This window comes from Agrobacterium sp. 10MFCol1.1 (genome assembly GCF_000381165.1).
Taxonomy (GTDB): Bacteria; Pseudomonadota; Alphaproteobacteria; order Rhizobiales; family Rhizobiaceae; genus Agrobacterium; species Agrobacterium tumefaciens.
In genome coordinates this window covers 227,315-284,985 of the sequence record NZ_KB906075.1, presented here as the reverse complement: position 1 = coordinate 284,985, position 57,671 = coordinate 227,315, and the positions used below count along the sequence as shown (strand labels likewise).

The following is a 57,671-nucleotide window of genomic DNA, read 5'->3' as shown; positions in this document are numbered from 1 at the left end:
CTTGTTGCCGTCGGTGACGACGTCGGCACGCTTTTTCATATCCACGGGGGTAACGGAGGTCATCGGCTCGACGCCGTCAACATTCACTTCCGAAAGCTGCTCCACGAAACCGAGTATGCCGTTCAACTGGCCAAGCATATTTTGTGCTTCGTCTTCAGTAACAGCGATACGGGCGAGGCGCGCAACGCGCTTTACGGTGGCGAGATCGACGGACATGGTTCTACTCCGGTCAGAATTTTCCTAACCGCTATAATCACCATGTCCGCCATTCGCAACGGTAGAAAGCATGTCGCGTAAAACTGTGTAGCGGTTTTGCTGTAGCGACATGCGTCAGCAAAATGTCAGAAGGACAGTATTTCACCCGGCTTCGGCGTGTGGACGCGCGCATCCGAGCCTTCCATGCCGGCCACGAACTTCTCCGGCGTCTGGTCAACGATCGGGAAGGAACCGTAGTGGCAGGGAATGACGTTGGCGAATTTGAAAAAGCGCTGGCAGGCGAGTGCAGCCACCGCACCACCCATGGTGAAGCGGTCGCCGATTGGCACGAGACCGATATCCGGCTGGTGCAATTCGTTGATGAGCTTCATGTCGGAGAAAATATCCGTATCGCCCATATGATAGACGGCCGGACCGTCTTCGAAATGCAGCATCAGTCCATTGGCGTTGCCGAGTGAATGAGAAACTCCATCCTCGGTGATCTGGGCGGATGAATGCAGCGCATTGGTGAAGGTTACGGAAAAACCGTCGAAATGTACCGTGCCGCCGGTATTACCCATATCGACCTTCGCCACGCCCTTGGTGGAAAGCCAAGCGGCGAGATCGGCATTGGCAAGCACCGTCGCGCCCGTTTCGCGAGCAAGCTGGACGGTATCCCCCACATGATCGCCGTGGCCGTGGGTCAGGAGAATATGGGTGATGCCTTCAGCCGCGCTTTTCGCATCCTGTCCGGCAAAACCGGGATTGCCGGTGAAAAACGGATCGATAAGGATCTTCGCGCTGCCGTTTTCAAGGCGGAAGGCGGAATGGCCGAGCCAGGTGATTTTCATGGGAAGTTCTCCTTTGTATTGCCCGTATATTATGACATAGGACGGCTTGAACAACCGCACTACCGATATTTCAGAGAGGCGACAATGGCCGCGGATAATGACGATTACGTGTATGACGAGGCGACCGGCGAATGGCGGCCTGCGTCCGAGCTGGCCGCAGAAGCTTTGCGCGCGAACGAAGTGCGCGATGCTGCAGGCAACGTGCTTGCGGATGGTGACCAGGTAACGCTGATCAAGGATCTGAAGGTCAAAGGCACCAATACGGTCATCAAGCAGGGCACTGTCATCAAATCGATCCGCCTGACCGGAAATCCGGAAGAAATCGATTGCAGGCACGAGACGGTCAAGGGTCTGGTGCTGCGCACCGAATTCGTCCGCAAAAGATAAGGGACAGCATACGACATGGCGATACTTACCATCGAGGAGCTCGCGGAAACGCTTCAGCCGGCACAGGCGATTGCGGGCCTCGACCTTGGGACGAAAACCATCGGACTTGCCATGTCGGACCTGTCGCGGCGCTTCGCCACGCCGCGCCCCGTCATCAAACGGGTCAAATTCACTCGGGATGCCGAGGTGCTGCTGGCCTTTGCCGAAAAGGAAAAGGTATCCGCTTTCATCATCGGCCTGCCCATAAACATGGATGGATCGGCCGGACCACGCGCGCAGGCAACACGCGCCTTCGTTCGTACCATGGGGGAGAAAACCGCCCTGCCCTTCATTTTCTGGGATGAACGGCTTTCAACCGTCGCCGCCGAACGTGTGCTTCTGGAAATGGATGTCTCACGCGCCAAACGGGCCGAACGCATCGATTCGGCAGCTGCAAGCTTCATTCTTCAGGGCGCGCTGGACAGGCTTTCGGCACTCGCCCGCGCAACGGGCTGACATCCCTGCCACCAATTGGCAATTTGTTTTCGCTTGCGGAAAGCAAGGATCGCAAAAACAATCAGGCTGTCGACCGCTATGGCGCGCGCGACCAGCGGCGGCAGGCTTTCCGGCGGCAGGCCGAGGATATTGCCGTAAATCTGGAATACCAGATCATGCGTCTGGCGCGTCAGCATGAAGAAGCCGAAGCTCAAGTCGTAATAGGATAGCCAGTACCAGCTGCCGAGAAATGCAACGGGACCGGCCCAGAGGATCAAAAACCACTTCATGCAGTCTGCTCCCGCGTGAAAATCGTATCGGGAATGCCAGCAAGCACCGCCCAGCGCACCAGAGCCATCAGGCAAAGGTTAAACGCTGGCGCGTCAATATCCAACGGCAGCATAGCAAAAAACGTCATCATGACGCCCAAAGCTGTCCAGCGGCTCACTTGCGGCTCCCTTATACGCAGTCATTGCGCATGGTTAACATTTTGTTAATTCACACTGGACCGGTAACCATGGCTAAGCAAATGAAAGCTGTCGGTATGGTTAACGGTGGCGGGTCCGGCTGTGGAAAACACCCCTCACGAAGCCAACGGCATGCGATGCCGCAAGGTTGCCGGACCGCTGAAAACATGGTTGATTTTTCGTTAAATAACGGCCGATTTTGTTAGGGTGACCGTCTCGCCCGGCTCGTTACGCCAGGTTCAGCCGTAAACGCCGCGCACCAGTCTTTTGACGGCGGTTGCAATCTTGTCCCAGTCCTTGTCCGACTTCAGCGGCACGCCGGCGAACTGGCCGCTGGTGGCGGCGGAAATCACGAGATGCTGGATGGCGGCGAACAACACGGCATTGACAGCTGCGGTATCTACGCCCTTGGGTGCTGCCAGCGATCCGCGCATGCGCTCCAGCCATTTGCCGAGCGATTTGGCACGGGCTTCGGCAAGCTGCCTGACCTGCGGCGAGCCATCCGACACTTCCCAGGCAATAATCTTGCAGACGAGAGGATCGCTGCGCAGCGCATCCATGAAATAAAGCGCCAGCTTTTCCATGAGATCGCCATAGGTCAACAGGAACATGCCGCCGGTATCTTCAGGAATACGGTCTTTCACCCAGGATCCGAGATCCTCGCCGATCGCCTCGATCAACCCTTCCAGACCGCCGAAATAACGGTAGATCAGCTGCTTGTCGCATCCGGCGCGGCGGGCAACGGCATTGATGCCAAAACCCTGAAAGCCCTCTTCGGCCAGAAGCGACCGGGCCGCCTCAAAAATCGCCTTTTCGGTCGCAGCGCGATCCTTGATGCGCTTTTCCGGCTTGTCGGCTGAAATCACCTCTGCGGTCGCCAGCATGCTTCCCTACCCGTCTTTTAAAAGGCCTGACCCAACGGGTTAACAAAGCATGAAGACGAGGACAATGCAGCGCAGCGGCTGGGGAGAAGGTTCCTGTGGATGAATGAAGATCGAGGACCCGTACCCCGCAAATAATCACTCCAGCGCCATTCCAAACCACACGGTGCCTGGTGTGTCGTGGGTTTCGAGACGTTTGAAGCCGCGGGTTTCCCAAAAGCGAATACCCGCCTGGTTGCGCTCGCTGGCGCCGAGGTGGATGCCGTAGACGTTGTTTTGTCTCGCCATATCGAGCCAGCGCGACAAAAGCCGCGTGCCGCCGCCCTTGCCCTGCGTGCGTGGCAGAAGGTTCAGGTGGATATGGGCCGGAAACGGATCGGTCAGCCAGGTTGGCGTGTGGCGCGGGTGGTGGATGAAATGTGCACGGCGCTGATCGGCGTCCCATGTTTGCTGGTCGCCAACGGGGTCGGGATAAAGGGCGCGCAGATGCGGCCACCACTCATGCTCCAGCCGCTCATCATGCAAGGCGGTATCGAGCGCGCCGGCGATGTAACCGCAGACACCCTCTTCGTCTTCCGCCACAAAAACGGCATCGGGCCACAGATGCAGATAAGGCACGGAATAGATATGCCCCACCATGCGGCCATCGCGATAAAGCGGGGTGGCATCCTGCCCGGCATCGCCGGTGGCAAGACTGATGGCGTAGAGCGCCTCTTCATCTTCAGGACGGGCGGAGCGGAAGGTCAGCATCTGCTATCGACCTCCATCTCCATGCGCGCGCACGCGCCCAACGACTTAAAGACAGAAATACGCCCCACGCCAACGCCTTTTCTCAAATCCGATACCCCTCCCACAGGGACTGCAACAACAGCTTTCCACCCTTTATCGGTCAGGACGCGGGCGGATACAATAAATCGATTATATAATTCGGATCAAAGCGAGAATCGAGCATGCCGTAAGTATGTCGCCAACCACCCGCCAGACGGGTTTCGAGGAAGGCGTCTGCGATCTTGCCGGCGCCGAGCCGGCAAAGCTCTGCGGCAGCGGCAGCAAGTGCGAATTGCTCCACCAGCAGGCGGGCAGCACCCTCATCGCGTTCGGCAAGCGCGATTGCGGCGCGCAGCACATCCGTGGTCTTTTTTCCGGCGGGTCCGAGGTCGCGCTCCAGCGTCTGGAAAACGAGATCGAACAGATCCTTGCCGCGCTGAAGAACACGCAGCACATCCAGCGCCATGACGTTGCCGGAGCCTTCCCAGATGGCATTGACCGGCGCTTCGCGGTAGTGGCGGGCAATCGGCCGTTCTTCCACATATCCGTTGCCGCCAAGGCACTCCATCGCCTCGTAAATCAACGCCGGCGCGATCTTGCAGCACCAGTATTTCACAATCGGCGTCATCACCCGCGCATAGGCCGCCTCGGAGGCATTGTTGCGGGCGGCATCGAATGCCGATGCCAGCCGGAAGGAGAGTGCCGTTGCTGCTGCGACATCCAGCGCCATATCGGCGAGAACGCGCGTCATGATCGGCTGGCTGACCAGCGTCTTGCCGAAGACGGAACGGCCGCGTGCGAAATGCACGGCTTCGGCGAGCGAAGCGCGCATCATGCCTGATGATGCCAGCGCGCAGTCGAGCCGCGTCAGCGTCACCATGTCGAGAATGGTGCGCACACCGCTGCCGGGTTCACCCAGAAGATAACCGAAAGCATCGGTGAACTCGACTTCGGCGGAGGCGTTGGAGCGGTTGCCGAGCTTGTCCTTCAGGCGCTGGAAATGCAGGCCGTTGGCGGAACCGTCTTCCAGATAACGCGGCACCAGGAAACAGCCCATGCCGTCGCCCATCTGCGCCAGCATGACGAAACCGTCGCTCATCGGCGCGGACAGGAACCATTTGTGGCCGGACAAGCGATAGATGCCCTCGCCCACCCGCTCCGCCGTGCTGCGGTTGGCGCGCACATCCGTGCCGCCCTGCTTTTCCGTCATGCCCATGCCGACGGTGACGGCGGTTTTCTGCAAGGCCGGCTTCTGCGAGGAATCATATTTCCGCGACAGTATCTTCGGCACCCATTCCTTCTGCACACGCGACGAGGTCATGATGGCTGCGACGGAGGCGCTGGTCATGGTCAACGGGCAGAGATGCCCGGCCTCGAGCTGCGAGGTCAGATAAAATTTGGTGGCGCGCGCCTTGTGTTCATTGCCGCGCGTTTCGGCTGCATTTTCCCAGACGCTGGAATGAAGACCCGATGACATGGAACGGCGCATCAGTGCGTGCCATGCGGGATGGAACTCAACCTGATCGAGACGTTCGCCGCGCGGGCCATGCGTGTGCAGCTGCGGCACGCCCTGATTGGCCATGCGCGCCAGTTCCTGCGCTTCGTGCGAGGTGACGTAACGGCCGAGCTGGTCGAACTCGTCCCTCAGATTGCGTGACAGGCCGGATGTGAGGTCGACGATCAGCGGATCGGAACGATAGGCATTGATACCGGACCATAGGCTAGGCTGGTTTAGTTCGGCGAGCGATTCTTCTGTCCGGTTCATGCCTGTCATTCGCATCCTTCTATCGGGATTCGTGCTTTATTGCGTGTATATGCCAAAACCCGGCTTATCGCATGCTTGCCCGCAAAGCCACCTGTCTTTATAGACCCGTTGACTATTGCGACCCGGAGGACAATTTCCATGGTCTATTTTCCCCACCGCCATCTCCTCGGCATAAAGGGGCTTTCCCATCAGGATATAACCCTGCTTCTCGACAAGGCCGACGAAGCGGTGAAAATCAGCCGTCAGCGCGAGAAAAAAACCTCGACGCTTCGGGGCCTCACGCAGATCAACCTGTTCTTCGAAGCTTCGACCCGGACACAATCCTCCTTCGAGCTTGCCGGAAAACGGCTTGGCGCCGATGTGATGAACATGTCGGTCAGCAATTCCTCGGTGAAGAAGGGCGAAACGCTGATCGACACGGCGATGACGCTGAACGCCATGCGCCCCGATGTGCTGATCGTGCGTCACTCCTCGGCCGGTGCCGCAGCCCTTCTCGCGCAGAAGGTTGCCTGCTCCGTGGTCAATGCCGGCGACGGCCAGCATGAACACCCGACGCAGGCCCTTCTCGACGCGCTGACCATTCGCCGCGCCAAGGGTGATCTTTCGGGAATAACGGTGGCGATCTGCGGCGACGTACTGCATTCGCGCGTTGCCCGCTCCAACATCATCCTGCTCAACCAGATGGGCGCGCGCGTGCGCGTCGTGGCTCCCGCGACGCTTCTTCCCTCCGGTATCCGCGACATGAGCGTCGAGGTCTTCCATGACATGAAGGAAGGCTTGAAGAACGCCGATGTTGTGATGATGTTGCGCCTGCAGCGCGAGCGCATGTCCGGTTCCTTCGTGCCTTCGGTGCGCGAATATTTCCACTATTACGGTCTCGATGCCGAAAAGTTGAAGGCAGCGAAAGAAGATGCGCTGGTCATGCATCCCGGCCCGATGAACCGTGGCGTGGAAATCTCATCCGAAGTGGCTGATGGTCCGCAGAGCGTCATCGAAAGCCAGGTGGAAATGGGGGTTGCCGTGCGCATGGCTGTCATGGAAACCCTGCTTGTCTCGCAAAATCAGGGTGAGCGCGTATGAGTGCCGTGACCGTTCTCAAAAACCTTCGCATCGTTGATCCCTCCCGCAATCTGGACGAGGTGGGCAGCATCGTCATCGGTGCCGACGGCACGATCCTCGACTCCGGCGGGCAGGCACACAACCAGGGTGTGCCCGAGGGTGCGACGGTTCGCGACTGCAAGGGGCTGCTGGCCGTTCCCGGTCTGGTGGATGCCCGCGTCTTTGTCGGTGAGCCGGGTGGCGAACACCGTGAAACCATCGAATCCGCTTCCCGCGCGGCAGCGGCCGGCGGCGTCACCAGCATCATCGTCATGCCGGACACCGACCCCGTTATCGACGACATTGCGCTGGTCGAATATGTGAAAAAGGCGGCACGCGACAAGGCGCTCGTCAATGTGCATCCCGCCGCAGCCCTGACCAAGGGCCTCAACGGCGAGGAAATGACCGAGATCGGCATGCTGAAGGAAGCCGGTGCGGTTGCCTTCACCAATGGCCGCAGGGCGCTTTCCGACACGCTGGTGTTGCGCCGCGCCATGACCTATGCGCGCGAATTGGGTGCGGTGATTGCACTTGAGACCCGCGACAAATATATCGGCGGCGGCGACATGAACGAGGGGCTTTTCGCAAGCTGGCTCGGTCTGTCCGGAATCCCCAAGGAAGCCGAGATCATTCCGCTGGAGCGCGACCTGCGCATTGCCGGTCTGACGCAAGCGATCTATCACGCCGCCAAGATTTCCGTGCCGGAATCGGCAGAAGCGATCCGTCTTGCCCGGCAGCGGGGCGTCAAGGCGACCTGCGGCATCTCGATCAACCATCTGACGCTGAACGAGAACGATATCGGCGAATACCGTACCTTCTTCAAGCTCTCACCTCCCTTGCGCGCCGAAGACGACCGCAAGGCCATGGTCGAGGCGCTGAAGGATGGCACGATCGACATCATCGTTTCCTCGCACGACCCGCAGGACGTGGACACCAAGCGCCTGCCCTTTTCGGATGCGGCAAGCGGTGCGGTGGGGCTGGAAACCATGCTGGCGGCGGCGCTTCGCCTTCACCATAGCGGCGAGGTTCCGCTGATGCGGCTGATCGATGCGCTTTCCACCCGCCCGGCGAAAATCTTCGGACTGGATGCGGGAACGCTTAAAGCCGGCGCGAAGGCTGATATCACGCTGATCGACCTGGACGAGCCTTGGCTGGTTGCGAGAGATCAACTGGTGTCGAAATCCAAGAATACGCCGTTTGAGGATGCCCGTTTCAGCGGCCGCGCTGTCGCCACTTATGTGGCTGGCAAAGCGGTTCATTCCTTGGCATAAGATCACGGGCATGGGATCACGCAGGCGCGCGACGAGAGGGAACGTTGAATGAGTGCTTTGACTGACTGGCAGACGGCGCCTGCCCTTCTCGCGCTTGCGGCGCTGATTGGCTATCTATTCGGCTCGATACCCTTCGGCCTGCTTCTTACCCGCATGGCGGGGCTGGGCGATGTGCGCAAGATTGGTTCCGGCAATATTGGCGCCACCAATGTGCTGCGCACCGGCAACAAGAAGCTCGCCGCAGCGACATTGCTGCTCGATGCGCTGAAGGGCACCGCCGCAGTGCTCGTCGCCAATGCGCTCTGGGGTTACGAGGCGTCGCTGGTTGCCGGTTTCTTTGCCTTTCTCGGCCATCTGTTTCCGGTGTGGCTCGGTTTCAAGGGCGGCAAGGGCGTGGCGACCTATATCGGCGTGCTTTTAGGCGCTGCCCCCCTGATGATGCTGGCTTTTGCGCTGATCTGGCTCGCAACCGCGTTCATCACCCGGTATTCCTCGCTGTCGGCGCTGGTTGCCATGCTTGTGATCCCGGTCGCCCTATGGATAGTCGGGCCTGAAAAGACGGCGCTTCTGGTAACGTTGCTGAGCGTGATTTCCTGGTGGAAACACCGGGAAAACATCGCACGGCTTCTGGCCGGCACGGAAAGCAGGATCGGGCAAAAGGGCTAAGGCCAGCTTTAGGGATACGTCATGCCGCATGAGGAAACGACACGGCAGGGCATCGAGCTTTCCGCGCGGCAGCGGGTCGCATGGCTTCGGCTGATCCGCAGCGACAATATCGGCCCCGTCACCTTCCGCGAACTCATCAATCATTTTGGCAGCGCTGAAAAAGCGCTCTCTGCCCTGCCCGATCTTTCAAGGCGCGGCGGTTCATTGCGCAGCCCGCGCATTGCCACACAGGCGGAAGCGGAAGACGAAATCGAAACGGCTGAAAGATTCGGCGCTCGCTTCGTCGGCATCGGTGAGCCGGACTACCCGCCTGCCCTGCGACAGCTCGACGGCGCGCCGCCACTGATCGCCATGAAGGGCTCGGCTTCCACCGCAACAAGACCTTGCGTCGGCATCGTCGGATCACGCAACGCCTCCATCAACGGCGCGAAATTCGCCGCGATGCTGGCGCGCGATTGCGGTCGTGCGGGCTATACGATCGCTTCCGGGCTGGCACGCGGCATCGATGCGGCAGCGCACCGGGCAAGCCTTGCAACCGGCACGGTGGCCATGCTGGCGGGCGGTCTCGACCGTCCCTACCCGCAGGAAAATTTCGGGCTCTTGCAGGACATCTACGAAGAGGGCGGCGCGACGATCAGCGAAATGCCCTTCGGCTGGGAGCCACGCGCTCGGGATTTCCCCCGCCGCAACCGGCTGATATCGGGCGTCTCGCTCGGCGTCGTCATAGTGGAAGCGGCGGAACGATCCGGTTCGCTGATCACGGCGCGGCTTGCCGGCGAAGCGGGGCGGCTGGTTTTCGCCGTACCAGGCTCCCCACTCGATGCGCGCTGCGAAGGCACCAACCGGCTGATCAAGGAAGGCGCGATGCTGACCACGGGGGCGGTCGATATTCTCGATGCGCTACGACCGCTGATGGAACCGCAATTGCCCTATGACCGCAAGGTCGAGGAACCACGATCCGATGAGGAAATGTCACCACCCGGAGATGACGAGCGTAGCATCGTTGCTGCCGCTCTCGGGCACTCGCCCGTCGAAACGGACGATATCATTCGCCACACGGGTTTTTCCGCAGCCACGGTTCACATGGTGCTGCTGGAACTCGATATTGCCGGGCGGTTAAACCGGCACGCCGGGGGGCGGGTTTCGCTCCTCGCGGATTGATAGCTTGCGCCGCCCGCTCTGGATATCGCCGACTTCCACATAGGCCATTTCAATCAGATAGCACAGCATGTCGGCGCCCTCGCGATTGGCGACGAGCCTCAGTTCCGCGAGCATCTGGCGAATGTAAGCCAAGTTCTCTCTGGTCCCTTCATTATCGGCATTATTGTTTGTTGCGTTCGGGACCATATATCTATCCTGGAATTTCAACCTGAAACAAAGATCATTACGTCAATTCAAATCATGTTGGTCACTATAACAAATTTACCAAAGATTGCAATACAACGACAGATTATCCATAGGTTGCAATTGCCTTGGAGCGATAAAATCGGGCTTGCCTCTTGACCCGCGCGCATTACCTGTCCATGTCGAATTATAAAGAAGGCGAATTGCGGCATTATGCCGTGACCCGGCTATGTTAACGGACCAGTTCCAGAGAAAAACAATATGAATGTCGTCGTCGTAGAATCTCCTGCCAAAGCCAAGACGATCAACAAGTATCTTGGTCCGGGCTACAAGGTTCTTGCATCCTTTGGCCACGTCCGGGACCTTCCCGCCAAGGACGGATCTGTGCTGCCCGACCAGGACTTCGAAATGTCCTGGGAGGTCGATAGCGCATCCGCCAAGCGCATGAAGGACATTGCCGACGCGGTGAAATCCTCCGACGGCCTGTTTCTCGCAACCGACCCGGATCGCGAGGGTGAAGCGATTTCCTGGCATGTGCTTGATCTCTTGAAGAAGAAGCGCGTTCTCGGCGACAAGCCGGTGAAGCGCGTGGTCTTCAACGCCATCACCAAAAAGGCGGTACTGGACGCGATGGCGAACCCGCGCGACATCGACGTGCCGCTGGTCGATGCCTATCTTGCCCGCCGTGCGCTGGATTATCTTGTCGGTTTCAACCTGTCGCCGGTTTTGTGGCGCAAGCTGCCGGGCGCCCGTTCCGCCGGCCGCGTGCAGTCCGTTTCGCTGCGTCTCGTCTGCGACCGCGAAGCCGAGATCGAGCGTTTCGTCTCCGAGGAATACTGGAACATCAGCGCGCTGCTGAAGACACCGCGCGGTGACGAGTTCGAGGCGAAGCTGGTTTCCGCCGATGGCAAGAAGCTGCAAGGCCGTTCGATCAAGACAGGAGATGACGCCAACCGCCTGAAGGCGCTCCTTGAAGGCGCGACCTATATTGTCGATACGGTCGAGGCGAAACCCGTCAAGCGCAATCCCGGCCCGCCCTTCACCACCTCGACGCTGCAGCAGGCTGCCTCCTCGCGCATGGGCTTTTCGGCCTCGCGCACCATGCAGGTGGCCCAGAAGCTTTATGAAGGTATCGACATCGGCGGCGAAACCGTTGGTTTGATCACCTATATGCGTACCGACGGCGTGCAGATGGCGCCGGAAGCGATCGATGCCGCACGCCGCGCCATCGGCGAGCAGTTCGGCGACCGCTATGTGCCGGAAAAGGCGCGCTTCTACTCGACCAAGGCAAAGAACGCGCAGGAAGCGCACGAAGCCATCCGTCCGACCGATTTTAACCGCACTCCTGATCAGGTGAAGCGTTACCTCGATGCCGACCAGTTGCGTCTTTACGACCTGATCTGGAAGCGCGGCATTGCGAGCCAGATGGCATCTGCCGAAATCGAACGTACCACGGTGGAAATCCTTGCCGACAAGGACGGTGAAAAGGCCGGGCTTCGTGCTGTTGGTTCCGTCATCCGCTTCGACGGCTTCATCGCCGCCTATACCGACCAGAAAGAAGATGGCGAGCAGAGCGACGACGGTGACGATGAAGGCCGCCTGCCACAGATCAATGCGCGCGAGAACCTCGCCAAGCAGAAGATCAACGCCAGCCAGCACTTCACCGAGCCGCCGCCGCGTTATTCGGAAGCATCGCTCATCAAGAAGATGGAAGAACTCGGCATCGGCCGTCCTTCCACCTATGCGGCGACACTGAAGACGCTAAGCGACCGCGAATATATCATCATCGACAAGCGCAAGCTCATTCCCCATTCGCGCGGACGGCTGGTGACGGCTTTCCTCGAAAGCTTCTTTGCCAAATATGTCGAATACGACTTCACCGCCGATCTGGAAGAAAAGCTCGACCGCATTTCCGCGGGCGAACTGGACTGGAAGCAGGTGCTGCGCGATTTCTGGAAGGATTTCTTCGCGCAGATCGAAGATACCAAGGAGTTGCGCGTTACCAACGTGCTGGATGCGCTCAATGAAGTTCTGGCCCCGCTGGTCTTCCCCAAGCGTGAGGACGGTTCCGATCCGCGCATCTGTCAGGTTTGCGGCACCGGCAACCTTTCGCTGAAGCTCGGCAAATATGGCGCTTTCGTCGGTTGCTCCAATTATCCGGAGTGCAACTTTACCCGCCAGCTCACGTCCGATGGTTCGGAAGCCGAAGCTTCCGTATCCAATGAGCCGAAAGCGCTGGGTGCCGATCCGATGACCGGCGAGGAGTTGACGCTTCGGTCTGGCCGTTTCGGCCCGTACATCCAGCGCGGCGATGGCAAGGAAGCCAAGCGCTCCTCGCTGCCCAAGGGCTGGAAGCCTGAGGACATCGACCACGAAAAGGCGCTGGCGCTCATCAACCTGCCGCGCGATATCGGCAAGCATCCCGAGACCGGCAAGATGATTTCCGCCGGGCTTGGCCGCTACGGACCCTTCCTGTTGCATGACGGTTCCTATGCGAACCTCGAAAGCATCGAAGACGTGTTCTCGATCGGCCTCAACCGTGCCGTTACCGTCATTGCCGAGAAGCAGAGCAAGGGACCGGGGCGCGGCCGCAACGGCACGCCCGCGGCGCTGAAGGAACTGGGTGATCACCCCGATGGCGGCCCGATCACTGTCCGCGACGGGCGTTACGGCGCTTACGTCAACTGGGGCAAAGTTAACGCCACCATTCCAAAGGGGCAGGATCCGACCTCCGTGACGCTGGACGAATCGCTGGTGCTGATTGCCGAGCGTATCGCCAAGACAGGAACCGGCGGCAAGCCCGCCAAGGCCAAGAAACCTGCTGCCAAGAAGGCCGATGGCGACACAGCCGCAAAGCCGAAGGCGACAAAAGCCAAGGCCGCAACGAAAAGCAAGACGGCTGCCAAGCCGAAGGCCGCAGCCAAACCCAAGAAGGCAGAATCGTGAGCAAGGCGCCGCGTCAGAGACAGGGTTCCGCCAGCGACGGCTTCGGACGTACCGGGCGCGGCAAGCGGGCAAATGAAGGTGAAGGCATCATCCATGGCGAGGTGCCTTCCCGCGAAGTGCTGCTGAAATTCATCGCCGAGCATCCGCAGCAGGCCTCCAAGCGCGAAATCGCCAAGGCTTTCGGGCTGAAGGGCGACGACCGCGTTGTGCTCAAGGCACTGCTGAAGGAGCTTGAAACCGATGGCATGGTGCAGAAGAGCCGCAAGACGCTGACGCGACCGGGTGGCCTGCCGCCGGTGACGGTTCTCGACATCACCACCCGCGACAAGGATGGCGAATTGATCGGCCGGCCTGCCGAATGGCCTGAAGATCAGGGCGCGGCCCCCGCCGTGCTCATCCGCCAGTCCTCGCAGGATCGCAATAAGAAAGCCCCTGCCGCCGGTCTCGGCGATCGCATTCTGGCAAAAATATTCCCTTCCAAGGACAGCGTCGGCCCGGCCTACACGGCACGCGTCGTCAAGCTGATCGACCGTCGTCAGAACGCATTGCTTGGCGTGTTCAAGGAAACGGAAGGCGGCGGCGGACGCCTGATGCCGATCGACCGGCGCGGCGAGGAAATGGTCATCGACCCCGAGGGTGTCGGCGATGCCAAGGACGGCGACCTGATCGAGGTGGAAACCTCGCGCAACAGCGGTCGTTACGGCCTGACACGCGCAAAGGTTCTTTCGGTCGTCGGCTCAGTCGCCTCGGAAAAGGCGATCTCGATGATCGCGATCCATGCCCACGGTATTCCGCACATCTTCCCGCCGAATGTTCTGGCCGAGGCGGATGCCGCAAAACCCGCGACCATGTCGCACCGCGAAGACTGGCGCGACCTGCCGCTGATTACGATCGATCCGGCCGACGCCAAGGACCATGACGACGCGGTCTATGCCGAACTCGACCCCTCGCCCGACAATCCTGATGGAGTGATCGTCACCGTCGCTATCGCCGACGTGTCCTGGTATGTGCGATCAGGCGCACCGCTCGACCGCGAGGCGCTGAAGCGTGGTAACTCCGTGTATTTCCCTGATCGTGTCGTGCCGATGCTGCCGGAACGCATCTCCAACGATCTCTGCTCGCTGAAGGAAGGCGTCGACCGTCCTGCCCTTGCTGTGCGGATGACCTTCTCGAAGGAAGGCCGCAAGGCGAGCCACACTTTCCATCGCATCATGATGAAGAGTGCCGCCAAGCTCTCCTACCAGCAGGCGCAGGCCGCAATCGACGGCCGCCCGGACGACAAGACCGGCACGCTGCTGGAGCCGATCCTGAAGCCGCTGTGGCACGCCTATGCCGTGATGAAGCGCGGCCGCGATCGCCGCCAGCCGCTGGAACTCGACATGCCGGAGCGCAAGATCCAGCTCAGGCCCGACGGCACTGTGGACAAGGTAGTCATTCCCGAACGCCTCGACGCGCACAAGCTGATCGAGGAAATGATGATCCAGGCGAACGTCGCTGCCGCAGAGACCCTGGAAAAGAAAAAGCAGCGGCTGGTCTACCGCGTGCATGACGCCCCCACACTTACCAAGCAGGAAGTGCTGCGCGAATTCCTCGGCACCATCGGCATTTCCATGGCCAAGGGTGTCGCGATGCGCGCCAATTCCTTCAACGGCATTCTGGCGCGCGCACTCGACACGCCGCACCAGATCATGGTCAACGAGATGGTGCTGCGCAGCCAGAGCCAGGCGATCTACAGCCCGGAAAATATCGGCCATTTCGGCCTCAACCTGATGAAGTACGCGCATTTCACCTCACCGATCCGCCGTTATGCCGACCTGATCGTACATCGGGCGCTGGTCGGATCGCTAGGCCTCGGCGAAGGCGGCATCACCCCGCAGGAAGAGGCGACGCTTGACGATATCGCCGCCGAAATCTCGACCTTCGAGCGCCGCGCCATGGCCGCAGAGCGCGACACCATCAACCGGCTGATCGCGCACCATCTTTCCGAGCGCGTCGGTGAGGAGTTCGATGGCCGCGTCGCGGGTGTCACCAAGGCGGGACTATTTGTCGCGCTGCCGCAGTTTGGCGCCGACGGGTTTGTTCCTATATCTACACTTGGAACCGACTATTTCCTCTACGACGAAGCCCATCAGGCTCTGACGGGGGAAAAGACGGGTCTCGGTTATCAACTCGGCGATACGGTTCAGGTGCGGCTTGCAGAAGCGGTACCCTTGGCTGGTGCGCTGCGGTTTGAAATGCTGAGCCCGGGGCGCAAGATGCCGGTCGGCTCGCGGTCGTTCCACAAGGCAGGCCGGCGGACATCACGTCCTTCCGCCAAGCCGGGAACAAGGCCGCCGAGAGGACGTCGGTAACAAGACCGCGTCAAGCGGTTAAGACAAACGGGAGAAGGACTTCAGGATGAGTGCAAATCAGGGCTCGGAAACGGTTACCTTCGGAGATGGAAGCGCGGAGCGTCCGCTTGGCCGCTCGATCATGCGGGGCATGGCCAATCGCTGCCCGGCCTGTGGCAGCGGTCGCCTGTTTCGGGCCTTCCTGAAGCCAGTGGACAATTGCGCGGCCTGCGGCGAGGAAATGCATCATCACCGCTCCGACGACCTGCCGCCCTATATTTCCATCGTCATCATCGGCCATATCGCCGTTGGCGGCTTCATGATGACCGATCTCGTGCTTTCCGTTCCCATGTGGGTACACTTCGCCATCTGGGTGCCTATCACCATTCTGGCCGCGCTTCTGACGCTGCAACCGATCAAGGGTGGTGTCATCGGCCTGCAATGGGCACTTAGAATGCACGGCTTCGACGGAAAACAGCCAAAAGTGCAGATAGACGGCTCCTCCCACTGACGGCGGGCGGGAATTTGCAAGTGTCCGAGCTTCCCTCGAACACCCAGGCGGCGAGCGGCCCGTTGCGGCCGCGCGATGCCGCCTCGATCATCCTGTTTGATCGTTCCGGCCCTGCTATTCGCGTGCTGATGGGCCGGCGCAGTAACGCCCACATATTCATGCCCGGCGCTTACGTGTTTCCCGGCGGCAAACGCGATCCACGCGACCACGCCCTGCCCTTCTCCGGCGATCTGCACCCCGCCGTGCTGCGCAGCCTCACCTCGTCTGCCGCGCGCCGCCTGAGCGCTGCCGGGGCACGGGCGCTGGCGCTTGCCGCCGCGCGCGAGCTCGTGGAGGAAACCGGCGTCGATATGGGCATGGACGCTGATGGTCCGGATCTTTCGCGTTTTCGATATGTGGCGCGCGCAATCACCCCGCCCGGCAATATCAGGCGTTACGACACGCGATTCTTTTGCTGTTACGCCGACGAGTTGCGGCTGGATACCCGGCTAATCAGGGATTCAGATGAGCTGCACAATGTGCAATGGCTTGACATGACAGCGCTTTCCAGTCTGAACATGCCGAAAATCACACGCACGGTTCTCGAAGATGTCACAAAACTCATGATAGGTGATCCGTCACTGCCCTTTGAAAGCCCCGCGCGGCTCTATGTCACGCGCCACGGCCGATTCATTCGAGACTTTGTATAAAGGCCGTCATGTCACAAATGAAATGCGAAGCGGACGCCATTCACTGGCCCTCACTGATCGCCGCCATCTCCGCCATCAGTGCGGTCGGTGTCGCCATCGGCCTGGGCCTGCCGCTCCTGTCGATCATCCTTGAGAAGCGCGGCATCTCCTCCACCATGATCGGGGTAAATTCGGCAATGGCCGGCGTTGCGGCGATGATGGCAGCGCCGGTGACCACCAAGATCGCCCATGATTTCGGCGTGGCGCGAACGATGCTATTTGCCGTTGTCGTGTCGGCCCTGAGTGCGCTCTGTTTCTATTTCGCCGACGCCTTCTGGATGTGGTTTCCGCTGCGAATCGTCTTCCATGGCGCAACCACCACGCTGTTCATCCTCTCCGAATACTGGATCAACATGACCGCACCGCCGAAAAAACGCGGCATGGTTCTCGGCATCTATGCCACCGGACTTGCGGTTGGCTTTGCGGTTGGCCCATTATTGTTTTCCGTGGTCGGCAGCGATGGCATCCTGCCATTTCTGGTCGGGGCGGCAATCATCCTGCTTGCCGCGATCCCGATCTTCCTTGCGCGCGGCGAAAGCCCGGAGCTGAGCGAAAGGCCGAACCACCATTTCGCCCGTTATATATGGCTCGTGCCGATGGCTTCTGCGGCGGCCTTCGTGTTCGGCGCCGTGCAAGCCGGCGGTCTGTCGCTCTTTCCCATCTATGCGACCCGCGAAGGCTTCAACGAATCGCAGGCGGCACTTCTGCTGACCGTGATGGGCATCGGCAACATGGTCTTCCAGATACCGATCGGCCTGCTTTCGGACCGGATGAAGGACCGGCGCACAATGCTGGCGCTGATGGCCTTTGCGGGCGTTTGCGGCACGCTGGCGCTGCCCTTGCTGGTGGATAGATGGATTCTCGTCGCGGCCCTGCTGCTGTTCTGGGGCGGCCTCGTATCCGGCATGTATACCGTCGGCCTTACCCATCTGGGATCGCGTCTCAAAGGGGCCGATCTGGTGGCCGCCAACGCCGCCTTCATCTTCTGCTATGCCATGGGCACTATAGCCGGACCACAGGCCGTCGGCATTTCCATGGATGTTGCGGGTACCGATGGTTTCGCCTGGGCGCTTGCCGTGTTTTTCGGGCTTTACGTGGTGCTTTATGCCTTCCGTTTTGTTTTCAGGGCAAAACAGACTTGACTTTTCAGGCGCGATACGTAGTTTCGCGCCAGATTTAGCCGAGGTGAGAAGCGCCTGCGGCTTCTCTTTTGTTTAAAGGCAGGACGACCATGGCGAAAGCTACAACAATCAAGATCAAGCTGCTGTCGACAGCCGACACCGGTACCTTCTACGTCACCACCAAGAACAGCCGTACGTTCACGGACAAGATGACGAAGACGAAGTATGACCCGGTTGTACGCAAGCACGTTGAATTCAAGGAAACCAAGATCAAGTAATTCTTGATCGGGTTCTCCGGCAAAAGCGCGCCCAACGGGCGCGTTTTTTGTTTGTACAGAAAGGATTGCCGCCAACGGCATTCTTTGCGCCAGCGCCCTCGCAAGGCCCGCCACGGGCCAACGAATCGCAACCTTCCTAGTTGCGGTTCTTGAGTTTGGAACCCAGTCGGCGCTATCGGCACTGCGGGAAAGCTCTTTATCACCGTCTCGCCTAACCAGCGTCTCGCCTAACCAGCGCCTCATCGGCCAAATGCGCCAACCGCTGCGACAGCGCGCAGCCGGATGCGCTGCGCTATAAGCGGCAGCACAAGCACAGAATATTTTCGGAGATAAGGCGGTCGGCCAACGATGTGATCACGGCACGAGGAACCGATTCGGACATCGTCAGCCGACCGACCCCACGATCCAGGAGATGCGGCGGACCTGAGCATCATGGGGCATTCAAAATACGCAATACCAGCCCCTGACGACCGAAACATCAGCGGTGTAAACCGCTATCGTTTCTTCATCACTAGACGGAAAAACCGCCGGAAGAACTGTTATTCTCGATTGGGAGTGTGCGCAGAAGTAAAATAAAAATCAACAAATTCTTAAGCCAGAGATACATCACCTGGAAAACATGGTTAAATATACAACGCTGGCACACTATAGTTCCGTGAGCGATTGAATTCAACGTATTTTTCAACTTGAACTCTATTAACCCTGTTAGACTTCACCCCCTCATTGCAAGAAGATAAAATACTGGCAAGGTCAGGGACTTTGCGCTCGCCACAGTTTGCCGTCAGGTCTTTGGGCGGCTATCAATAACAATAAATGTCGAAAGTCTCAAAAGGCGGCACGGATTGTCAGCGTCATGGTTCTGCGCCTTTAGGCGGCGGCCGCCACGACGCGGTTGCGTCCTGTGTGTTTCGCCTCATAGAGCGCCCTGTCGGCCTGCTTCAGAAGCTCGTCCGGCGCGCCGAATGCTCCGCTGCTGGTGGCGATGCCGAGCGAAGCCGTGATACTCAACTCGCGGTCGATGGAACGAACGTGAAACGGCTTGTCCTCGATGATTGCCCGCAGGCGTTCGGCAACGCTTGTGGCAAGCTCCATCGGCGTGTCGGGCATCACAACCACGAATTCCTCTCCGCCATAACGGCAGGCAAGATCGGCGCCGCGCACCGTGCTGCGGATGCGGGCTGCAAACTCGCGCAGAACCTCATCGCCGACATCGTGGCCATAGGTATCGTTGACCAGCTTGAAGCGGTCGATATCGGTCATGCAAATGGAAATCGGGCGGCCACGCACGGCGGCGCGGTCGAAAAGTATTTTCAGGTGATTGTCGAGATAACGGCGATTGTTAAGACCAGTCAGCCCATCGACGATAGCAAGCTCCATCGTGTGCTGGAGATTGAGCCGCAGATGCTCGTTATAGCGCTTGCGCCGGATCTGCGTCAGAGACCGGGCGACAAGTTCGTTGGGATCGATCGGGCGGAGAATATAATCGTTCACGCCAAGATCGAGCGCCCGCGCCACCATGTCGTCCGCCCCCTGTTCCGCTACCAGAAGCAACGGCAGGAACCGGGTACGCTCCAGCGAACGAAGCTGCGAACATAGTCTCAGCGGATCGTAATCCTCAAAATTGGAATTGACGATGACAAGCTCGAAGGGGTTGCTCGCGGCCTTCAACAGGGCCGCCTGAGGCTCCGTGACGGCATCGACCTCGGCAACCGGCTTCAGCGCCCTGACGATGCGTTCCTGCGAGCTGGCGCGGCCATCCGCCACCAGAACGCGGCCAGGCGTCTGCATGAGGCCATCGCTGCGCAGCATCTCCTCGATACCGATCTCGCGCGCGGTCTCGGCCCGCAGCCGCAATTCGTCACTGACGGCCTTGAGGCGCACGAGGCTTTTGACACGGGCGATCAATTGAAGGTCGTTAACGGGCTTGGTAAGAAAATCATCCGCGCCGGCTTTCAGGCCGCGCACGCGGTCTGAGGGCTGATCGAGTGCGGTGACCATGACAACAGGAATATGCGCCGTTTTCGGATTGGCCTTCAGCCGTTCGCAGACCTCGAAACCGTCCATGCCAGGCATCATGATGTCCAGCAGGATGATATCGACCTGTTCCTGGTCGCAGATATCAAGCGCCTTGAAACCATCCTCGGCGGTTACGACGTCGAAATATTCCGCGACAAGCCGGGCTTCGAGAAGCTTTACGTTTGCGGGTATGTCGTCAACAACCAGAACTCTCGCCGTCATAACAGTTCCCCAACCGCCTTACGCATCGCCTAGATAGGTCTTGATGATTTCGATGAATTTCGGAACGGAGATCGGCTTGGACACATAGGCCTCGCATCCGCCCTGACGAATGCGCTCCTCATCCCCCTTCATGGCGAAGGCGGTTACCGCGATGACCGGAATGACGTGCAGCTCGTCATCTTCCTTCAGCCATTTCGTCACCTCCAGCCCGGAAACCTCCGGCAGCTGAATATCCATGAGAATGAGGTCGGGACGGTGCTTGCGGGCAAGATCCAGCGCTTCCATGCCGTTGCGCGTCTGGATCGTCGTATAGCCAGACGCCTCGATCAGGTCACGAAAGAGCTTCATATTCAGCTCGTTGTCTTCGACTATCATGACCTGCTTGGGCATGGTGGGCAGTCCCCGTTTCGCTTTGAAACCTTCTCCCAGACATATAGGGTGCCAGAGAACCGATTCCATCGTCCATTTGTTGCGCAAGGCTAGAACGATTTGGTTTCAAAATAGGTAACTTCGGTAGAGAAATGCTGAGAGATACAAAAAACAAAGACAATGCCGGAAAAGATCCGCAAGAAACGGCGGCCGCCATACTTGGCTGGCTGGCAAACGAGCCGGAAATGCTCGGGCGTTTTCTGGCGCTGAGCGGATTGCAGGCCAATATGCTGCGTCACGCCGCCCACGATCCCGGCTTTCTGGCGGGGCTCACCGATTTTCTGATGAGCCACGAACCAGACCTCATGGCCTTCTGCGCGGCGACCGACACATCCCCCGAAACGGTTGCCGCCGCCTGGCACCATTTTTCCGGCCCGGGGCTGGATTCGGGTGAGTATTGACAGGCCACCCCTTGAGCCACCGTCACGGCCGGAGTATGGTTGGCGACGTTCTGGTTTTGTTTTCGGCCCATGTCCACGTCGCATCTCTATGATCCCGGTTTTTGCCGCGACTGTCTGGCCGGCCAGCCAGCGGGCCTGAGGCGTTGTCGCGCCTGTGGCAGTCCCCGCCTCGTCTACCATGACGAACTCTACGACCTCAGCATCGCCCATATCGATTGCGACGCCTTTTACGCCTCCGTTGAAAAACGGGACAATCCCGAGCTTGCCGACAAGCCGTTGATCATCGGCGGCGGAAAACGCGGCGTGGTTTCCACTGCCTGCTACATTGCCCGCATCCAAGGCGTGCGCTCCGCCATGCCGATGTTCAAGGCGCTGGAAGCCTGTCCGGACGCCGTGGTCATCAAGCCCGACATGGAAAAATACAGCCGCGTCGGCCGTCAGATCCGAACAATGATGCAGGATTTGACGCCGCTCGTGCAGCCGCTTTCCATAGACGAGGCGTTTCTCGATCTTTCCGGAACGGAGAGGCTGCATCACGATCCACCTGCCCGGGTTCTGGCGAAATTTGTGAAACGGGTGGAAAAAGAAGTGGGCGTGACCGTCTCGGCCGGGCTGTCCTATTGCAAATTTCTGGCCAAGGTCGCGTCCGACCTTAAAAAACCGCGCGGTTTTTCGGTGATCGGCGAAGCGGAAGCGCTTTCCTTTCTGGCAGCACGGCCGGTCACGACGATATGGGGCGTTGGAAAGGCGTTTGCGGCGACGCTCGAGGCGGACGGCATCCGCATGATCGCGCAGTTGCAGGAGATGGAGGAAGGCGACCTGATGCGCCGCTATGGCGTGATGGGACAACGGCTGTTCCGGCTTTCGCGCGGCATCGATGAACGGCACGTGCACAATAACGACCCCGTGAAAAGCGTGTCTTCCGAGACCACCTTCTTCAACGATATTTCTCGCCACGAGGACCTCGTACCGATCCTGCGGTCGCTTTCCGAAAAAGTTGCCTGGCGCCTGAAGAAGAGCGGCATTTCCGGCCAGACGGTTGTACTGAAAATGAAGACGGCCGATTTCAAACTCCGCACCCGCAACCGCAAGCTTGATGACCCTACCCAGCTTGCCGACCGCATATTCCGTACCGGCCTTTCGCTGCTTGCGAAAGAAACCGACGGCACCAAGTTTCGCCTGATCGGCATAGGCGTCAGTGATCTGCGCGATGCGGACCTTGCCGATCCTCCCGATCTCGTCGACAGGCAGGCGGAACGGCGGGCGGCGGCGGAAGCGGCAATGGACAAGCTGCGCGACAAGTTCGGCAAGGGCAGCGTCGAGACCGGCTACACTTTCGGCACACGCAAATAGCGGCCATGCCGCTTGCAAACGCCGTGAAACCCTGCGGCCTGCAACACCCCGCCCCTATTTTAGATATTACACAAATTAGTGATGTGGCAGACGCCTTATCCTTAAACTTCATTAAACTTCGCGTGGTTGAGTAAACGAAGTTTTGTGCATGTGGTGTATTGCGTCATGTCCCTTCGCTTCCGTCTTCTGACCGGCATGCTGTCGGCCAGCATTCTTGCCTTTCCGGCGCTTGCCGCCGACAACAAGTCCCTGCAGATCGTCGTTTCGAAAAGCGATCAATCGCTGGCGCTTTACGAGAACGGCGAGATCGTTGCTACATCCAAGGTCTCAACCGGCAAGGCCGGGCATGAGACGCCGAGCGGCATTTTTTCGATTCTGGAAAAACGCAAATACCACGAATCGAACATCTACTCGGCCGCGCCCATGCCTTTCATGCAGCGACTGACATGGTCGGGCATCGCGTTGCACGAAGGCAAGGTGCCGAATTACCCGGCCTCGCATGGCTGCGTGCGCCTGCCTTCGAAATTCGCGCAGTCGCTGTTCGGCGAGACCCGCTACGGCGTGCATGTCATCATCACCGACCGGCCGGTTTCTCTGCGCTCCGTACAACATTCAGCCCTGTTTGAGCCGCGGGACGATGCCGATGACGGCAAGCTGCTTTTATCCGACGTCGAGCTGCGCCCCGCGACCTTCGACGCCGCATTGGGCACCGTTGAGGTGGCCGTAAATGAAAAAACGCAAGCCATCAAACCGATGGCCAAAGGCAAGGAGCCCTCGCCCTTGCGCATCCTCATCACCCGGCGCGGCGAGCGCGAAAAGGTGATGGATATTCAGGCCGTGCTGACCCGCCTTGGCTTCGATGCCGGCGCACCGGACGGCTATACCGGAGAAATGACGATCAGCGCCGTCAACGGGTTCAAGCGCTGGAAGGGGCTGAAAACCACCGGGCCGCTACTGACCGACGATTTCGTCGCTACGCTTTACGCATCCGCCGGCGAAGATCATCCACCGAATGGCCAGATCATGGTGCGACAGGATTTCAAGCCACTATTCGAGGCTGCGATCGACATCAAGGATCCCGAGGTGGCACTCGGAACGCATTTCTTCGAAGCCATTGCTGTCAACCGCACAGCCGGAACCGCCGAATGGAATGGCGTAACACTGGAAAACCATCTGCCGGCCGCAGCCCGCAAGCGGCTCGGCATCACCGTTACCGAAGCGCCCGGTGGCTTTGACCAGCTAAGCGCCGTGCTCGATCGCCTCGAAATACCGGCTGAAATTCGCTCCCGAATCGAGAAAGAGCTTTCAACCGGCAGTTCGATTACCGTTTCCGACCTCAGTCACCAGATGGAGACAGGGATGGGAACGGACTTCATTACCGTGACAAAGGAAGGGCCGGTTTGAGGGTTTGAGGCCTCACACCAGCTCCACATCAACAACGCCGGGGGCAGAGCGAAGTGCGGCGGCGATCTCAGGGGAAATACGATATTTCTCCGTCAGCTCCACCTCAATCTCACGGCTCCCCTCGTCCTTGATGACGATGAAATAAACCGATCCGTCACCTTTGGTATTGAGGTGGCGGGCAACGGTTTTCAGCGGGCCTGAATCTCGCACATAAACCCGCAACGCCTTCTGCATCTGCACGGATTTTTCCTCGAGCGATTGCGCCGTCTGGATGCGAAGACCGATGCCTTCCGGGCGCTCTTCCGCCTGCACGGTGATAACAAGGGATTTGCCCACCTCGAGCAGATCGCGAAACTGGGCAAGCCCTTCGGAAAACAACACCGCCTCATATTGGCCGGAGGCATCGGAGAAGGTGACGATACCCATCTTGTTGCCAGTGCGGGTCTTGCGTTCCTGCTTGCCGGTGACGGTGCCGGCCAGACGCCCGGCGGTCGCACCCTGTTTCACTGCGGCGGAAAAATCGGCGAAATTCTGCACCCGCAACTTTTCCAATACGGGGCGGTAGGTATCGAGCGGATGTGCGGTCAGGTAAAAACCGAGCACCTGATATTCGCGCAGCAGTTTTTCCGAGGCGAGCCACGGCTGGAAGGCAGGCAGGATGAGCTTTTCCGGACCGCTTGCGCCGCCGGAGCCGAACATGTCCGACTGGCCGGTAACGCGGCTTTCCTGCGCGCGTTGCGAATAACCGATAATGCGGTCCAGCCCGCCGATCATCTCGGCGCGGTCGCGGCCAAAACAATCGAAACCGCCAGCGTTGATGAGGCTTTCGAGCACACGCCGGTTGATCTGCTTCGGATCGATGCGCAGGCAGAAATCCTCCAGGCTCGCAAATGGCTTGCCGTCGCGCACGGTAACGATGTGTTCCACCGCGCCCTCGCCCACGCCCTTGATGGCGGCCAGCGAATAATAGATGCGGTTCTCACCCGTCTCGAACTGCCGGAAGGACGTCTGCACCGAAGGTGCCACGACCTCTATACCGAGACGGCTGGCATCCTGGCGGAAATCATTGAGTTTTTCCGTGTTGGCCATATCCAGCGTCATGGAGGCCGCAAGGAACTCAACCGGATAATGCGCCTTCATATAGGCGGTCTGATAGGACACGATGGCGTAAGCGGCGGCGTGGCTCTTGTTGAAGCCGTAATTGGCGAATTTCGCCAGAAGGTCGAAGATGGTGTTGGCCTGCGGCTTCGACACGCTGTTTCTGATCGCGCCGTCCACGAAGCGCTCGCGCTGCTGGTCCATCTCCTCCTTGATCTTCTTGCCCATGGCGCGGCGCAGAAGATCGGCTTCGCCGAGCGAATAACCTGACAGAACCTGGGCGATCTGCATCACCTGTTCCTGATAGACGATAACGCCCTGCGTTTCCTTCAGGAGGTGGTCGATGGTGGGGTGGATCGACTCCAGCTCCTCCTCGCCATGCTTGCGGGCATTGTAGACCGGAATGTTTTCCATCGGACCCGGACGATAAAGCGCCACCAGCGCAATGATGTCCTCGATGCAGTCCGGGCGCATGCCGATAAGCGCCTTGCGCATGCCGGCACTTTCCACCTGGAACACGCCGATGGTTTCGCCGCGTGACAACATCTCGTAGGTTTTGGCGTCGTCCAGCGGAATTGCGGCGAGATCGACCTTGATGCCGCGTTTGGCAACGAAATCGACGGCAACCTTCAGCACCGTCAGCGTCTTCAGACCGAGAAAGTCGAATTTGACGAGGCCGGCGCTTTCCACCCACTTCATGTTGAACTGGGTAACCGGCATGTCGGAGCGCGGATCGCGATACATCGGCACCAGCTTCGACAGCGGCCGGTCACCGATGACGATACCGGCAGCATGGGTGGAGGCGTGACGGTAAAGCCCCTCGATCTTCTGGGCGATATCCAGAAGTCGGGCAACGACGGGTTCCTTGTCCGCCTCTTCCTGCAGACGCGGCTCTTCCTCGATCGCTTTTGACAGCGGCGTCGGATTGGCCGGGTTGTTGGGGACCAGCTTGCAGATCTTGTCCACCTGCCCATAGGGCATTTCCAGCACGCGGCCGACGTCGCGCAATGCCGCGCGCGCCTGCAACGAACCGAAGGTAATGATCTGCGCCACCTGCTCGCGGCCATATTTGCGCTGCACGTAGCGGATCACCTCTTCGCGGCGGTCCTGGCAGAAGTCGATATCGAAGTCGGGCATCGATACGCGTTCGGGATTGAGGAAGCGTTCGAACAGCAGCGAGAAGCGCAGAGGATCGACATCGGTGATGGTCAGCGCATAGGCCACGAGCGAGCCTGCACCCGAACCGCGGCCGGGGCCGACTGGAATATCCTGCTGCTTGGCCCATTTGATGAAGTCCGCAACGATCAGGAAGTAACCGGGAAAACCCATGCGTTCGATGACGCCAAGCTCGAAATCCAGCCTGTCGCGATATTCCTGCTCTGTGTAGCCAGGTGCCATGCCGAGGGCCGCAAGGCGAAGATCAAGACCTTCGACGGCCTGACGGCGAAGCTCTTCGGCCTCTGCCCGTTGCGCCGCTTCGGGATCGTCGCTGGCACCGGTGAAGCGCGGCAGGATCGGCCCACGCTTCTTCAGCACATACGAGCAACGCATTGCGATTTCGACGGTGTTTTCCAGTGCCTCCGGAAGGTCGGCAAACAGCTCCGCCATCTCCTCACGGCTTTTCATATAATGGTCGGGGGTCAGGCGGAACCGGCTGTCATCCGAAACGATGGCGTTATGCGCCACCGCCATCAATGCATCATGCGCCTCATAATCGGCCCTCGAAGGGAAGAACGCCTCGTTGGTGGCGACCAGCGGAATATCATGTTCATAAGCAAGCCCGATCATACGCCGCTCATGGGCGCGGTCGAAACCGGACTGACGCTGCAATTCGATATAAAGCTTGTCACCGAAGAGTGATTTCAGCGCCAGCAGGCGTTCTCTCGCCTGCGCCGTATGCCCTTCCTTCAGAGCCATATCCACCGGACCACCGGAGGCACCCGTCAGCACGATCAGCCCGGCATTGGAGGCTTCCTCCAGCCATGCACGGGTAATATGCACGGACTGGCCACCGCTTTCGCCCTCCAGATAGGCGCGGCTGATAAGGTCCACCAGCCGCTCGTACCCTCCAGCATCAGCCGCGAGCAGCACGATGGCTGGAAGCTTGGCAAGGTGGCTGTTGTGGTTGCGGCGATCATCCACCGCATCCTGCATGTCGATCGACACCTGACAGCCGATAATAGGCTGCAAGCCCTCATCACGCGCCTTTTCGGAAAACTCCAGTGCGACGAAAAGATTGTTGGTGTCGGTAATGGCTATGGCCGGCTGGCCGTCTGCAACGGCCTTGGACATAATTTTCTTGAGGGGTAAAGCCCCCTCAAGCAGGGAGTAAGCGGAGTGAACCCGCAGATGGACGAAACCGGGTGTTTTCAGCGTTTCGCCAGAGGTCTCTCCACGCGTAACCGTCTCGCCCATATCGTCATCCTGTCATTCTGAATCGAGGGGGCGATTTTCCGATTTTCGGCCTTCAAAGTCCACCGCCTTTCGGCGTCTATACAGGCTTCTGCGCCGGTGTGCCCTTCACAGGGCAGTGAGGATCACCGAAAAGCTGGCGACGAACACAGCGATGGAGGCGAAAGCGGCAACGTCACGGATGAAATCAGTCATTGGTCTCTCCTTACTCGTTATGTTCTAACTTTGTTCTCATTTTGTTCGATTGTCAACAGGCTTTTATTGATAGTCTCCTTGCTAACGCGGCAGAATCGGCTGCGGTTCCACCTTCGTGAATGGCAAGCCACTGACTCCAAAGCAAAAAAACCCGGAGGCAAAAACACCTCCGGGTTCGTGAAAATTCAATTGTGGAAGGACGGGTGGCCTCGCGGGAAACCTGACCGTAGACAGACTCAGCCGCAGAAAAGATCGCAAAGGCGGCGTTATGGTCGCCTTACTGCATCACGATCAGAAGTCTACGATCTTGCCGTCTGCAAGCGTCACGCGGCGGTCCATGCGGTTGGCAAGCTCGTGATTATGGGTGGCGATCAGTGCGGCAAGGCCGGACTGGCGCACCAGCGCCTCCAGCGCATCGAACACGTAATGCGCGGTCTCGGGATCGAGATTGCCGGTCGGCTCGTCGGCGAGAAGCAGGAGCGGTGCGTTGGCAACGGCGCGCGCAATCGCCACACGTTGCTGTTCACCGCCGGAAAGCTCAGCCGGGCGATGTTCGCCGCGATGGCCGACGCGCATGTAATCGAGCAGCGCGCTCGCACGCTTGCGGGCCTCGCCCTGCGTCAAACCGGCGATGAGTTGCGGCATCATCACATTCTCCACCGCCGTGAACTCCGGCAGCAGATGATGGAACTGGTAGACGAAGCCGATGTCGCTGCGGCGGATCGCCGTGCGCTTTTCATCCGGCAGACCATTGCAGGGCGCGTCATTGATGAAAACCTCGCCAGCATCCGGATGTTCGAGAAGCCCAGCGAGATGCAACAGCGTGGATTTGCCGGTGCCCGAGGGGGCAACAAGCGCCACCATCTCACCACTCTTCAACTCGAAATCGGCCTTGCGCAGAATGGAGAGCGACGTCTCGCCCTGACCATAGGTCCTCTCGACGCCGGTAAGCCGCAGCACTGATTTTTTTGCCATATTGTGAAGCGGTCCTTATTCGTAACGCAGGGCCTGCACCGGATCGAGCTTGGAAGCCCGCCATGCCGGAAAGATGGTTGCCAGGAAAGAAAGCGTCAGCGCCATGATGACGACGGTAATGGTCTCGCTGATATCCATTTCGGCCGGAAGCTGGCTGAGGAAATAGAGCTGCGGATCAAACAGCACCGTGCCTGACACCCAGGAGAAGAACTGCCGGATCGATTCCACATTGAGGCAGACGATGACGCCAAGTGCCACACCGGCGAATGTGCCGACGGTACCGATGGCAGCTCCCGTCATGAAGAAGATTCGCATAACCGCGCCGGAACTGGCGCCCATGGTGCGCAGAATGGCGATATCGCTGCCCTTATCCTTCACCAGCATGATGAGGCCGGAAATGATGTTGAGCGCCGCCACCAGAACGATGAGCGTCAGTATCATGAACATCACGTTTCTTTCCACCTGCAGGGCGGAAAAGAAGGTCTGGTTACGCTGTCTCCAGTCGGTGATATAGATCTGCCGCTCAGCTGCCTGCTCCACCAGCGGGCGGATGCCGTCTACATTGTCGGGGCGACTGACGTAAAGCTCGATGGATTGCACCAGGCCTTCGGCATTGAAATAAAGCTGGGCTTCGGACAGCGGCATATAGATCATCGACGCATCATATTCCGACATGCCGATCTCGAAGACGCCCGAAATCTTGTAGGATTTGACGCGGGGGTTGACACCCATCGGCGTCACATCGCCTTCAGGCGAAATGAGGGTGATATCGTCACCCGCCGTCACGCCAAGCTGTGCGGCAAGCCTTGAGCCAACCAGAACCCCGTCGCCCGCCATGAAGCCGACGAGATCGCCGGTCTTGACGTTAGTGGCGACTTCCTTGATCTTGTCGATATCGTCCTGGCGAACGCCGCGCACGAGCGCACCCGAGCCGGCGCCACCGCGACCGGAGGCCAATGTCTGCCCCTCTACCAGCGGCAGGGCCATCGTCACGCCCGGAATGGCGGAGAACTTCTTCGCCAGCTCATCGTAATTGTTGAAGGGCTGGTCGATCGGCTGGACGATCATATGGCCGTTGATGCCGAGAATGCGCGAAATCAGCTCCGTGCGAAAACCGTTCATGACAGCCATGACGATGATAAGCGTCGCGACGCCCAGCATGATGCCGACGAAGGAAAAGCCGGCGATGACGGATATGAACGCTTCCTTGCGCCGCGACCGCAGATAGCGCCAGGCCACCATGCGCTCGAAAGCAGAAAACGGCCGGGCGGTCCTTTCCCGGGCGGAAGGAGCCGCACCCTTGTCAGCCTCGGCTTTTGCCATGTCGTCTCCCTGATCTGAACTTGAAAGGCCGGTTTTCACAAAAAACCGACCCCTGATCTTGATCTCATAAAGCTGGAGCGGATTTCAGGCGAAAACCGCTCGTCACTTTCACCATTTCGCGCTTAGCCAAGCACCCTGTTCATTGCCGCTTCGATTGTGACGGTTTCACGGTCGCCGGTCTTGCGATCCTTCACCTCGACTTCACCGTTCGCTGCCGAACGTGGGCCGACGATGATCTGCATCGGCACGCCGATCAGGTCAGCAGTCGCGAACTTCTGGCCCGCGCGGTCGTCCGTATCGTCATAAAGAACATCCTTGCCGGCATTGGAGAGCGAGTAATACAGCTTTTCGCACGCCGCATCACAGGCTGCGTCACCTGCCTTCATGTTGATAATCACGACATCGAAAGGAGCGACCGAAGCCGGCCAGATGATTCCGTTTTCGTCATGCGATGCTTCAATGATGGCGGGAACAAGGCGTGTCGGGCCAATGCCGTAGGACCCCATGTGAACGGGGTGTTCCTTGCCATCAGCACCCTGCACCTTGGCGCCCATCGGCTCGGAATATTTGGTGCCGAAATAGAAGATGTGGCCGACTTCGATGCCGCGCGCGGAAAGGCGCTCGCCGTCGGGAATGGCGTCATAAGCAGCTTCGTCGTGCATTTCCGAGGTGGCGGCATAGTCGGCCGTCCATTCGTCGAAAACGCCCTGAAGGGCTGCGACGTCGTCGAAGTTGGTATCATCGGCGGGGATGGCGCGGTCGAGGAAGCTCTTGTGGCAGAAGACTTCGGATTCGCCGGTATCGGCCAGAATGATGAATTCGTGGCTGTGATTGCCGCCAATCGGGCCGGTATCGGCACGCATGGGAATGGCGCGCAGGCCAAGGCGCTCAAAGGTGCGCAGGTAAGCCACGAACATCTTGTTATAGGAGTGGATCGCGTCTTCCTTGGTGAGATCGAAGGAATAGGCATCCTTCATCAAAAACTCGCGCGAGCGCATGGTGCCGAAACGGGGGCGCACCTCGTCGCGGAACTTCAGCTGAATATGATAGAGGTTCAGCGGCAGGTTCTTGTAGGATTTCACATAGGACCGGAAGATGTCAGTGATCATCTCCTCGTTAGTGGGGCCATACAGCATCTGGCGGTCCTGACGGTCCTTGATGCGCAGCATTTCCTTGCCGTAATCGTCATAACGGCCGCTCTCCTGCCACAGCTCAGCGGTCTGCAGCGTCGGCATCAGAAGCTCGATCGCGCCCGAGCGGTCTTGCTCTTCGCGGATGATCCTGTTGACCTTGTCCAGAACGCGCTTGCCGAGCGGTAGCCAGGAATAGATGCCAGCCGATTGCTGCCGGATCATGCCCGCACGCAGCATGAGGCGATGGGAGACAATCTCCGCTTCCTTGGGGTTTTCCTTCAGGATGGGCATGAAATAACGGCTGAGACGCATGACGACTTCCATTGGTATGGGCAACAACACGCAAAGGCGCGGGAATCGCCCCGAATAGAGGGATATTGGCGCCGTACATAGCTGTTTCTGACCAAGAAGAAAACCCGCCATGCAAAGACCTGCCGAGGCGATTTCGCGGCATTTTCGCGATAGCTAATTCGCGTCAAAACGCTTTGGCCGGAATATTATTCTTGATCCGGTGCGACAAATTGCACCACAGGGAATTTTTTGCCGACTGTAACAAATATGCAAAAAATGAGATGACAAGCATGGGTGATTGGGCTAACTTTAGCTCACAAAAGAGGCAGGAAGTCTAAATTCTTGCCGTTTTCGCGGTCAGTCTTGGGAGGATTCGATCTTAGGCGCGCTTGTCGCTGCCCCGGTAACGGTTACAGATCACGCGAAACCTGAAAAACAAGGCTGAAATGCCTTGTTTTTTTTTGATTCCGGCGAAGTTCACAACCCCGAATGCTTATTCCGGTAAAATTGTGACAGCGAATTGCCCGCCAGACACGCTCATGGTGTGTGCACGACTGATATGACATCCATGTGACAGCACTGGCGCATCTTGTGGCGACCGTTCATAAAACGGCAGCACGGCTCATATTGCCTTAAATCGCATCACGAAGCCCGCCACGCTGCAAAATTCTGCGGCGCGCTTAATCCTAGGCCGTGGGTGAAGTGCTCAGTCGAAAACCGGGATAATTCTCGGAAGGTCGTCCATGCTGACGCCGAACCACCAGGTTACGCCGTACCAGAGCCCGCAGATCAAGGCCGATATCAGCGTTGTCCACAAGACGATGCGCCCGCCCCTGAACCTTGACGGGGCGCTTGCAACCGTGCCGATCGCCACATCGCCGTCTTCTTCCTGGGTGCGAAGGCCAATCGGCAGCACAACGAAAAGCACCGTCCACCAGACGATGAAATAAATGGCGAAGACCGAAAGAAGCGGCATGACGTCCTCCTGCGTGATGCGCCCCTTGTAACGCATTCATCCGCGAACCGGAATCACTTCCCTGCAAGATGTATAAAAAGCTGCAAGAGAGGAGAAGGAACGATCGCGGACAGCGATTGCGTCATGTCCGAGATGGTCCGGACATGACGGGGCGTGACGGTTTGAAAACCCGGGATTTTCCGGTTCAGACCTTGGTGACGAAAACCGTCACGATCGGCTTCTTGCCCCATGCCTGATTGGCAGCGGCGCGTACGGCGCGGCGCACTGACTCGCGCAGCAGCGCAAGGTCCTTGCGGCGGGCCCGGGGGATGCTTTCCACGGCGCCGAGTACGGCGTCATAGAGCGTATCTTCCATGTCCTCGCCCTCATCATCGAATTCCGGCAGGCCGAAAGGTACGACATCGGGATCTCCGAGGAAGTCGTAGCGGCTGTCCAGCAGCACATTGACGGAGACATGGCCAGCGAAGGAAAGCTTGCGGCGGTTGCTGATCCCCATCTCGTCGAGGTCACCGATGAGGTTGCCGTCCTTGAAGACGCGGCCGTGCGGTGCGTCGTTGATGACTTCCGCAGGACCAGGCGCCAGACGCAGAATGTTGCCGTTACGAACCTTCGGCACCTGAGAAATGCCGGCCTGTTCGGCCAGTTCCTTCTGCGCCACCAGATGCGCCGCCTCGCCATGCACCGGCACCAGGATTTGCGGCTTGGTCCATTCGTACATCCTCAGCAGTTCGTTACGGCGGGGATGGCCGGAGACATGCACCAAAGCCTCATTGTCGGTAACGATATGGATGCCCTGCTCTATCAGGCCGTTCTTGATCTCGATGATCGCCTTTTCGTTGCCCGGAATGGCGCGCGAGGAAAATACCACCGTATCACCGGCAGCCAGCGCCACATTACGCATCTCATCGCGCGAAAGCTTGGCAAGGGCTGCCCGCGGCTCACCCTGCGAACCCGTGAGAATGACGACCACCTTGTTGCGCGGAATATAGCCGTATTCGTCTTCAGCCAGGAACGGCTTGATACCTTCCATGATGCCGAGATCCTGCGAAACGTTGACGACGCGCTTCAGCGACGAGCCGAGCAGCAGCACTTCGCGTCCGGCAGCTTCCGCAGCCTGCGCGATGGAGCGGATACGGCCAACATTGGAGGAGAAGGTGGTGATGGCCACGCGACCCTCGGCATTTTCAATGATCTGGCGCAGCCCCTCAGACACTTCGTGCTCCGAAGGCGATACGCCGTCACGCAGCGAGTTGGTGCTGTCGCACATCAACGCCAGCACGCCCTCCTCGCCGATGGCGCGGAAACGCGCCTCATCCGTCAACGGACCGAGAGACGGCGCCTCGTCAATCTTCCAGTCGCCCGTGTGGATGACATTGCCAAGCGGCGTGCGGATGACCAGCGACATCGGCTCGGGGATCGAATGGTTGACGCCGACGGCCTCGATTTCGAAAGGGCCGACATTGATGCGATCACCCGCCTTGAACGGGGTGATTGGAATTTCGGCACGACTGCCCTCGTAGGCGCGCTTTGCCTCCAGCATGCCGGCGGTGAAACCCGAGGCATAGACGGGCACGTTGAGGCCCGGCCACAGATCGTTCAGCGCGCCGTAGTGATCCTCATGGGCGTGGGTGATGATGATGCCTTTGAGGTTCTTCTTCTGCTCGGCGATATAGCTGATATCGGGAAGAACCAGATCGACACCAGGCAGATCGAGGCCGGCAAAGGTAACGCCGCAATCCACCATGATCCATTGGCGCTTGTTTTCCGGACCGTAGCCGTACAGCGCCAGATTCATGCCAATTTCGCCGACGCCGCCAAGCGGCAAAAATACCAGTTCGTCCTGTTTAGTCATTGTTCTTCTTATCCACTCACGAGAGCGCGCTGGCGACGGCAATATGCCGCGCCCAGCCGCCCGTTTAACAGCATCGGACATGAAACATCATCTGATCGACCGGGCCGATGCGGAGCCGGTCTGTCACCCTGCTTTTCATGAGCAGCAGGAAAGCTCCAACCTGTGGGAAGAGGTTCGGCGCGGGTCTTTGAAGACACGCCGTCCACCTCATCCAAAAAACACGTCGCCGGCGGCGATGGAGCGCCTTGTGCCCTCATCCTCATCCAGCAGCAGATAACCATTATCATCAATTCCAACGAAACGCCCGCCGATCGAGCGATCCGGAAAATTGACGGTGATATGTTCGCCGATACCGCAGGCAGCCGCCCGCCATCCGGCCATGACACCGGAAACGCCCCTGCCCTCATCCCAGCTTTGCAGCACATCCGCTGTCTCGCGGAAGAGATGCGCGAACAGCTCGTCGGGGGAGCACGACGCCCCGTGTTCGGACAGCATGGTGACGGGATAAAGCGGATTTTCAGGCTTGTGGGCGATATTGATGCCGATGCCGATGACGATGGCGCGGCGTCCATCCGGCAGAAGTTCGGCTTCCATCAGAATGCCGCAGGTCTTCCGGCGCCCGATCAGCACGTCATTCGGCCATTTTATCTCTAGCGGTTCGCCACCCGTCGGCAGCACAGCGCGAATGGCGCGGTAGACAGCGAGCGCAAAGGCAAGCGGCAATGAACCGATGCGGTCCATTGGCGCGGGATCGATGAGAAGAAGCGAAGCGTAGAGATTGCCTGGTTCAGACACCCAAGGCCGGCCGCGGCGACCGCGCCCGCCAGTCTGGCGGATGGCGGTGATCCACAGATTGCCGCCATCGCCTGCCCTTGCCCGGGCGAAACATTCTATGTTGGTCGATGGCGTTTCCGCCAACGCCTCGTGCCGGAAGTCATCGATGGACATCCGGCCCGTATGCTTGTGCGTATTGCTCAAAAGAACGTCTTTGCCGCAACCGTGACTGCATTGCCGAGCGCACCACCGAAGACGATGAAGGCGACGACGAACAGTCCAGACAGCGCATAAACGATTTTCAGTTCGCCAGCCGGACGCTCGAAGCTGCCCTTGGCTTCATCGAACCACATGACCTTGACGACGCGGATATAATAATACGCGCCGACAACCGAGCCGATCACACCGATGACGGCAAGCGGATAGAGTTTGGCTTCGATGGCAGCAAGGAAGACGTAGTACTTGCCGAAGAAGCCGGCGAGCGGCGGAATGCCGGCAAGCGAGAACATCAGGATCGTCAGAACAACTGCCATGAAGGGGTTGGTGGACGAAAGCCCGGCCAGATCCTCGACATTTTCGACATTGCCGATTTCCTTGCGACGCATGGAGAGAATGCAGGCGAAGGTGCCGAGCGTCATGACCATGTAGATGGTCATGTAGAGAATGACGCCCGAGATACCGGCCTCGGTGCCCGCCGCAAGACCAACCAGCGCGTAACCCATGTGACCGATGGAAGAATAGGCCATCAGGCGCTTGATGTTCTTCTGGCCGATTGCCGCGAACGAGCCGAGCAGCATGGAAGCGATGGAGATGAAGACGACGATCTGCTGCCAGTCGGCAAAGACCGGCTGGAAGGCGTCAACAACGATGCGAACGAAGATCGCCATGGCGCCGATCTTGGGAGCGGCAGACAGGAAGGCCGTGACCGGCGTCGGCGCGCCTTCATAAACATCCGGCGTCCACATGTGGAACGGCACGGCGGAAATCTTGAATGCCAGACCGGCAAGAACAAAAACCAGACCGAAGACGAGGCCCAGCGAACGGGTCTCCGCCGTTAGAACCTGGGCGATTTCGGTAAAGCCGGTATTGCCGGTAAAGCCGTAAACCAGCGACATGCCGTAAAGCAGCATGCCCGAGGAGAGCGCACCGAGAACGAAATATTTCAGGCCCGCTTCGGTGGAGCGAAGGCTTTCCCGGTTGATGGCGCAGACGACGTAGAGCGCAAGCGACTGCAGCTCCAGCGCCATATAGAGCGAGATCAGGTTGTTGGCCGAAATCATCAGCAGGATGCCGAGCGTCGCCAGAACCAGAAGGACCGGATATTCGAACCGGCCGACCGGCTCAAAACGGCTCTGGCCGACAGAAAGGATCATGGCGGTGATCGAGCCGATCAGCGCCAGCACCTTCATGAAGTTGCCGAAGGCATCGGCGACGTAAACGCCGCCGAAAGCCACACCCGAAGCGGGCGCAAAGACGATCCAGAGACCGACGACGAGCAGCAGGGCCACGGAGAGGCCCGTGACCGTCGTTGTCGACTTGTCGCCCGAGAAGACGCCAATCATGAGCAGCGCCAGCGCGCCGACCGCTAGGATCAGCTCGGGCGTCGCGATGTGCAGACTGGCAAAAAGAATTTCAGCGGTCATGTCCAACGGGTCCTGTCGTCAATTCATAGAAAGCGCAACATTTTGCGCCGCCTGCAATGCAGCCGTATAGTTGTTTACCAGAAGATCGACCGAAGCGGCTGTCGCATCGAAAACCGGAGCCGGATAGACGCCGAAGAAGATCGTCAGCGCAACCAGCGGATAAAGGATGACCTTTTCGCGGGTTGACAGATCGAGCATCGATTTCAGGCTTTCCTTCTCAAGCGCACCGAAAATCACGCGGCGGTAAAGCCACAGCGCGTAAGCGGCCGAGAGGATGACGCCGGTTGCCGCAAACAGCGCGACCAGCGTGTTGGCGCGGAATACGCCGATCAGCGTCAGGAATTCACCAACGAAGCCGGAGGTGCCGGGCAGACCGACATTGGCCATGGTGAAGATCATGAAGGCGACGGCATATTTCGGCATGTTGTTCACGAGACCGCCATAGGCAGAGATCTCACGGGTATGCAGCCGATCGTAAACGACGCCGACGCAGAGGAAGAGCGCGCCCGACACGATGCCGTGCGACAGCATCTGGAAGATTGCGCCCTGCACGCCCTGCACATTGGCCGCGAAGATGCCCATGGTCACGTAACCCATGTGGGCGACGGAGGAATAGGCGATCAGCTTCTTGATGTCGTCCTGCATCATCGCCACCAGCGAGGTGTAGATAATGGCGAGAACCGACAGCGTGAAGACGAAGGGTGCGAAATAGTCCGACGCCAAGGGGAACATCGATAGCGAGAAACGGATGAAACCGTAACCGCCAAGCTTCAGCATGACGCCTGCCAGAATGACGGAACCCGCGGTCGGCGCCTGCACGTGCGCATCCGGCAGCCAGGTGTGCACCGGCCACATCGGCATCTTGACCGAGAATGCCGCGAAACAGGCAAGCCATAGCCACGTCTGCATGCCGGCCGGGAAGCCGTATTTCAGCAATTCCGTCATATCGGTCGTGCCGGACTGCCAGTACATCGCCATGATGGCGAGCATGGTCAGAACCGAGCCAAGCAGCGTGTAGAGGAAGAACTTGTAGGATGCGTAGACGCGATCCTTGCCGCCCCAGACGCCGATGATGATGAACATCGGGATCAGCGTTGCTTCGAAGAAGACGTAGAAAAGAACGGTATCCAGCGCCACGAAGACGCCGATCATGACGACTTCCAGAAGCAGGAAGGCGATCATGTATTCCTTGATGCGCTTTTCAACCGACTGCCAGCTTGCCAGCACGCAGAAAGGCATGAGGAAGGTGGTGAGGATGACGAACAGCATGGAGATGCCGTCGACGCCCAGATGATAGGCGGCGATGTTGCCGAACCATGCGTGTTTCTCCACCATCTGGAAACCGGGGTTCGAATTATCGAAGCCGATCCAGACGAACAGCGAAACCAGGAAGGTGAAAACGGTCGTCAGCAGCGAGACGTTGAGAATGTTGCGGCGACCGTAAGGGCCGTTCTCATTGGTCAGCAGCAAGAGCACCACGCCGACGAGCGGCAGAAAGGTGACCGTTGAAAGAATTGGCCAATCGGTCATCAAAACGCACTCCCGAGCATCATCCAGGTGACAAGCGCCGCGATGCCGATCAGCATCGCAAAGGCATAGTGATAAAGGTAACCGGATTGCAGGCGGACCATGCGGTTGGTCACGTCAACCACACGCGCTGCAATGCCGTTCGGTCCGTAGTGGTCGATGACGGCCACGTCGCCCTTCTTCCACAGGAAGCGGCCAAGCGCCTTTGCGGAACGCACGAACAGGAAGTCGTAAAGCTCGTCGAAATACCACTTGTTCAAGAGGAACTGATAGAGGCCGCGATGGGTCGCTGCCAGACGCTTCGGCGTCTCCGGCGACTTGATATACATGTACCATGCGGTGACAAAACCAAGCGCCATGGCGAAGAACGGGCTCCACTTGACCCACAGCGGAACATGGTGGAACTCGTCAAGGATTTCATTTTCCGGAAGCGTGAAGAGAGCACCCTTCCAGAACTCGGCATATTCATGGCCGAAGAAGTAACCTTCGAAGACAACACCGGCGAAGATCGCGCCGACGGTGAGGATGAAGAGCGGGATCAGCATGACCATCGGCGATTCATGCACATGGTGCATCACGTCAGCCGAAGCGCGCGGCTTTCCGAAAAAGGTCATGAACGCCAGACGCCAGGAATAGAAGCTGGTGAACAGCGCGGCGATGACCAGCAGCGTGAAGGCGAAACCTGACAGCACCGAATGGGACGCATAAGCGGATTCGATGATCACGTCCTTCGAGAAGAAGCCGGCAAAGCCGATCATCGTGCCCGGAATGCCCACACCTGTCAGCGCCAGCGTGCCGACGGTCATCGTCCAGAAGGTGATGGGGATATGCTTGCGCAGGCCGCCCATGTAACGCATGTCCTGCTCGCCATCGACGGCATGGATAACCGAACCGGCGCACAAGAACAGCAGTGCCTTGAAGAAGGCATGCGTGAAGAGGTGGAACACGGCCGCGCCATAAGCGCCGACGCCAAGTGCCACGAACATGTAACCGAGCTGCGAGCAGGTCGAATAGGCAATCACGCGCTTGATATCGTTCTGCACGAGACCGACGGTCGCTGCGAAGAAGGCGGTGATGGCACCGACCAGCGTCACGACGGTGAGCGCATCATGCGACAATTCGAACAGCGGCGACATGCGGGCAACCAGGAAGACACCGGCGGTGACCATGGTTGCGGCGTGAATGAGGGCGGACACAGGGGTCGGGCCTTCCATCGCGTCCGGCAGCCAAGTGTGCAGCAGGAACTGCGCCGACTTACCCATGGCGCCCATGAAGAGCAGCAGGCAGACGCCCGTCATCGCATTGGCCTTGTCCAGCTGCATGCCGAACAGGTTGATGACGGTTTCGGTGGAAGCTGCACCTTCAGCCGGCAGATAGGTGCTGGCGGCAGCGAAGATGGTTTCGAAATTGATCGAGCCGAACAGCACGAAGACGCCTGATATGCCGAGAATGAAGCCGAAGTCGCCAACACGGTTGACGATGAACGCCTTCATGGCAGCAGCAGACGCCGAAGGCTTCTTGAACCAGAAACCGATCAGCAGGTACGACGCCAGACCAACGCCTTCCCAGCCGAAGAACATCTGCAGCAGGTTGTCGGACGTCACCAGCATCAGCATGGCGAAGGTGAACAGCGAAAGATAGGCAAAGAAGCGCGGACGATGCGGATCGTGGTGCATGTATCCGATCGAATAGAGGTGCACCAGCGTCGAGACGGTGTTGACGACGACGAACATGACGGCCGTCAGCGTATCGATGCGGAACGCCCATTCAACGTCGATGCCGCCGGACTGGATCCAGCGCAGCACAGTGACCTTGATCACCTCGCCCGGCTCGCCATGGGCAAGCGCGACGGAGAAGAAGACGATCCACGACAGGACGGCGACCACGATCATCAGACCGGTGGTGATATATTCCGATGCCTTGGCGCCGATCGACCGGCCAAACAGGCCGGCAATCAGGAAGCCGATCAGGGGAAGAAAGACGATAGCCTTGTAGATCATAGCCTTATCAGCCCTTCATCATATTGACGTCTTCGACAGCGATCGATCCGCGGTTGCGGTAGAAGACAACGAGTATTGCAAGACCGATGGCCGCTTCGGCGGCTGCGACGGTCAGAATGAACAGTGCGAAGACCTGGCCGACGATGTCGTTCAGGAAAGCCGAGAACGCCACCATGTTGATGTTGACCGCCAACAGGATGAGTTCGATCGACATGAGGATGACGATGACGTTCTTCCGGTTGAGGAAGATACCGAAGATGCCGATCGTGAAGAGGATCGCGCTGACCGTCAGGTAGTGGGAAAGACCGATTTCCATATTCTGTTTCCTTGGATCCGTTCGCGCCTTCAGATGCCCTGGCCCGGCTTGACCTTGACCGTGGTGACGGCGGTCTTCGGGTCACGTCCGACCTGCGTGGATATGTTCTGCCGCTTGATGTCGGTGCGGTGACGCAGCGTCAGCACGATGGCGCCGATCATGGCCACCAGCAGCACGAGACCGGCAAGCTGGAAGAAGTAGACGTAATTGGTATAGAGCACGTCGCCCAGCGCGGCCGTATTGGTGCGCACGGCCGGTGACGGGATCGGCATGGTAATCGATTTGGCCGCCTGCGGGTTAAGCACGCTGCCGCCGACCACGACGATCAGTTCAGCCGCGAGGATGATACCGATCAGCGCACCGATCGGCGCATATTGCAGCACGCCGGAGCGCAGCTCCGCAAAATCCACATCCAGCATCATGACGACGAAGAGGAAGAGCACCGCCACCGCACCGACATAAACGACGAGCAGGATCATGGCGAGGAATTCGGCCCCCGTCAGCAGGAACAGCGCGGCTGCGTTGAAGAAGGTCAAAATCAGAAACAGCACCGAATGAACAGGGTTCTTCGATGCGATGACCATGAACGCAGACGCCACGGCGACGAAAGCGAATATATAAAAGAATACAGCGTGCAGACCCATGTTGGTGCCTTCTTGTCCTCATCCGGGCAAAGACCGCGCAATCGCGCGCTCTACCCGTTTCGTCCCCGCCGGCGATAACCGTGCAGGCTCTTTTACTCTTTCTTCGCTTCCCGGAGTCTCCCCCGGAAAGACGGTTGCGCCTTAACGGTAAGGCGCATCCAGTGCGAGGTTGCGCGCAATTTCACGCTCCCAGCGGTCGCCATTGTCGAGAAGCCTTTGCTTGTCGAAATAGAGCTCCTCGCGGGTTTCCGTCGCGAATTCGAAGTTCGGGCCTTCGACGATGGCATCCACCGGGCAGGCTTCCTGGCAGAAACCGCAATAGATGCACTTCACCATGTCGATGTCGTAACGCACCGTGCGGCGGGTGCCGTCATTGCGGCGCGGACCGGCTTCGATGGTGATCGCCTGAGCGGGACAGATCGCCTCACACAGCTTGCAGGCGATGCAGCGCTCTTCACCGTTCGGATAACGGCGCAGCGCATGCTCGCCGCGGAAGCGCGGAGACACCGGGCCCTTTTCGAAAGGATAATTCACCGTGGCCTTCTGCTTGAAGAAGTGGCGCATCGTCAGGAAGATCGCACCGACGAACTCCTTGAGGAACAGTGAATTGACGGCTTGGGAAAGGCTTGCCATCTCAAACTCCAGATTTCTGAGCGAGGCGTACGGACATCAACCGGCCCACCCCGTCAGCTTCAATACGAATGCAACAATAACGACCATGGCGAGCGACAGCGGCAGGAACACCTTCCAGCCAAGGCGCATGAGCTGGTCATAGCGGTAACGCGGAACGAAGGCCTTCACCAGAGCGATCATGAAGAAAACCATGCAGCCCTTGAGCGCGAACCAGACAATACCCGGAATCCAGTTCAGGAACCACACATCCACGATCGGCAGCCAGCCACCAAGGAACAGGATCGTCGTCAGGCAGCAGATCAGAACGATCGCAGCATATTCGCCGAGCATGAACATCATGTAAGGCGTCGAGCCATATTCGACCATGTGACCGGCAACCAGTTCCGATTCCGCTTCCGGAAGGTCGAAGGGCGGACGGTTGGTTTCGGCAAGGCCCGAGATGAAGAACACGATGAACATCGGGAACAGCGACAGCCAGTGCCAGTCGAGGAACGAGGCCGGCAGACCGATCATCGTGCCGAGGCCGGTGCGCTGCGCCAGAACGATATCCGTGAGGTTGAGCGAGCCGACGCACAGAAGCACGGTGACGATGACGAGGCCGATCGACACTTCGTAGGACACCATCTGCGCCGCCGAACGAAGCGCGCCGAGGAACGGGTACTTCGAGTTCGAAGCCCAGCCGCCCATGATGATGCCGTACACTTCAAGCGAGGAAATCGCGAAAATGTAGAGAATGCCGACATTGATATTGGCAACGACCCAGCCATCGGCAAAGGGGATGACCGCGTAGGTGGCGAGCGCCAGCGTTACGGCAACCAGCGGCGCCAGAAGGAAGACCGCCTTGTTGGCGCCCGCCGGAATGACGGGCTCCTTCAGGATGAATTTCAAAAGGTCGGCGAAGGACTGGAACAGACCAAAGGGGCCGACGACGTTGGGACCACGGCGCAACTGCACGGCTGCCCATACCTTACGGTCGGCAAGCAGAAGGAAGGCGATGGCCACCAGAAGGCAAACGAGAAGCAGCAGGGACTGGCCGACCATGATCAGCGCGGGCCAGACGTAGCTCCAGAAAAACGATTCCATAATCCCCTACCCTTACTCTGCCGCAGCCTGGAAATTGTTGCGGGCCAATGCGGAACACTCGGCCATGACGGCGGATGCGCGCGCAATCGGGTTCGTCAAATAAAAGTCTTTTACCGGCGAGGCAAACGCAGACTTATTGAGGCTGCCCGCGCGAGCGGCAAGTGCCTCGACATCCGCGCCGTTGCCGGCAACGATCTCATCGGTTTCCGCCAGATGCGGATGCGCGACATAAAGCTGGCCGCGCAGCGCCGACAGCGAATCGAACGGGAGCTTCTTGCCGAGCACGTCGGAAAGCGCACGCAGGATCGCCCAGTCTTCTCGGGCCTCGCCCGGTGCGAAACCGGCGCGGTTGCCCACCTGAACGCGGCCTTCGGTGTTGACCCAGATACCGGATTTTTCGGTGTAGGCCGCACCCGGAAGGATGACGTCGGCGTTCATCGCGCCATGGTCGCCGTGGCTACCGATGTAGACGGTGAACTTGGCGCCCTTGTTCGACAGGTCGATTTCATCGGCGCCGAGCAGGAAGAGAACGTCCATGGACGTTACCATTTCGGCAGCAGCAACACCGCCCTCGCCCGGCACGAAGCCGATGTCGAGACCACCGACGCGGGCAGCTGCAGTGTGAAGCACCGAGAAGCCGTTCCACTCTTCGCTGATTGCGCCAACCGAAACGGCGAGCTTCGCAGCGGCCGCGAGAACGGCTGCACCATCGGCGCGTGCCAGAGCGCCCTGGCCGATGATGATCAGCGGGTTCTTGGCGGACTTCAGCTTCTCAATGAAACTGTGAGAGCCATTGGCGAGATCGGAAAGCGTTTCCGCGCCAGAGCCTAGATATTCGTAGTTGTAGCGCAGCTCACCGGCTTCGCCGATCACGCCGATCGGGAAACCACCGCGACGCCAGCGCTTGCGGATACGTGCATTGAGCACGGCCGCTTCATAACGCGGGTTGGCGCCGACGATCAGCAGCGCATCCGCGTGCTCAATGCCTTCGATTGTGGAATTGAACAGGTAGCTGGCGCGACCCAAAGACGGATCAAGCGCTGCGCCATCCTGACGGCAATCGACATTGGCCGAGCCGAGCGACGCCAGAAGCGACTTCAGCGCGAACATTTCCTCGACGGAAGCAAGGTCACCGGCAATCGCGCCGATCTTGCTGCCGCTGGTTGCGGCAACCGCCTGCTTGATAGCGCCGAAGGCTTCGCCCCAGCTTGCGGGCTGCAAGCGGCCATCCTTGCGGACGTAAGGGCGGTCGAGACGCTGCGTCTTCAGGCCGTCCCAGATGAAGCGGCTCTTGTCGGAGATCCACTCTTCGTTGATCGCCTCGTTGACACGCGGCATGACGCGCATGACTTCGCGGCCACGGGTATCGACGCGGATTGCCGAACCGAGAGCGTCCATCACGTCGATGGTTTCGGTCTTGTTCAGTTCCCACGGGCGGGCAGTGAAAGCGAAAGGCTTCGAGGTGAGCGCACCGACCGGGCAAAGATCGACGACGTTGCCCTGAAGCTCGGAGGTCATAGCCTGCTCGAGATAGGTGGTGATTTCAGCGTCCTCGCCGCGGCCGATGAGGCCGAGTTCGGCTATGCCGGCAACTTCCGTTGTGAAACGGACGCAGCGCGTGCAGTGGATGCAGCGGTTCATCACCGTCTTGACGAGCGGGCCGATATATTTGTCTTCAACCGCACGCTTGTTTTCCGCGTAACGCGAACCGGCAATACCGAAGGCCATGGCCTGGTCCTGCAGGTCGCATTCGCCGCCCTGGTCGCAGATCGGGCAATCGAGCGGGTGGTTGATGAGAAGGAACTCCATCACGCCTTCGCGGGCCTTCTTGACCATCGGCGTGTTGGTGAAAACTTCAGGCAATTCGCCATTCGGGCCGCCGCGAACGTCGCGCACGCCCATGGCGCAGGATGCGGCGGGCTTGGGCGGTCCGCCCTTCACCTCGATGAGACACATGCGGCAGTTACCCGCGACCGACAAGCGCTCATGAAAACAAAAGCGCGGAACTTCAGCACCAGCCTCCTCGCACGCCTGCAACAGCGTGAAATGATCCGGAACCTCGATCTCTTTACCGTCAACCTTGAGCTTTGCCATGGTTCTACTTACGTCCTGTTGCCTGTTCGTCCCGTGTCTCTCACACGGTCCGCAACAAATCCTTAATCGCGCCCGACACTTCATCTCGTCGGTCAGGCGCTTCATGGTTTTCCGGCGCCGGGATCATCCCCGCGCCGCATGCAAACTGCGAAAAGCTTATTCGGCAGCTTCCAGAACAGCGCCATCATCCATGGCCCTGTAGGTATATTGGTCGATGCGCTTTTCGATTTCCGGACGGAAATTACGGATCAGCGCCTGTACCGGCCATGCGGCGGCGTCGCCGAGCGCACAGATGGTGTGGCCTTCGATCTGCTTCGTCACTTCGAACAGCATGTCGATTTCGCGCTTCTGCGCGTTGCCCTTCACCATGCGTTCCAGCACGCGCCACATCCAGCCGGTGCCTTCTCGGCACGGCGTGCACTGGCCGCAGCTTTCATGCTTGAAGAACGCCGCGATGCGGGCGATCGCCTTGATGACGTCGGTGGACTTGTCCATGACGATCATGCCGCCGGTGCCGAAGGACGACTTCACTTCGCGCATGCCGTCGAAGTCCATGATGGCGTCCTTCATGTCCTCACCGCGCACGATGGGGCAGGATGCGCCGCCGGGAATGACGCCAAGCAGATTGTCCCAGCCGCCGCGAATGCCACCGCAATGGTGTTCGATCAGTTCACGGAAGGACAGGCCCAACGCATCTTCGAAGGTGCATGGACGCTCGACATGGCCAGAGACCATGAACAGCTTGGTGCCGACATTGTTCGGACGGCCGATAGACGAGAACCATACCGCACCTCGGCGCAGAATCGTCGGAGCAACGGCGATGGATTCGACGTTGTTGACGGTCGTCGGGCAACCGTAAAGACCCATATTGGCCGGGAACGGCGGCTTCAGGCGCGGCTGGCCCTTCTTGCCCTCGAGGCTTTCGAGCAGTGCCGTCTCTTCGCCGCAGATATAGGCACCTGCGCCGTGATGGACGTAGATGTCGAAATCCCAGCCGTTCTTGTTGCTCTTGCCGAGCAGGCCCGCATCGTAACATTCGTCGATGGCGGCCTGAAGCGCCTCACGTTCGCGCATATATTCGCCGCGCACGTAGATATAGGCGGTGTGCGCACCCATGGCGAAACCGGCGATAACGCAGCCTTCGATCAGCGTATGCGGATCGTTGCGCAGGATTTCGCGGTCCTTGCAGGTGCCGGGCTCGGATTCGTCGGCGTTGACCACGAGATAATGCGGACGGCCGTCGCTTTCCTTGGGCATGAAGGACCACTTGAGACCCGTCGGGAAGCCTGCGCCGCCGCGACCGCGAAGGCCGGAAGCCTTCATCTCATTGATGATCCAGTCACGACCCTTTTCGATGATCTGCTTGGTGCCATCCCAATGGCCGCGCGCCATCACGCCCTTCAGGGACTTGTCCTTGAGGCCGTAGAGATTGGTAAAGATGCGATCCTGATCTTTTAACATGCTTCACCCTTTACCGCGGCTTCTTGCCGAAGACCCTGATATACTCGGCTTCGCCACCCTTGGCGAGCGCCTCGGCCTGCTTGATCCACTCATCGCGTTCGATGCGGCCCTTGAAATTCAGATAACCATCCACCCAGTCGCACTCGGCCTTCTTCCAGCCGGCAATCTGCGCATAGGTGAAGATACCGAGCTCGTTAAGCGTGCCTTCGATCTTCGGGCCAACGCCTGAAATGAGTTTCAGGTCATCGGGCGCAGCGGGCTTTTCAATGCCTGCCGGACGGTCGGCCGACTCAAGCGACGGTCTGGATGCTGTCGCTTCCTTGCCTGCCGATTGCTGTTCCCCTGCCTTTGCGTTTTCCGCAGCAGCCTTGGGCTCGTTCGCAGGCGTCTTCAGCTTCGGATCGGTTTCCGGTGCGTCCGTCTTCGGCTTGGCGGCATTCGAAGGAAGAACGGGGGCTGCTTCCGCCGGAGCTTCCGCAGGCTTGTCGAGATTGGAGCGATCTGGCTTGATCTCTTCCGTCAGCGTCGTCAGGCCGCCAACGGGCACCGACTGGTGACGGTCGATCTGGGGACCTGTCTTGACCGTGTCACCCTTGCCTGCCTCGAACGTGTCGATGATCTCTTCCAGGCGCTCGGGCGTCAGATCCTCATAGGCATCCTTGAAGATGATGACCATCGGCGCGTTGACGCAGGCGCCCTGACATTCCACTTCTTCCCAGGACAGCGTGCCGCTCTCGTTGGTGTGCAGCGGATCATGGTGGATCTTCTTGCGGCAGACATCCATCAGCGCTTCGGAGCCGCGCAGCATGCAGGGCGTGGTGCCGCAAACCTGAACATGGGCGCGTGTGCCGACCGGCTTCAGCTGGAACTGGGTGTAGAAGGTCGCTACTTCCATGACGCGGATATAGGCCATATCCAGCATGTCGGCGATTTTTTCGATGGCGGCGCGGGTAACCCAGCCGTCCTGCTCCTGCGCACGCATAAGCAGCGGGATAACCGCCGATTGCTGGCGTCCCTCCGGATATTTCTGGATCGTCTTTTCCGCCCATGCGGTATTATCCGCGTTAAAGGCAAATGCCACGGGCTGGAACTGATCTTCGGCTAGTCGACGAACGGACATACTTCCTCACGCCTTTTCAGTTTAACGTCTCACAACGCGATCTCGCCACCGTGACGAATTCGCAGGCATAAGCCGCCTTGTCTTTCTGCATGAACACGATGAACTTGCTGCCATTGGGAACCGAGGCCTTGATCTCGTATCCCGAAGACAGAAGCTGCTTGATGGTGGAACCGCCGCTGCTTGATAGCGATACGCCCCCCTCGTCCGTCGCCGTCTGGGCGAGAGCGGAGGTCGACATCGCAGCAAGAAAAGCCAAGATGGCCAGCGGCAGACGCATCAGCGGTCGACCTCCCCGAACACGATGTCGAGGGAGCCGAGCACGGCTGTAACGTCGGCAAGCTGATGGCCCTTGCACAGGAAATCCATCGCCTGCAAATGTGCATAACCCGGCGCGCGGATCTTGCAGCGGTAGGGCTTGTTCGAACCATCGGCGACCACGTAGACGCCGAACTCGCCCTTCGGCGCTTCGACGGCGGCGTAAACTTCGCCGGCCGGAACGTGATAGCCTTCGGTATAGAGCTTGAAGTGATGGATAAGAGCTTCCATCGAACGCTTCATCTCGCCGCGCTTGGGCGGAACCACCTTGCCATCCAGCGAGGAGACCGGGCCGATGCGGTGCTTGCCGGAGAGAAGATCGACGCACTGCTTCATGATCTTCACCGATTCGCGCATTTCCTGCATGCGGATCAGGTAACGGTCATAGCAGTCGCCGTTCTTGCCGACGGGTATATCGAACTCCAGATCGGAATAGCACTCGTAGGGCTGCGCGCGACGCAAATCCCAGGCAGCACCCGAACCGCGCACCATGACGCCCGTGAAACCCCAGGCAAAGGCGTCTTCAAGCGAGACGACGCCGATATCGACGTTACGCTGCTTGTAGATGCGGTTGTCGGTCAACAGGCCTTCGATATTGTCGAGAACGGTAATGAAGGGATCGCACCATTTGCCGATGTCTTCCACCAGCTCCGGCGGCAGATCCTGATGCACGCCGCCCGGACGAACATAGGCCGAGTGCATGCGGGCGCCACAGGCGCGCTCGTAGAACACCATCAGCTTTTCACGTTCCTCGAAGCCCCAGACAGGCGGAGTCATTGCGCCGACGTCCATGGCCTGAGTCGTCACGTTCATGATGTGCGACAGGATGCGGCCGATTTCCGAATAAAGCACGCGGATTAGCTGGCCGCGCATCGGGATTTCGAGACTCAGCAGCTTTTCGACGGCGAGCGCGAAAGCGTGTTCCTGGTTCATCGGCGCGACGTAGTCGAGACGGTCGAAATAAGGCACGGCCTGAAGGTAGGTCTTGGTCTCGATCAGCTTTTCGGTGCCGCGATGCAGAAGACCGATATGCGGATCGACGCGCTCGACGATTTCGCCGTCCAGTTCCAGAACCAGGCGCAGCACGCCGTGCGCGGAAGGGTGTTCCGGACCGAAGTTGATCGTGAAATTGCGGACGTTATGCTCAGTCATTCTAGTGCTCCGCCGAGGTGATCATGGCGATGAATTCGGGGCCGGTCATGTTCTGCGTGGTTTGCGCGAAAGAATAGCTCGAAGGCTTCTCATCCGTGAAAATCTGCGACGCAAAATGGAAACTGGAAGGGTTGTCGAAAGCCTGCAACGAGACGGCAAAATGCTTGCCATCCTTGGAGCGCCACATCAGCGTGCTGCCGCAATTCCTGCAGAAGCAGCGCTCGCCCCATTCCGACGAGGTATAAACACCGAAATGTTCCTCGTTCTCGATGGCGACGTCAGCGCATTCGACAGCCAGAAATGTTCCGCCGGACCAGCGGCGGCACATCGAGCAATGGCAAACGCCGAATTCGCGGGCGCCGATGCTGGCATTGAAGCCAACGGCGCCGCAAAGACATTGTCCGTGCTCTGTCGCGGGGGCTTCGCTCATTGCTTGGCCTTTTCGTCACCCGGGAGAACATAGTCAGTCCCCTCCCAGGGAGAGAGGAAATCGAAATTGCGGAATTCCTGCTTCAGTTCGACCGGTTCATAGAGAACCCGCTTCAGAACGTCATCGTAGCGTACTTCCACAAAGCCGGTAACCGGAAAATCCTTGCGCAGCGGATGACCTTCGAAACCGTAATCGGTGAGGATTCGGCGAAGATCCGCATGGCCTTCGAAAGGAATGCCGTACATATCCCAGGCTTCGCGCTCGAACCAGTCTGCACCCATGTAAACGGAGGTTGCCGAGGGAACGCCCTCGTCTTCCGCCACCTGCAGCTTGATGCGCACGCGCAGATTCTGGCGCGGCGACAAGAGGTGATAGACGACGTCGAAACGCTTCTCGCGCTGCGGCCAGTCGACGCCGCAAATATCGATGATGTTGACGAAACCGCACTGCACATCGTCACGCAGGAACGTCAAAAGCGCGATAACGCTTTCCGTCGTCGTGTTCAGCGTCAACTCGCCATAGGCGATATCGGCCGAAACCACGAGGGAACCACGCGCTTCCTTAACGTAAGCAGCAAGATCGTTTAGAGCTTCGCTCATTCCTTAATCCGTCCTTTGCCCTTAGCGCTCGATCGTACCGGTACGCCGGATCTTCTTCTGCAGCAGAAGCACGCCGTAAAGCAGCGCCTCCGCCGTGGGGGGACAGCCCGGAACGTAGATATCCACCGGCACGACTCGGTCGCAGCCGCGCACGACGGCGTAGGAATAATGGTAATAGCCGCCGCCATTGGCGCAGGAGCCCATGGAGATGACATAACGCGGCTCGGGCATCTGGTCATAGACCTTGCGCAGTGCCGGCGCCATCTTGTTGGTCAGCGTTCCCGCGACGATCATCACGTCCGACTGGCGCGGCGAGGCGCGCGGGGCGACACCGAAGCGCTCCATGTCGTAACGCGGGCCGGAAGCCTGCATCAGACCCTCGACGGCGCAGCAGGCAAGACCGAACTGCATCCACATCAGGGAGCCGGTACGCGCCCAGGTGATCAGCTCGTCGGTCGAGGTGACGAGAAAGCCCTTGTCGGCCAGCTCGTCGTTGATTTCCGTGAAGTAGGCATCATTGCTGCCGACAGGCTTGCCGGTCGCGGGATCGATGATCCCCTTCGGCTGCGGCGCAACGAGCGTGCTGTTGTTCTGGCTCATGCCCATTCCAGCGCTCCCTTCTTCCACTCATAGATAAAGCCGATGGTGAGAACGGCGAGGAACACCATCATAGACCAGAAACCGAACCAGCCCATATCACCGAAGGACACAGCCCAGGGGAACAGGAAGGCGACTTCCAGGTCGAAGATGATGAAGAGAATGGACACCAGATAAAACCGGATATCGAACTTCATGCGGGCGTCGTCGAAGGCATTGAAACCGCACTCGAAAGCGGAGAGCTTTTCCGGGTCCGGCGCCTTATAAGCGACAGCGAAAGGCGCGATGAGAAGCGCCAGGCCAATGACAAGAGCGATACCGATAAAGATTGCGATCGGAATATAGGAACTGAGGAGTTCAGTCATGGTCTCTTCCCTGTCCGGCCGGGTGCCGGACCTGCCTTTGCGACTGAAAGTCTAAAGGCGCACAAATATGTTGCAACGCCAAAGTGGTTAGCGCAGCCGCGCTCTCTCTGCAAGAGTTTAGGCACCATTTCAAGACACCTGCCGCATTGATTGGCAACAATATTGCCGGAATTGACGCAAATTTGGGCCACAATTCCGGGCTAAGCCCCTCAAATACAATAATAATCGATTGAACGACGCAACCGCAAAAAAGTCACACGAATTTTACGTCAAAATGGAAGCGAAGTGACGATCTCTCGATATCGAAACTTGACTAAAAACAGCAGGAAAAACCGCGCTCGCGAATGCCGGAAACAGGCGCTGAAATCGCCATTGCCGACATGGCAGGACGACGCCTGCTTGCTTCGTTTGGGAGTGTCATTTCGATGAAAGAAATGGCGCGAGTGACGGGGCTCGAACCCGCGACCTCCGGCGTGACAGGCCGGCACTCTAACCGACTGAGCTACACCCGCGCTCCACAGACATTCGTCTGCGTTTTTTTCCGAGGAACAGGATGGCGCGAGTGACGGGGCTCGAACCCGCGACCTCCGGCGTGACAGGCCGGCACTCTAACCAACTGAGCTACACCCGCTTATCCTGACCGACAAGACCTTAGTCTCGCCGTACGAACCAGCCTCGGCTGTTCGTTGAGCGGCTAACTACGGCGTTCGTGCGGGGGTGTCAAGCAGGTTTCACGACAAAAGAATAAGCTTCTTCATTTTGATCGGAAAAAACTGAAAGGCCTTTGACCGGCATTGCAGCGAATGCCTTGTTTTCCGGGCTTTTCCCAACAAAAACAAAAAACTTGTCCACAGCCGGGGCGTCCGTAACGCGATTCCAGCATACCGCCGAGGGTAACGGCCGGGCGTTGTTTTTATCGAAAAGCCCGCAGTTCCCGGCTTTTTGCCGATCACCTCTGCCAATGGGCAAAGCTGTCCGGAAAAAAAACAAAAAAACTTCACAAAAGCCCTTGCGGTTTTTTTCCGATCCGAATACATCACGGCCACCGACGCGGCAGACACGATCTGCAAGACGCGAAGGGCGATTAGCTCAGTTGGTAGAGCGCCTCGTTTACACCGAGGATGTCGGGAGTTCGAGTCTCTCATCGCCCACCATTTTCCATATTCTTCAAATTGTGCGCATTACCAAGCCGAAACTCTTTCGGATGTCGGTGCGTTTTACCGTAAACTTCCTGCATCGGGAATCACGGCCCCTGCCCCCGATTCTGTAGACGGCCGCGGCCTTGGGCTGGTGAAGCGGCTTTTCCGGCGTGAGTCTATGCCAGATCGGCACTTCTGTTCCACATTCATACAGGCCGGCTCCAATAGGTGTGCCACCCCGCAACATACCGAAAAATAAGCAGATTCAGACTTTTTAAAGAGATTTCATGCATTGTTTCCGAGCCGTTTCATGATGAACGGTATAAATGATGGATGAAACCATGTCGGTCGACGCGTTTGTAACACTCGCGCTTATTGCGCTGCCTGTTTATATTTTTTTCCGCTGGGTCCAGCAGGACTCGGAAAAAGACAGCACTCCCAAAAGCAAGAATTCCATGGGGCGGTGATCTCTAGCGATCTGGTCCATTGCACATTCATGGAAGTCCTCCGGATAACACCCTCGATTATGCGATAGCGACGCGACCATGCCGGTTTTAACGGCTGGTATGCGACTCATCGTGGGGAATCGGCATTCCCCAGATCGGGGTCTTCCGCCGCACAAAAAAGCCGGGCTATGCCCGGCTTTTCTCACTTGCGATTCTATTCGGACCGATCAGTTGATCGCCTTCAGATCGACGGTAAAGAACAGCGTTTCGCCGGAAGATCCGTCGACGCCGTCATTGTCAGTGACGACATAGGCCGTTCCTGCCTTGTCGAAGGTGAAGCCTTCCAGCTTGTCAACGGTATAGCCATTCGTCTGGGCCTTGAGGTCCGGCAGGAAATCATGTGCTTCCTGCTTGGCCACCAGCGGCAGTTCGCCACCGATCTTGCCCGGCTTCAGGTCAGCGTTCGCGACGCGGTAAAGCTTCTTGATCTTTGCCTTGTCACCGACCTGATTGTCGCGCTCGACGATATAGACATAGTCGCCCTGTGCGGTGATTTCAGAAAGGCCGACCCAGCCTGCCTCGGTCTTGTCGAGCGGGTAACGCACGGCGCCCCATTCCTTGGACTTCGGATTGTAGGAGACGAGCTTGACGAAACCCTTCTCGTCCGTGCCCCATTCGCGCTGTACGGCCATCCACAGCGTCGCGTCGTCGCCCTTGCCGATCATGGTCACGCCTTCGAAACCGAAGCGGGTTTCGCCAGCCAGCAGTTCCTTCGGCAGAGCGATCTCAGCCTTGATCTCGCCCTTGGCGCTGACATTGTAGAGTGCGTGGGGCACGAGCTTGGCACTGTCACCTTCCGAGGCCAGCCAGAAGCCGCCCTTACCGTCAAGCGTAATGCCTTCGATGTCGAGTTTCTGGGCTGCGATACCGTCGCGCTTGATGCGCAGGGCGCTGGTGATGGTGGCGGGCTTCTTCGTTGCGTCGATGGTGTAGATTGACGGCTGGTTTCCATAGACCGAGTCGGACACGGCATAGAGGATGCCAGGCTTTTCAGCATCGCCCACCAGACCGGAGAGAGCGCCCCAGCCGATCGGTGCGCCGTCAACGGTGGCGGAAGCGAGCTGCGGGTAGGCAATCTGGCCTTCTGCACGTTCATAGATCATGACATGCGAGCGAGCGCCGCCATCTTCGACGAGATCGGCTTCGTTGGCAGTGACGAGGAGATTGCGCGACGGAATGGCGACGGCGCCTTCAGGCGAAATGCCCGAGGGCAGAAGCTGGACCAGTTCCGGTGTGCCGCCCGTATCCTTGTAGACCGCAGCGAGAGACGCGCGCTCGGCAAGAACGAAGAAGTACTTCTGGCCATCGAAGGTTGCCGTCTCCAGACCTTCCGGCTCGATGCCCTTGGCCTTGGAGCGCTTTTCCGGATAGTGGCCGATGCTGGCGGCGGCGTGCTCAAGGGTGGCACCGGCTTCATAAAGAAGCTTGCCGGTCTTGTCGAAAATGGTGAAGCCGCGCGCGCCGCCCTGCCAGTCACCCTCATTGGCGATGACGATTCGGTCATTGTCCAGCCACTTCACGGCATCTGGCTCACGCTTGCGGCCTTCCTGCTTGTCGGTGAATTTGATCTGGCCGTCCGTCTTCGTGTCGACGCCTTCCAGATCAACCGTGCCGGCGGAGAAATGCGTCTTTACCGTACCGGTCTTGCCGTCGATGATGACGATGTGGTTGTTTTCCTGCAGCGTGAGCGCGATCTCGCCATTGGCATTGATCGAGACGAATTCCGGCTCCGGATCTTCCGGGGAGATTTCGGCAAGGCCGGTCACGTCGATCTTCTTCAGCGTCGCGCAGTCGGCAACGCCGTTTTTCAGACCGACCGTCACCAGATAACCGGCCGGCATCTGTGGCAGGGCGCCTTCGTTCACCTCTTCATCGCGTTCGTTTTCGATCGCGATAGCGGCGAAGGTCTTGTCCGGGGAAATTGCGACAGAATCTGGCTGGCCGCCGAGATCGCAGCTCGCTTCAATCTTCTTGGTGGCGATATCGACCGTCACGAGCTTGCCGGACGGCTTGGCGCGGTTTTCGGACGTGTTGACACCGGCCAGAACCTTGGCGCCAGCAACGGCAACCGAGGTCGGTTCGCCTTCCAGCAGCAACGCGCCGCCAGCCTTGGGTGCCTTGGCGTCGGTGATGTCAACGAATCCAATGCCGCCAAGCGGGCTGTCCGAATAGATCAGCGTCTTACCGTCTTCGCTAGCGGTTACGATTTCAGCTGAAGTGACGGCCTTCGCGTCCTTGTCCGCTGGCAGGTTCTTTACGACCGGGAAAGATGCGATGCGGTTGAAAACCGGCTCGGCAGCAGCCGGAAAGGCCGCGGACGTGAGCAGAGCAGCAGTCAAAGCCATCTGAGAAAGTCGGAACGCCATTATAAATCCCCCTTGGATCCAAAAAAACACCCTATGGCTTCTGCGTCAGAGACATGACAGCGGCATGACATTTCCTGTCGGAGGAATCAAAAAGCCCGACCATGAAGGCCGGGCTTTCCTGTTCGTGCGCACATTCCGCGTATCAGAGCGCCGTGTGACCGGATGGAGGCTACACAGGCGCGCTCTCCTACTTTCAAGTACATCTTGCCGGTTCGAAAAAAGGGCTATCCGAAAAAGCATTTCGAAAAGCCGCCCGGTTTACGTGCCGGCATGATGGCGTCAGGGCGTCAAAACATGTTTCCTCGTGAACCTGAAAAGCCGCCCGCCCGCCGCCGGACGCCACGGCCTTTCGGAAACCTTACGAGTTGACGGCGTCCTTCAGGCCCTTGCCTGCGGAAAACTTCGGTACGTTGCGAGCCGGGATATCGACTTCAGCACCCGTGGAAGGGTTACGACCCTTGGAGGCTTCACGACGGCTTACGGAGAAGCTGCCGAAGCCAGCGAGACGGATGTCGCCACCGCTCTTCAGTTCGTTCTGTACGGTTTCGAATACGGCATCAACAGCGGAAGCAGCATCTGCCTTCGTGAGACCAGCCTTTTCGGCAACAGCAGAGACGAGCTCGTTCTTGTTCATGTTTCCACCCCTTTCAATGGTTTGAAACGACTCAAATTAAGCCGGCGCAGAATACGTCTGTATCCGCGCGCAGCAACTCAAAAGCGCTGGAATCGCCTGAAAAACAAGGGGTCTGCGGGGTTTTTCACAAAAAAGGCCGACATTTCTGCCGGCCTTTCCCTTAAACGTGCCAATTTCGCACCAGTTCTGCGAGCATCAAAGAAGCATCGCGCCTTTCGGCATCTAACACATTGAATCTACGCACAGGTGTCGCGAAAACCGATTCTGGCTTTCACAACCACTTGGCAATCAATGTGCGATCGTCTGTCCGCCCTCGTCGACACCGTCGACAGTTGCGATAACAGGCGTTTCGATGCTGCCGTCCCACTCGATTGGCTCGGGCATGCGAAGCAGCGCGTGCTTGATGACCTCACCCATGCGAGAAACCGGGATGATCTCCATCTCGTTCTTCACATTATCAGGAATATCCGCCAGGTCCTTGGCGTTTTCTTCCGGGATGAGCACCTTCTTGATGCCGCCGCGAAGCGCCGCAAGCAGCTTTTCCTTCAGGCCGCCGATTGGCAGCACGCGACCACGAAGTGTGATCTCGCCCGTCATCGCCACATCCTTGGAGACCGGGATACCGGTCATGATGGAGACGATGGCGGTTGCCATGGCGACACCGGCAGACGGTCCATCCTTCGGGGTAGCCCCTTCCGGAACGTGAACGTGGATGTCGCTCTTGTCGAAACGCGGCGGTTCGATGCCGAAGTCCACGGCGCGCGAGCGGACATAGGATGCCGCTGCCGAAATGGATTCCTTCATCACTTCCTTGAGGTTGCCGGTGACCGTCATGCGGCCCTTGCCGGGCATCATCACGCCTTCGATGGTGAGCAACTCACCGCCGACTTCCGTCCATGCCAGACCGGTGACGACACCAACCTGATCCTCACGCTCGGCCTCGCCGTGGCGGAACCGCGGAACGCCCAGATAATCCGGGACATTGGCTGCGGTGACTTCCACGGACTTGACCTTGCCCTTGATGATCTCGGTCACGGCCTTTCGCGCAAGCTTCATCAACTCGCGCTCGAAGCTGCGCACGCCCGCCTCGCGGGTGTACTGCTGGATCACGATCATCAGAGCGTCGTCGCTTACCGAGAACTCTTCCGGACGCAGGGCATGTTCCTTGATCGCCTTCGGCAGCAGGTGACGCTTGGCGATTTCGCGCTTTTCGTCCTCCGTATAACCGGCGATGCGGATCACTTCCATACGGTCCATCAGGGGACCTGGAATGTTCAGCGTGTTGGCCGTGGTCACGAACATCACGTCGGACAGGTCGTATTCCACCTCAAGATAGTGATCCATGAAGGTGGAGTTCTGTTCCGGATCGAGCACCTCCAGCAGTGCGGAAGACGGATCGCCACGGAAATCCATGCCCATCTTGTCGATCTCGTCGAGCAGGAAGAGCGGATTGGACTTCTTGGCCTTCTTCATCGACTGAACGATCTTGCCCGGCATGGAGCCGATATAGGTACGGCGGTGACCGCGGATTTCCGCCTCGTCACGCACACCACCCAGCGCCATACGCACATATTCGCGGCCGGTCGCCTTGGCGATCGACTTGGCGAGCGAAGTCTTGCCGACGCCGGGAGGACCGACGAGGCACAGGATCGGGCCACGGATCTTCGAAGCGCGAGCCTGCACGGCCAGATATTCAACGATGCGTTCCTTGACCTTGTCCAGACCGAAATGATCCTGATCGAGGACCGCCTCGGCGCTGTTGAGATCAACCTTGACCTTCGACTTCTTGCCCCAGGGCAGGCTGAGCAGCCAGTCCAGATAGTTGCGCACGACAGTCGCTTCCGCAGACATCGGGCTCATCTGGCGAAGCTTCTTCATTTCCGCCTCGGCCTTATCCTTGGCCTCCTTGGAAAGCTTGGTCTTGGCAATGCGCTCTTCCAGTTCGGCCATCTCGTCACGGCCATCCTCGCCGTCGCCGAGCTCCTTCTGGATCGCCTTCATCTGTTCGTTCAGATAATATTCGCGCTGCGTCTTCTCCATCTGGCGCTTGACGCGCGAGCGGATACGCTTCTCGACCTGAAGCACGGAAATTTCGCCTTCCATGAAGCCGAG

The 57,671-nt window shown here is 58.9% G+C and carries 53 protein-coding genes and 3 tRNA genes (2 of these 56 running past the window's edge); 17 read left to right on the top strand and 39 right to left on the bottom strand.

Annotated features, from left to right (window positions below; all coding sequences use genetic code 11):
• Together gatC and F617_RS28705 are read right to left on the bottom strand one after the other, a co-directional pair.
• Positions 1-216 carry the 5' portion of an Asp-tRNA(Asn)/Glu-tRNA(Gln) amidotransferase subunit GatC gene (gene gatC / locus F617_RS0112640; protein WP_003512734.1) on the bottom strand. The gene continues 72 nt to the left of window position 1, outside the view, so the window shows 216 of its 288 coding nt (coding positions 1-216); the start codon lies at positions 214-216; the stop codon falls past the left edge of the window.
• 125 nt (positions 217-341) lie between these two features.
• Positions 342-1,046 (bottom strand): metal-dependent hydrolase, encoded by a 705-nt coding sequence (locus F617_RS28705; RefSeq protein WP_003512733.1) that lies wholly within the window; start codon positions 1,044-1,046, stop codon positions 342-344.
• An 84-nt stretch (positions 1,047-1,130) separates the two neighbouring features.
• On the opposite strand from F617_RS28705, the gene F617_RS28700 reads away from it, so the two are divergent.
• Together F617_RS28700 and ruvX are read left to right on the top strand one after the other, a co-directional pair.
• Positions 1,131-1,433, top strand: a complete 303-nt coding sequence (locus F617_RS28700; RefSeq protein ID WP_003512732.1) for an alkylphosphonate utilization protein — start codon at positions 1,131-1,133, stop codon at positions 1,431-1,433.
• A gap of 15 nt (positions 1,434-1,448) precedes the next feature.
• Complete coding sequence (gene ruvX, locus F617_RS0112625; RefSeq protein WP_003512731.1) at positions 1,449-1,928, top strand: Holliday junction resolvase RuvX; 480 nt, start codon at positions 1,449-1,451, stop codon at positions 1,926-1,928.
• Here the strand turns inward: ruvX and F617_RS0112620 are convergent.
• From F617_RS0112620 to F617_RS0112600, 5 genes are all read right to left on the bottom strand, one after another.
• Positions 1,880-2,197, bottom strand: a complete 318-nt coding sequence (locus F617_RS0112620; protein ID WP_019565495.1) for a DUF6105 family protein — start codon at positions 2,195-2,197, stop codon at positions 1,880-1,882. The two genes, ruvX and F617_RS0112620, sit on opposite strands and share 49 nt — an antisense overlap.
• Complete coding sequence (locus tag F617_RS28360; protein WP_013635969.1) at positions 2,194-2,355, bottom strand: hypothetical protein; 162 nt, start codon at positions 2,353-2,355, stop codon at positions 2,194-2,196. The genes F617_RS0112620 and F617_RS28360 overlap by 4 nt, the downstream gene beginning before the upstream one ends.
• A 258-nt stretch (positions 2,356-2,613) precedes the next feature.
• Positions 2,614-3,258, bottom strand: coding sequence for a TetR/AcrR family transcriptional regulator (locus F617_RS0112610; protein WP_003512728.1), 645 nt, complete (start codon positions 3,256-3,258; stop codon positions 2,614-2,616).
• 135 nt (positions 3,259-3,393) lie between these two features.
• Positions 3,394-4,005, bottom strand: a complete 612-nt coding sequence (locus F617_RS0112605; RefSeq protein ID WP_019565494.1) for a GNAT family N-acetyltransferase — start codon at positions 4,003-4,005, stop codon at positions 3,394-3,396.
• A gap of 139 nt (positions 4,006-4,144) precedes the next feature.
• Positions 4,145-5,797 (bottom strand): acyl-CoA dehydrogenase family protein, encoded by a 1,653-nt coding sequence (locus F617_RS0112600; protein WP_013635968.1) that lies wholly within the window; start codon positions 5,795-5,797, stop codon positions 4,145-4,147.
• A 129-nt stretch (positions 5,798-5,926) separates the two neighbouring features.
• Here F617_RS0112600 and F617_RS0112590 point away from each other — a divergent pair, with 129 nt between their 5' ends.
• Genes F617_RS0112590 through dprA form a run of 4 tightly spaced genes read left to right on the top strand, consistent with a single transcriptional unit; the run spans position 5,927 to position 9,984 of the window.
• Complete coding sequence (locus F617_RS0112590; protein WP_003512724.1) at positions 5,927-6,868, top strand: aspartate carbamoyltransferase catalytic subunit; 942 nt, start codon at positions 5,927-5,929, stop codon at positions 6,866-6,868.
• The gene (locus F617_RS0112585) at positions 6,865-8,157 is read left to right on the top strand and encodes a dihydroorotase (protein WP_013635967.1); all 1,293 of its coding nucleotides are present in this window, start codon (positions 6,865-6,867) and stop codon (positions 8,155-8,157) included. The genes F617_RS0112590 and F617_RS0112585 overlap by 4 nt, the downstream gene beginning before the upstream one ends.
• A gap of 48 nt (positions 8,158-8,205) precedes the next feature.
• Positions 8,206-8,823: a glycerol-3-phosphate 1-O-acyltransferase PlsY gene (plsY, locus tag F617_RS0112580; protein ID WP_003512722.1), complete on the top strand. Its 618-nt coding sequence runs from the start codon at positions 8,206-8,208 to the stop codon at positions 8,821-8,823.
• 21 nt (positions 8,824-8,844) lie between these two features.
• Positions 8,845-9,984 (top strand): DNA-processing protein DprA, encoded by a 1,140-nt coding sequence (gene dprA / locus F617_RS0112575; RefSeq protein ID WP_019565492.1) that lies wholly within the window; start codon positions 8,845-8,847, stop codon positions 9,982-9,984.
• On the opposite strand, the gene F617_RS0112570 is transcribed toward dprA, so the two are convergent.
• A complete protein-coding gene (locus F617_RS0112570; protein ID WP_019565491.1) occupies positions 9,940-10,170 on the bottom strand; it encodes a hypothetical protein in 231 nt (76 codons plus the stop codon). The genes dprA and F617_RS0112570 overlap by 45 nt on opposite strands.
• Before the next feature lie 258 nt (positions 10,171-10,428).
• Here F617_RS0112570 and topA point away from each other — a divergent pair, with 258 nt between their 5' ends.
• The 6 genes from topA (at position 10,429) to rpmG (ending at position 18,081) form a co-directional block, all read left to right on the top strand.
• Positions 10,429-13,113, top strand: coding sequence for a type I DNA topoisomerase (gene topA, locus F617_RS0112565; RefSeq protein WP_003512719.1), 2,685 nt, complete (start codon positions 10,429-10,431; stop codon positions 13,111-13,113).
• Positions 13,110-15,464, top strand: a complete 2,355-nt coding sequence (gene rnr / locus F617_RS0112560) for a ribonuclease R (RefSeq protein ID WP_019565490.1) — start codon at positions 13,110-13,112, stop codon at positions 15,462-15,464. Before topA ends, rnr begins: the two co-directional genes overlap by 4 nt.
• 46 nt (positions 15,465-15,510) lie before the next feature.
• Positions 15,511-15,954 carry a DUF983 domain-containing protein gene (locus tag F617_RS0112555; protein ID WP_003512717.1) on the top strand — a complete coding sequence of 148 codons (444 nt, stop codon included), beginning with the start codon at positions 15,511-15,513 and terminating at the stop codon, positions 15,952-15,954.
• Positions 15,955-15,974: 20 nt separating this feature from the next.
• The gene (locus tag F617_RS0112550) at positions 15,975-16,643 is read left to right on the top strand and encodes an NUDIX domain-containing protein (protein ID WP_019565489.1); all 669 of its coding nucleotides are present in this window, start codon (positions 15,975-15,977) and stop codon (positions 16,641-16,643) included.
• A gap of 17 nt (positions 16,644-16,660) precedes the next feature.
• Entirely contained in the window at positions 16,661-17,824 is a 1,164-nt protein-coding gene (locus F617_RS0112545) for an MFS transporter (RefSeq protein WP_019565488.1), read from the top strand.
• A gap of 89 nt (positions 17,825-17,913) precedes the next feature.
• The gene (gene rpmG / locus F617_RS0112540; protein WP_003496403.1) at positions 17,914-18,081 is read left to right on the top strand and encodes a 50S ribosomal protein L33; all 168 of its coding nucleotides are present in this window, start codon (positions 17,914-17,916) and stop codon (positions 18,079-18,081) included.
• Between the two features lie 867 nt (positions 18,082-18,948).
• Here the strand turns inward: rpmG and F617_RS0112535 are convergent.
• Positions 18,949-20,319 carry a PleD family two-component system response regulator gene (locus F617_RS0112535; RefSeq protein WP_019565487.1) on the bottom strand — a complete coding sequence of 457 codons (1,371 nt, stop codon included), beginning with the start codon at positions 20,317-20,319 and terminating at the stop codon, positions 18,949-18,951.
• 18 nt (positions 20,320-20,337) lie between these two features.
• On the bottom strand, positions 20,338-20,709 hold the full coding sequence (locus F617_RS0112530) for a response regulator (RefSeq protein WP_003496409.1): 372 nt from the start codon (positions 20,707-20,709) through the stop codon (positions 20,338-20,340).
• A gap of 131 nt (positions 20,710-20,840) precedes the next feature.
• Here F617_RS0112530 and F617_RS0112525 point away from each other — a divergent pair, with 131 nt between their 5' ends.
• From F617_RS0112525 to F617_RS0112515, 3 genes are all read left to right on the top strand, one after another.
• A complete protein-coding gene (locus F617_RS0112525; protein ID WP_019565486.1) occupies positions 20,841-21,149 on the top strand; it encodes a DUF3572 domain-containing protein in 309 nt (102 codons plus the stop codon).
• 69 nt (positions 21,150-21,218) lie between these two features.
• Entirely contained in the window at positions 21,219-22,502 is a 1,284-nt protein-coding gene (locus F617_RS0112520; RefSeq protein WP_019565485.1) for a DNA polymerase IV, read from the top strand.
• A 165-nt stretch (positions 22,503-22,667) separates the two neighbouring features.
• Entirely contained in the window at positions 22,668-23,906 is a 1,239-nt protein-coding gene (locus tag F617_RS0112515; protein WP_019565484.1) for a L,D-transpeptidase family protein, read from the top strand.
• Between the two features lie 12 nt (positions 23,907-23,918).
• Here the strand turns inward: F617_RS0112515 and dnaE are convergent, their stop codons facing one another.
• The 26 genes from dnaE to F617_RS29035 form a co-directional block, all read right to left on the bottom strand.
• The gene (gene dnaE, locus F617_RS0112510; RefSeq protein ID WP_019565483.1) at positions 23,919-27,419 is read right to left on the bottom strand and encodes a DNA polymerase III subunit alpha; all 3,501 of its coding nucleotides are present in this window, start codon (positions 27,417-27,419) and stop codon (positions 23,919-23,921) included.
• Between the two features lie 483 nt (positions 27,420-27,902).
• Positions 27,903-28,586, bottom strand: a complete 684-nt coding sequence (locus F617_RS0112500) for an ABC transporter ATP-binding protein (protein WP_013635957.1) — start codon at positions 28,584-28,586, stop codon at positions 27,903-27,905.
• A 15-nt stretch (positions 28,587-28,601) separates the two neighbouring features.
• Entirely contained in the window at positions 28,602-29,909 is a 1,308-nt protein-coding gene (locus F617_RS0112495) for a lipoprotein-releasing ABC transporter permease subunit (protein WP_003512696.1), read from the bottom strand.
• A gap of 122 nt (positions 29,910-30,031) precedes the next feature.
• Positions 30,032-31,354 carry a proline--tRNA ligase gene (gene proS, locus F617_RS0112490; protein ID WP_019565481.1) on the bottom strand — a complete coding sequence of 441 codons (1,323 nt, stop codon included), beginning with the start codon at positions 31,352-31,354 and terminating at the stop codon, positions 30,032-30,034.
• A 685-nt stretch (positions 31,355-32,039) separates the two neighbouring features.
• Positions 32,040-32,345, bottom strand: a complete 306-nt coding sequence (locus tag F617_RS0112485; RefSeq protein WP_003512694.1) for a DUF1467 family protein — start codon at positions 32,343-32,345, stop codon at positions 32,040-32,042.
• Positions 32,346-32,493: 148 nt separating this feature from the next.
• Positions 32,494-34,161, bottom strand: a complete 1,668-nt coding sequence (locus F617_RS0112480; protein WP_019565480.1) for a ribonuclease J — start codon at positions 34,159-34,161, stop codon at positions 32,494-32,496.
• A gap of 207 nt (positions 34,162-34,368) precedes the next feature.
• Positions 34,369-35,109, bottom strand: a complete 741-nt coding sequence (locus F617_RS0112475) for a biotin--[acetyl-CoA-carboxylase] ligase (RefSeq protein ID WP_026330818.1) — start codon at positions 35,107-35,109, stop codon at positions 34,369-34,371.
• 26 nt (positions 35,110-35,135) lie between these two features.
• Entirely contained in the window at positions 35,136-36,578 is a 1,443-nt protein-coding gene (gene nuoN, locus F617_RS0112470) for an NADH-quinone oxidoreductase subunit NuoN (RefSeq protein WP_003512691.1), read from the bottom strand.
• 18 nt (positions 36,579-36,596) lie between these two features.
• Positions 36,597-38,108: an NADH-quinone oxidoreductase subunit M gene (locus F617_RS0112465; protein WP_013635953.1), complete on the bottom strand. Its 1,512-nt coding sequence runs from the start codon at positions 38,106-38,108 to the stop codon at positions 36,597-36,599.
• Entirely contained in the window at positions 38,108-40,105 is a 1,998-nt protein-coding gene (gene nuoL / locus F617_RS0112460; RefSeq protein WP_019565477.1) for an NADH-quinone oxidoreductase subunit L, read from the bottom strand. The genes F617_RS0112465 and nuoL overlap by 1 nt, the downstream gene beginning before the upstream one ends.
• Before the next feature lie 7 nt (positions 40,106-40,112).
• Positions 40,113-40,421: an NADH-quinone oxidoreductase subunit NuoK gene (gene nuoK / locus F617_RS0112455; protein ID WP_003496445.1), complete on the bottom strand. Its 309-nt coding sequence runs from the start codon at positions 40,419-40,421 to the stop codon at positions 40,113-40,115.
• Between the two features lie 29 nt (positions 40,422-40,450).
• Positions 40,451-41,065 carry an NADH-quinone oxidoreductase subunit J gene (locus tag F617_RS0112450; RefSeq protein WP_003512680.1) on the bottom strand — a complete coding sequence of 205 codons (615 nt, stop codon included), beginning with the start codon at positions 41,063-41,065 and terminating at the stop codon, positions 40,451-40,453.
• Between the two features lie 141 nt (positions 41,066-41,206).
• Positions 41,207-41,698 (bottom strand): NADH-quinone oxidoreductase subunit NuoI, encoded by a 492-nt coding sequence (gene nuoI, locus F617_RS0112445; RefSeq protein ID WP_003512679.1) that lies wholly within the window; start codon positions 41,696-41,698, stop codon positions 41,207-41,209.
• A gap of 36 nt (positions 41,699-41,734) precedes the next feature.
• Complete coding sequence (gene nuoH / locus F617_RS0112440) at positions 41,735-42,781, bottom strand: NADH-quinone oxidoreductase subunit NuoH (RefSeq protein WP_013635951.1); 1,047 nt, start codon at positions 42,779-42,781, stop codon at positions 41,735-41,737.
• A 12-nt stretch (positions 42,782-42,793) separates the two neighbouring features.
• Complete coding sequence (gene nuoG / locus F617_RS0112435; RefSeq protein WP_019565476.1) at positions 42,794-44,875, bottom strand: NADH-quinone oxidoreductase subunit NuoG; 2,082 nt, start codon at positions 44,873-44,875, stop codon at positions 42,794-42,796.
• A gap of 156 nt (positions 44,876-45,031) precedes the next feature.
• Positions 45,032-46,336, bottom strand: coding sequence for an NADH-quinone oxidoreductase subunit NuoF (gene nuoF, locus F617_RS0112430; RefSeq protein ID WP_019565475.1), 1,305 nt, complete (start codon positions 46,334-46,336; stop codon positions 45,032-45,034).
• Positions 46,337-46,346: 10 nt separating this feature from the next.
• A complete protein-coding gene (locus F617_RS0112425; RefSeq protein WP_019565474.1) occupies positions 46,347-47,456 on the bottom strand; it encodes an NADH-quinone oxidoreductase subunit E in 1,110 nt (369 codons plus the stop codon).
• A gap of 16 nt (positions 47,457-47,472) precedes the next feature.
• Entirely contained in the window at positions 47,473-47,733 is a 261-nt protein-coding gene (locus F617_RS0112420) for a hypothetical protein (protein ID WP_019565473.1), read from the bottom strand.
• A complete protein-coding gene (locus F617_RS0112415; RefSeq protein ID WP_019565472.1) occupies positions 47,733-48,923 on the bottom strand; it encodes an NADH-quinone oxidoreductase subunit D in 1,191 nt (396 codons plus the stop codon). The genes F617_RS0112420 and F617_RS0112415 overlap by 1 nt, the downstream gene beginning before the upstream one ends.
• 1 nt (position 48,924) lies before the next feature.
• On the bottom strand, positions 48,925-49,353 hold the full coding sequence (locus F617_RS0112410) for a GFA family protein (RefSeq protein ID WP_003512658.1): 429 nt from the start codon (positions 49,351-49,353) through the stop codon (positions 48,925-48,927).
• Positions 49,350-49,952, bottom strand: coding sequence for an NADH-quinone oxidoreductase subunit C (locus tag F617_RS0112405; protein WP_003512657.1), 603 nt, complete (start codon positions 49,950-49,952; stop codon positions 49,350-49,352). Before F617_RS0112405 ends, F617_RS0112410 begins: the two co-directional genes overlap by 4 nt.
• 21 nt (positions 49,953-49,973) lie before the next feature.
• On the bottom strand, positions 49,974-50,558 hold the full coding sequence (locus tag F617_RS0112400; RefSeq protein ID WP_003512655.1) for an NADH-quinone oxidoreductase subunit B family protein: 585 nt from the start codon (positions 50,556-50,558) through the stop codon (positions 49,974-49,976).
• Entirely contained in the window at positions 50,549-50,914 is a 366-nt protein-coding gene (locus tag F617_RS0112395) for an NADH-quinone oxidoreductase subunit A (RefSeq protein WP_003512653.1), read from the bottom strand. Before F617_RS0112395 ends, F617_RS0112400 begins: the two co-directional genes overlap by 10 nt.
• Positions 50,915-51,349: 435 nt before the next feature.
• Positions 51,350-51,426 (bottom strand) — tRNA-Asp (locus F617_RS0112390).
• A gap of 42 nt (positions 51,427-51,468) precedes the next feature.
• Positions 51,469-51,545 (bottom strand) — tRNA-Asp (locus tag F617_RS0112385).
• An 89-nt stretch (positions 51,546-51,634) separates the two neighbouring features.
• The gene (locus F617_RS29035) at positions 51,635-51,766 is read right to left on the bottom strand and encodes a hypothetical protein (RefSeq protein ID WP_003512651.1); all 132 of its coding nucleotides are present in this window, start codon (positions 51,764-51,766) and stop codon (positions 51,635-51,637) included.
• Between the two features lie 226 nt (positions 51,767-51,992).
• Between F617_RS29035 and F617_RS0112375 the strand changes: the two genes are divergently transcribed.
• Positions 51,993-52,068, top strand: a tRNA-Val gene (locus tag F617_RS0112375).
• 311 nt (positions 52,069-52,379) lie between these two features.
• Entirely contained in the window at positions 52,380-52,520 is a 141-nt protein-coding gene (locus F617_RS28355; RefSeq protein WP_003512649.1) for a hypothetical protein, read from the top strand.
• A gap of 206 nt (positions 52,521-52,726) precedes the next feature.
• On the opposite strand, the gene F617_RS0112365 is transcribed toward F617_RS28355, so the two are convergent.
• The 3 genes from F617_RS0112365 to lon all read right to left on the bottom strand — a co-directional run.
• Positions 52,727-54,925: an esterase-like activity of phytase family protein gene (locus tag F617_RS0112365; protein ID WP_026330817.1), complete on the bottom strand. Its 2,199-nt coding sequence runs from the start codon at positions 54,923-54,925 to the stop codon at positions 52,727-52,729.
• Positions 54,926-55,283: 358 nt separating this feature from the next.
• Positions 55,284-55,559, bottom strand: a complete 276-nt coding sequence (gene hupB / locus F617_RS0112360) for a DNA-binding protein HupB (RefSeq protein ID WP_003496481.1) — start codon at positions 55,557-55,559, stop codon at positions 55,284-55,286.
• 288 nt (positions 55,560-55,847) lie between these two features.
• Positions 55,848-57,671: the 3' portion of an endopeptidase La gene (gene lon / locus F617_RS0112355; protein WP_003512645.1), read on the bottom strand. Its footprint extends 594 nt past the window's final position; the window shows 1,824 of its 2,418 coding nt (coding positions 595-2,418); its start codon lies beyond the right edge, outside the window; it ends in the stop codon at positions 55,848-55,850.

What these genes read in the sequence shown, in the direction of transcription:
- F617_RS0112485 (WP_003512694.1), bottom strand. Translation starts at nt 32,345, where the DNA reads ATGCGTTACAAGGGGCGCATCACGCAGGAGGACGTCATGCCGCTTCTT.
- F617_RS0112535 (WP_019565487.1), bottom strand. Translation starts at nt 20,319, where the DNA reads ATGACGGCGAGAGTTCTGGTTGTTGACGACATACCCGCAAACGTAAAG.
- rpmG (WP_003496403.1), top strand. Translation starts at nt 17,914, where the DNA reads ATGGCGAAAGCTACAACAATCAAGATCAAGCTGCTGTCGACAGCCGAC.
- F617_RS0112585 (WP_013635967.1), top strand. Translation starts at nt 6,865, where the DNA reads ATGAGTGCCGTGACCGTTCTCAAAAACCTTCGCATCGTTGATCCCTCC.
- nuoK (WP_003496445.1), bottom strand. Translation starts at nt 40,421, where the DNA reads ATGGAAATCGGTCTTTCCCACTACCTGACGGTCAGCGCGATCCTCTTC.
- F617_RS0112620 (WP_019565495.1), bottom strand. Translation starts at nt 2,197, where the DNA reads ATGAAGTGGTTTTTGATCCTCTGGGCCGGTCCCGTTGCATTTCTCGGC.
- F617_RS0112555 (WP_003512717.1), top strand. Translation starts at nt 15,511, where the DNA reads ATGAGTGCAAATCAGGGCTCGGAAACGGTTACCTTCGGAGATGGAAGC.
- F617_RS0112520 (WP_019565485.1), top strand. Translation starts at nt 21,219, where the DNA reads ATGTCCACGTCGCATCTCTATGATCCCGGTTTTTGCCGCGACTGTCTG.
- F617_RS0112450 (WP_003512680.1), bottom strand. Translation starts at nt 41,065, where the DNA reads ATGGGTCTGCACGCTGTATTCTTTTATATATTCGCTTTCGTCGCCGTG.
- F617_RS0112465 (WP_013635953.1), bottom strand. Translation starts at nt 38,108, where the DNA reads ATGACCGATTGGCCAATTCTTTCAACGGTCACCTTTCTGCCGCTCGTC.
- F617_RS0112605 (WP_019565494.1), bottom strand. Translation starts at nt 4,005, where the DNA reads ATGCTGACCTTCCGCTCCGCCCGTCCTGAAGATGAAGAGGCGCTCTAC.
- nuoI (WP_003512679.1), bottom strand. Translation starts at nt 41,698, where the DNA reads ATGGCAAGCCTTTCCCAAGCCGTCAATTCACTGTTCCTCAAGGAGTTC.
- F617_RS0112400 (WP_003512655.1), bottom strand. Translation starts at nt 50,558, where the DNA reads ATGGGCATGAGCCAGAACAACAGCACGCTCGTTGCGCCGCAGCCGAAG.
- nuoF (WP_019565475.1), bottom strand. Translation starts at nt 46,336, where the DNA reads ATGTTAAAAGATCAGGATCGCATCTTTACCAATCTCTACGGCCTCAAG.
- nuoG (WP_019565476.1), bottom strand. Translation starts at nt 44,875, where the DNA reads ATGGCAAAGCTCAAGGTTGACGGTAAAGAGATCGAGGTTCCGGATCAT.
- dprA (WP_019565492.1), top strand. Translation starts at nt 8,845, where the DNA reads ATGCCGCATGAGGAAACGACACGGCAGGGCATCGAGCTTTCCGCGCGG.
- F617_RS0112600 (WP_013635968.1), bottom strand. Translation starts at nt 5,797, where the DNA reads ATGACAGGCATGAACCGGACAGAAGAATCGCTCGCCGAACTAAACCAG.
- F617_RS28355 (WP_003512649.1), top strand. Translation starts at nt 52,380, where the DNA reads ATGATGGATGAAACCATGTCGGTCGACGCGTTTGTAACACTCGCGCTT.
- topA (WP_003512719.1), top strand. Translation starts at nt 10,429, where the DNA reads ATGAATGTCGTCGTCGTAGAATCTCCTGCCAAAGCCAAGACGATCAAC.
- F617_RS0112475 (WP_026330818.1), bottom strand. Translation starts at nt 35,109, where the DNA reads ATGTCCATCGATGACTTCCGGCACGAGGCGTTGGCGGAAACGCCATCG.
- F617_RS0112395 (WP_003512653.1), bottom strand. Translation starts at nt 50,914, where the DNA reads ATGACTGAACTCCTCAGTTCCTATATTCCGATCGCAATCTTTATCGGT.
- F617_RS0112500 (WP_013635957.1), bottom strand. Translation starts at nt 28,586, where the DNA reads ATGGCAAAAAAATCAGTGCTGCGGCTTACCGGCGTCGAGAGGACCTAT.
- nuoN (WP_003512691.1), bottom strand. Translation starts at nt 36,578, where the DNA reads ATGACCGCTGAAATTCTTTTTGCCAGTCTGCACATCGCGACGCCCGAG.
- F617_RS28700 (WP_003512732.1), top strand. Translation starts at nt 1,131, where the DNA reads ATGGCCGCGGATAATGACGATTACGTGTATGACGAGGCGACCGGCGAA.
- F617_RS0112530 (WP_003496409.1), bottom strand. Translation starts at nt 20,709, where the DNA reads ATGCCCAAGCAGGTCATGATAGTCGAAGACAACGAGCTGAATATGAAG.
- F617_RS0112570 (WP_019565491.1), bottom strand. Translation starts at nt 10,170, where the DNA reads ATGGTCCCGAACGCAACAAACAATAATGCCGATAATGAAGGGACCAGA.
- F617_RS0112405 (WP_003512657.1), bottom strand. Translation starts at nt 49,952, where the DNA reads ATGAGCGAAGCTCTAAACGATCTTGCTGCTTACGTTAAGGAAGCGCGT.
- plsY (WP_003512722.1), top strand. Translation starts at nt 8,206, where the DNA reads ATGAGTGCTTTGACTGACTGGCAGACGGCGCCTGCCCTTCTCGCGCTT.
- hupB (WP_003496481.1), bottom strand. Translation starts at nt 55,559, where the DNA reads ATGAACAAGAACGAGCTCGTCTCTGCTGTTGCCGAAAAGGCTGGTCTC.
- ruvX (WP_003512731.1), top strand. Translation starts at nt 1,449, where the DNA reads ATGGCGATACTTACCATCGAGGAGCTCGCGGAAACGCTTCAGCCGGCA.
- dnaE (WP_019565483.1), bottom strand. Translation starts at nt 27,419, where the DNA reads ATGGGCGAGACGGTTACGCGTGGAGAGACCTCTGGCGAAACGCTGAAA.
- F617_RS0112480 (WP_019565480.1), bottom strand. Translation starts at nt 34,161, where the DNA reads ATGACTAAACAGGACGAACTGGTATTTTTGCCGCTTGGCGGCGTCGGC.
- F617_RS0112410 (WP_003512658.1), bottom strand. Translation starts at nt 49,353, where the DNA reads ATGAGCGAAGCCCCCGCGACAGAGCACGGACAATGTCTTTGCGGCGCC.
- proS (WP_019565481.1), bottom strand. Translation starts at nt 31,354, where the DNA reads ATGCGTCTCAGCCGTTATTTCATGCCCATCCTGAAGGAAAACCCCAAG.
- nuoL (WP_019565477.1), bottom strand. Translation starts at nt 40,105, where the DNA reads ATGATCTACAAGGCTATCGTCTTTCTTCCCCTGATCGGCTTCCTGATT.
- nuoH (WP_013635951.1), bottom strand. Translation starts at nt 42,781, where the DNA reads ATGGAATCGTTTTTCTGGAGCTACGTCTGGCCCGCGCTGATCATGGTC.
- F617_RS28705 (WP_003512733.1), bottom strand. Translation starts at nt 1,046, where the DNA reads ATGAAAATCACCTGGCTCGGCCATTCCGCCTTCCGCCTTGAAAACGGC.
- F617_RS0112495 (WP_003512696.1), bottom strand. Translation starts at nt 29,909, where the DNA reads ATGGCAAAAGCCGAGGCTGACAAGGGTGCGGCTCCTTCCGCCCGGGAA.
- F617_RS0112425 (WP_019565474.1), bottom strand. Translation starts at nt 47,456, where the DNA reads ATGTCCGTTCGTCGACTAGCCGAAGATCAGTTCCAGCCCGTGGCATTT.
- F617_RS0112590 (WP_003512724.1), top strand. Translation starts at nt 5,927, where the DNA reads ATGGTCTATTTTCCCCACCGCCATCTCCTCGGCATAAAGGGGCTTTCC.
- F617_RS0112610 (WP_003512728.1), bottom strand. Translation starts at nt 3,258, where the DNA reads ATGCTGGCGACCGCAGAGGTGATTTCAGCCGACAAGCCGGAAAAGCGC.
- F617_RS0112365 (WP_026330817.1), bottom strand. Translation starts at nt 54,925, where the DNA reads ATGGCGTTCCGACTTTCTCAGATGGCTTTGACTGCTGCTCTGCTCACG.
- F617_RS0112525 (WP_019565486.1), top strand. Translation starts at nt 20,841, where the DNA reads ATGCTGAGAGATACAAAAAACAAAGACAATGCCGGAAAAGATCCGCAA.
- F617_RS0112545 (WP_019565488.1), top strand. Translation starts at nt 16,661, where the DNA reads ATGAAATGCGAAGCGGACGCCATTCACTGGCCCTCACTGATCGCCGCC.
- F617_RS0112515 (WP_019565484.1), top strand. Translation starts at nt 22,668, where the DNA reads ATGTCCCTTCGCTTCCGTCTTCTGACCGGCATGCTGTCGGCCAGCATT.
- F617_RS0112420 (WP_019565473.1), bottom strand. Translation starts at nt 47,733, where the DNA reads ATGCGTCTGCCGCTGGCCATCTTGGCTTTTCTTGCTGCGATGTCGACC.
- F617_RS0112415 (WP_019565472.1), bottom strand. Translation starts at nt 48,923, where the DNA reads ATGACTGAGCATAACGTCCGCAATTTCACGATCAACTTCGGTCCGGAA.